This window comes from Duganella sp. sic0402 (genome assembly GCF_019219065.1).
Classification (GTDB): domain Bacteria; phylum Pseudomonadota; class Gammaproteobacteria; order Burkholderiales; family Burkholderiaceae_D; genus Rugamonas.
This window is the reverse complement of sequence record NZ_JAHUWK010000012.1, coordinates 115,344-172,758: the sequence shown is the minus strand read 5'-3', so window position 1 is coordinate 172,758 and position 57,415 is coordinate 115,344. Positions and strand designations below refer to the sequence as shown.

At 62.1% G+C, this 57,415-nt stretch carries 55 protein-coding genes (2 of these 55 only partly in view); 23 read left to right on the top strand and 32 right to left on the bottom strand.

Annotation, left to right across the window (positions count from 1 at the left end; all coding sequences use genetic code 11):
• The 7 genes from purE to KW842_RS23710 all read right to left on the bottom strand — a co-directional run.
• Positions 1-36, bottom strand: the beginning of a protein-coding gene (purE, locus tag KW842_RS23740; RefSeq protein ID WP_218306588.1) for a 5-(carboxyamino)imidazole ribonucleotide mutase. The gene continues 462 nt to the left of window position 1, outside the view; the window shows 36 of its 498 coding nt (coding positions 1-36); the start codon lies at positions 34-36; its stop codon lies off the left edge, out of view.
• Position 37: 1 nt separating this feature from the next.
• Complete coding sequence (locus tag KW842_RS23735; RefSeq protein ID WP_218306587.1) at positions 38-934, bottom strand: phosphoribosylaminoimidazolesuccinocarboxamide synthase; 897 nt, start codon at positions 932-934, stop codon at positions 38-40.
• A 109-nt stretch (positions 935-1,043) separates the two neighbouring features.
• The gene (fba, locus tag KW842_RS23730; protein ID WP_090182861.1) at positions 1,044-2,108 is read right to left on the bottom strand and encodes a class II fructose-bisphosphate aldolase; all 1,065 of its coding nucleotides are present in this window, start codon (positions 2,106-2,108) and stop codon (positions 1,044-1,046) included.
• A gap of 67 nt (positions 2,109-2,175) precedes the next feature.
• Entirely contained in the window at positions 2,176-3,624 is a 1,449-nt protein-coding gene (gene pyk / locus KW842_RS23725) for a pyruvate kinase (RefSeq protein WP_218306586.1), read from the bottom strand.
• Between the two features lie 175 nt (positions 3,625-3,799).
• Positions 3,800-5,017, bottom strand: a complete 1,218-nt coding sequence (locus tag KW842_RS23720; RefSeq protein ID WP_304515480.1) for a phosphoglycerate kinase — start codon at positions 5,015-5,017, stop codon at positions 3,800-3,802.
• Between the two features lie 72 nt (positions 5,018-5,089).
• Positions 5,090-5,416 carry an AzlD domain-containing protein gene (locus KW842_RS23715; protein WP_218306585.1) on the bottom strand — a complete coding sequence of 109 codons (327 nt, stop codon included), beginning with the start codon at positions 5,414-5,416 and terminating at the stop codon, positions 5,090-5,092.
• Positions 5,409-6,143 (bottom strand): AzlC family ABC transporter permease, encoded by a 735-nt coding sequence (locus KW842_RS23710; protein ID WP_218306584.1) that lies wholly within the window; start codon positions 6,141-6,143, stop codon positions 5,409-5,411. The genes KW842_RS23715 and KW842_RS23710 overlap by 8 nt, the downstream gene beginning before the upstream one ends.
• Before the next feature lie 134 nt (positions 6,144-6,277).
• On the opposite strand from KW842_RS23710, the gene KW842_RS23705 reads away from it, so the two are divergent.
• Genes KW842_RS23705 through KW842_RS23690 form a run of 4 tightly spaced genes read left to right on the top strand, consistent with a single transcriptional unit; the run spans position 6,278 to position 8,446 of the window.
• Positions 6,278-6,475, top strand: a complete 198-nt coding sequence (locus KW842_RS23705) for a zinc-finger domain-containing protein (protein ID WP_090182849.1) — start codon at positions 6,278-6,280, stop codon at positions 6,473-6,475.
• 12 nt (positions 6,476-6,487) lie between these two features.
• Positions 6,488-6,910 (top strand): nuclear transport factor 2 family protein, encoded by a 423-nt coding sequence (locus KW842_RS23700; protein ID WP_218306583.1) that lies wholly within the window; start codon positions 6,488-6,490, stop codon positions 6,908-6,910.
• A gap of 8 nt (positions 6,911-6,918) precedes the next feature.
• A complete protein-coding gene (locus KW842_RS23695; protein ID WP_218306582.1) occupies positions 6,919-7,863 on the top strand; it encodes an alpha/beta fold hydrolase in 945 nt (314 codons plus the stop codon).
• A complete protein-coding gene (locus tag KW842_RS23690; RefSeq protein ID WP_218306581.1) occupies positions 7,856-8,446 on the top strand; it encodes a DUF2946 family protein in 591 nt (196 codons plus the stop codon). The genes KW842_RS23695 and KW842_RS23690 overlap by 8 nt, the downstream gene beginning before the upstream one ends.
• Here KW842_RS23690 and KW842_RS23685 read toward each other — a convergent pair.
• On the bottom strand, positions 8,415-10,100 hold the full coding sequence (locus KW842_RS23685) for a M48 family metalloprotease (protein ID WP_218306610.1): 1,686 nt from the start codon (positions 10,098-10,100) through the stop codon (positions 8,415-8,417). The genes KW842_RS23690 and KW842_RS23685 overlap by 32 nt on opposite strands.
• 103 nt (positions 10,101-10,203) lie before the next feature.
• On the opposite strand from KW842_RS23685, the gene moaC reads away from it, so the two are divergent.
• Entirely contained in the window at positions 10,204-10,689 is a 486-nt protein-coding gene (gene moaC, locus KW842_RS23680; protein WP_218306580.1) for a cyclic pyranopterin monophosphate synthase MoaC, read from the top strand.
• Positions 10,690-11,157: 468 nt separating this feature from the next.
• Complete coding sequence (locus KW842_RS23675; RefSeq protein WP_218306579.1) at positions 11,158-11,871, top strand: flagellar brake protein; 714 nt, start codon at positions 11,158-11,160, stop codon at positions 11,869-11,871.
• 72 nt (positions 11,872-11,943) lie between these two features.
• Here KW842_RS23675 and KW842_RS23670 read toward each other — a convergent pair whose 3' ends face one another.
• The 7 genes from KW842_RS23670 to recA form a co-directional block, all read right to left on the bottom strand.
• A complete protein-coding gene (locus tag KW842_RS23670) occupies positions 11,944-12,423 on the bottom strand; it encodes a prepilin-type N-terminal cleavage/methylation domain-containing protein (RefSeq protein WP_304515479.1) in 480 nt (159 codons plus the stop codon).
• A 135-nt stretch (positions 12,424-12,558) separates the two neighbouring features.
• Positions 12,559-12,876, bottom strand: a complete 318-nt coding sequence (locus KW842_RS23665) for an FHA domain-containing protein (RefSeq protein ID WP_229223865.1) — start codon at positions 12,874-12,876, stop codon at positions 12,559-12,561.
• A gap of 64 nt (positions 12,877-12,940) precedes the next feature.
• Positions 12,941-13,822 (bottom strand): succinate--CoA ligase subunit alpha, encoded by an 882-nt coding sequence (sucD, locus tag KW842_RS23660; protein ID WP_154379791.1) that lies wholly within the window; start codon positions 13,820-13,822, stop codon positions 12,941-12,943.
• 13 nt (positions 13,823-13,835) lie between these two features.
• On the bottom strand, positions 13,836-15,002 hold the full coding sequence (gene sucC, locus KW842_RS23655; protein WP_092276446.1) for an ADP-forming succinate--CoA ligase subunit beta: 1,167 nt from the start codon (positions 15,000-15,002) through the stop codon (positions 13,836-13,838).
• Between the two features lie 470 nt (positions 15,003-15,472).
• The gene (locus KW842_RS23650) at positions 15,473-17,080 is read right to left on the bottom strand and encodes a phosphoethanolamine transferase (RefSeq protein WP_218306578.1); all 1,608 of its coding nucleotides are present in this window, start codon (positions 17,078-17,080) and stop codon (positions 15,473-15,475) included.
• Positions 17,070-17,522 (bottom strand): recombination regulator RecX, encoded by a 453-nt coding sequence (recX, locus tag KW842_RS23645; RefSeq protein ID WP_218306577.1) that lies wholly within the window; start codon positions 17,520-17,522, stop codon positions 17,070-17,072. Before recX ends, KW842_RS23650 begins: the two co-directional genes overlap by 11 nt.
• 90 nt (positions 17,523-17,612) lie before the next feature.
• On the bottom strand, positions 17,613-18,701 hold the full coding sequence (gene recA, locus KW842_RS23640) for a recombinase RecA (RefSeq protein WP_090182817.1): 1,089 nt from the start codon (positions 18,699-18,701) through the stop codon (positions 17,613-17,615).
• 145 nt (positions 18,702-18,846) lie between these two features.
• On the opposite strand from recA, the gene KW842_RS23635 reads away from it, so the two are divergent.
• The 7 genes from KW842_RS23635 to KW842_RS23605 all read left to right on the top strand — a co-directional run bounded on the left by KW842_RS23635 (position 18,847) and on the right by KW842_RS23605 (position 27,113).
• A complete protein-coding gene (locus KW842_RS23635; protein WP_218306576.1) occupies positions 18,847-19,563 on the top strand; it encodes a response regulator transcription factor in 717 nt (238 codons plus the stop codon).
• Positions 19,560-21,080, top strand: coding sequence for a sensor histidine kinase (locus tag KW842_RS23630; protein ID WP_218306575.1), 1,521 nt, complete (start codon positions 19,560-19,562; stop codon positions 21,078-21,080). Before KW842_RS23635 ends, KW842_RS23630 begins: the two co-directional genes overlap by 4 nt.
• Entirely contained in the window at positions 21,073-21,345 is a 273-nt protein-coding gene (locus KW842_RS23625; RefSeq protein ID WP_218306574.1) for a DUF4212 domain-containing protein, read from the top strand. The genes KW842_RS23630 and KW842_RS23625 overlap by 8 nt, the downstream gene beginning before the upstream one ends.
• Complete coding sequence (locus KW842_RS23620) at positions 21,342-23,408, top strand: sodium:solute symporter family protein (protein ID WP_218306573.1); 2,067 nt, start codon at positions 21,342-21,344, stop codon at positions 23,406-23,408. The genes KW842_RS23625 and KW842_RS23620 overlap by 4 nt, the downstream gene beginning before the upstream one ends.
• A gap of 74 nt (positions 23,409-23,482) precedes the next feature.
• Positions 23,483-25,492 carry a S9 family peptidase gene (locus KW842_RS23615; protein WP_218306572.1) on the top strand — a complete coding sequence of 670 codons (2,010 nt, stop codon included), beginning with the start codon at positions 23,483-23,485 and terminating at the stop codon, positions 25,490-25,492.
• 56 nt (positions 25,493-25,548) lie between these two features.
• Positions 25,549-26,763, top strand: a complete 1,215-nt coding sequence (locus tag KW842_RS23610; RefSeq protein WP_218306571.1) for a 6-phosphofructokinase — start codon at positions 25,549-25,551, stop codon at positions 26,761-26,763.
• Between the two features lie 86 nt (positions 26,764-26,849).
• On the top strand, positions 26,850-27,113 hold the full coding sequence (locus tag KW842_RS23605; RefSeq protein WP_218306570.1) for a hypothetical protein: 264 nt from the start codon (positions 26,850-26,852) through the stop codon (positions 27,111-27,113).
• A gap of 4 nt (positions 27,114-27,117) precedes the next feature.
• On the opposite strand, the gene KW842_RS23600 is transcribed toward KW842_RS23605, so the two are convergent.
• Positions 27,118-28,326 carry an ectonucleotide pyrophosphatase/phosphodiesterase gene (locus KW842_RS23600; RefSeq protein ID WP_229223864.1) on the bottom strand — a complete coding sequence of 403 codons (1,209 nt, stop codon included), beginning with the start codon at positions 28,324-28,326 and terminating at the stop codon, positions 27,118-27,120.
• Between the two features lie 108 nt (positions 28,327-28,434).
• The gene (purM, locus tag KW842_RS23595) at positions 28,435-29,478 is read right to left on the bottom strand and encodes a phosphoribosylformylglycinamidine cyclo-ligase (protein WP_218306569.1); all 1,044 of its coding nucleotides are present in this window, start codon (positions 29,476-29,478) and stop codon (positions 28,435-28,437) included.
• Between the two features lie 149 nt (positions 29,479-29,627).
• Between purM and KW842_RS23590 the strand changes: the two genes are divergently transcribed.
• The 6 genes from KW842_RS23590 to panB are packed head-to-tail and all read left to right on the top strand — an operon-like array spanning position 29,628 to position 34,988.
• The gene (locus KW842_RS23590) at positions 29,628-30,713 is read left to right on the top strand and encodes an AI-2E family transporter (protein ID WP_218306568.1); all 1,086 of its coding nucleotides are present in this window, start codon (positions 29,628-29,630) and stop codon (positions 30,711-30,713) included.
• A gap of 45 nt (positions 30,714-30,758) precedes the next feature.
• The gene (hda, locus tag KW842_RS23585) at positions 30,759-31,445 is read left to right on the top strand and encodes a DnaA regulatory inactivator Hda (protein ID WP_218306567.1); all 687 of its coding nucleotides are present in this window, start codon (positions 30,759-30,761) and stop codon (positions 31,443-31,445) included.
• Positions 31,445-32,116, top strand: coding sequence for an HAD family phosphatase (locus tag KW842_RS23580; protein WP_218306566.1), 672 nt, complete (start codon positions 31,445-31,447; stop codon positions 32,114-32,116). Before hda ends, KW842_RS23580 begins: the two co-directional genes overlap by 1 nt.
• Positions 32,109-33,539, top strand: a complete 1,431-nt coding sequence (pcnB, locus tag KW842_RS23575; RefSeq protein ID WP_218306565.1) for a polynucleotide adenylyltransferase PcnB — start codon at positions 32,109-32,111, stop codon at positions 33,537-33,539. The genes KW842_RS23580 and pcnB overlap by 8 nt, the downstream gene beginning before the upstream one ends.
• Positions 33,540-33,552: 13 nt before the next feature.
• Complete coding sequence (gene folK / locus KW842_RS23570) at positions 33,553-34,092, top strand: 2-amino-4-hydroxy-6-hydroxymethyldihydropteridine diphosphokinase (protein ID WP_218306564.1); 540 nt, start codon at positions 33,553-33,555, stop codon at positions 34,090-34,092.
• A gap of 17 nt (positions 34,093-34,109) precedes the next feature.
• Positions 34,110-34,988, top strand: a complete 879-nt coding sequence (gene panB / locus KW842_RS23565) for a 3-methyl-2-oxobutanoate hydroxymethyltransferase (RefSeq protein WP_218306563.1) — start codon at positions 34,110-34,112, stop codon at positions 34,986-34,988.
• A 25-nt stretch (positions 34,989-35,013) separates the two neighbouring features.
• On the opposite strand, the gene KW842_RS23560 is transcribed toward panB, so the two are convergent.
• The 4 genes from KW842_RS23560 to KW842_RS23545 are packed head-to-tail and all read right to left on the bottom strand — an operon-like array spanning position 35,014 to position 40,047.
• Entirely contained in the window at positions 35,014-36,492 is a 1,479-nt protein-coding gene (locus tag KW842_RS23560) for an aldehyde dehydrogenase (RefSeq protein WP_218306562.1), read from the bottom strand.
• Between the two features lie 11 nt (positions 36,493-36,503).
• A complete protein-coding gene (locus KW842_RS23555; RefSeq protein WP_218306561.1) occupies positions 36,504-37,892 on the bottom strand; it encodes an aspartate aminotransferase family protein in 1,389 nt (462 codons plus the stop codon).
• 13 nt (positions 37,893-37,905) lie between these two features.
• Complete coding sequence (locus tag KW842_RS23550) at positions 37,906-39,276, bottom strand: glutamine synthetase family protein (protein ID WP_160989174.1); 1,371 nt, start codon at positions 39,274-39,276, stop codon at positions 37,906-37,908.
• Positions 39,277-39,294: 18 nt separating this feature from the next.
• Positions 39,295-40,047 (bottom strand): gamma-glutamyl-gamma-aminobutyrate hydrolase family protein, encoded by a 753-nt coding sequence (locus KW842_RS23545; RefSeq protein WP_218306560.1) that lies wholly within the window; start codon positions 40,045-40,047, stop codon positions 39,295-39,297.
• Positions 40,048-40,127: 80 nt separating this feature from the next.
• On the opposite strand from KW842_RS23545, the gene KW842_RS23540 reads away from it, so the two are divergent.
• Positions 40,128-41,258, top strand: coding sequence for an MFS transporter (locus KW842_RS23540; protein WP_218306559.1), 1,131 nt, complete (start codon positions 40,128-40,130; stop codon positions 41,256-41,258).
• On the opposite strand, the gene KW842_RS23535 is transcribed toward KW842_RS23540, so the two are convergent.
• The 9 genes from KW842_RS23535 to KW842_RS23495 all read right to left on the bottom strand — a co-directional run bounded on the left by KW842_RS23535 (position 41,255) and on the right by KW842_RS23495 (position 53,752).
• Positions 41,255-42,091: an ABC transporter permease gene (locus tag KW842_RS23535; RefSeq protein ID WP_218306558.1), complete on the bottom strand. Its 837-nt coding sequence runs from the start codon at positions 42,089-42,091 to the stop codon at positions 41,255-41,257. The genes KW842_RS23540 and KW842_RS23535 overlap by 4 nt on opposite strands.
• The gene (locus KW842_RS23530; RefSeq protein ID WP_218306557.1) at positions 42,088-42,993 is read right to left on the bottom strand and encodes an ABC transporter permease subunit; all 906 of its coding nucleotides are present in this window, start codon (positions 42,991-42,993) and stop codon (positions 42,088-42,090) included. Before KW842_RS23530 ends, KW842_RS23535 begins: the two co-directional genes overlap by 4 nt.
• Positions 42,994-43,004: 11 nt before the next feature.
• Complete coding sequence (locus KW842_RS23525; RefSeq protein WP_218306556.1) at positions 43,005-44,132, bottom strand: ABC transporter ATP-binding protein; 1,128 nt, start codon at positions 44,130-44,132, stop codon at positions 43,005-43,007.
• A gap of 67 nt (positions 44,133-44,199) precedes the next feature.
• Positions 44,200-45,570 (bottom strand): glutamine synthetase family protein, encoded by a 1,371-nt coding sequence (locus KW842_RS23520; RefSeq protein ID WP_218306555.1) that lies wholly within the window; start codon positions 45,568-45,570, stop codon positions 44,200-44,202.
• Positions 45,571-45,611: 41 nt separating this feature from the next.
• Positions 45,612-48,335 (bottom strand): nitrate reductase, encoded by a 2,724-nt coding sequence (locus KW842_RS23515; RefSeq protein WP_218306554.1) that lies wholly within the window; start codon positions 48,333-48,335, stop codon positions 45,612-45,614.
• A gap of 9 nt (positions 48,336-48,344) precedes the next feature.
• A complete protein-coding gene (locus tag KW842_RS23510) occupies positions 48,345-49,559 on the bottom strand; it encodes an NAD(P)/FAD-dependent oxidoreductase (protein WP_373925227.1) in 1,215 nt (404 codons plus the stop codon).
• Positions 49,556-49,903 carry a nitrite reductase small subunit NirD gene (gene nirD / locus KW842_RS23505; RefSeq protein ID WP_218306607.1) on the bottom strand — a complete coding sequence of 116 codons (348 nt, stop codon included), beginning with the start codon at positions 49,901-49,903 and terminating at the stop codon, positions 49,556-49,558. The genes KW842_RS23510 and nirD overlap by 4 nt, the downstream gene beginning before the upstream one ends.
• A 10-nt stretch (positions 49,904-49,913) precedes the next feature.
• Positions 49,914-52,445 carry a nitrite reductase large subunit NirB gene (gene nirB, locus KW842_RS23500; protein WP_218306553.1) on the bottom strand — a complete coding sequence of 844 codons (2,532 nt, stop codon included), beginning with the start codon at positions 52,443-52,445 and terminating at the stop codon, positions 49,914-49,916.
• Positions 52,446-52,456: 11 nt separating this feature from the next.
• Entirely contained in the window at positions 52,457-53,752 is a 1,296-nt protein-coding gene (locus KW842_RS23495; protein ID WP_218306552.1) for an MFS transporter, read from the bottom strand.
• A gap of 308 nt (positions 53,753-54,060) precedes the next feature.
• Between KW842_RS23495 and KW842_RS23490 the strand changes: the two genes are divergently transcribed.
• Genes KW842_RS23490 through KW842_RS23480 form a run of 3 tightly spaced genes read left to right on the top strand, consistent with a single transcriptional unit; the run spans position 54,061 to position 56,308 of the window.
• Positions 54,061-55,050 carry an RDD family protein gene (locus KW842_RS23490; protein WP_218306551.1) on the top strand — a complete coding sequence of 330 codons (990 nt, stop codon included), beginning with the start codon at positions 54,061-54,063 and terminating at the stop codon, positions 55,048-55,050.
• Complete coding sequence (locus KW842_RS23485) at positions 55,047-55,955, top strand: alpha/beta fold hydrolase (protein ID WP_218306550.1); 909 nt, start codon at positions 55,047-55,049, stop codon at positions 55,953-55,955. Before KW842_RS23490 ends, KW842_RS23485 begins: the two co-directional genes overlap by 4 nt.
• Positions 55,952-56,308 (top strand): iron chaperone, encoded by a 357-nt coding sequence (locus KW842_RS23480; protein ID WP_218306549.1) that lies wholly within the window; start codon positions 55,952-55,954, stop codon positions 56,306-56,308. The genes KW842_RS23485 and KW842_RS23480 overlap by 4 nt, the downstream gene beginning before the upstream one ends.
• Here KW842_RS23480 and KW842_RS23475 read toward each other — a convergent pair.
• Positions 56,305-56,970 (bottom strand): methyl-accepting chemotaxis protein, encoded by a 666-nt coding sequence (locus tag KW842_RS23475; protein WP_218306548.1) that lies wholly within the window; start codon positions 56,968-56,970, stop codon positions 56,305-56,307. The two genes, KW842_RS23480 and KW842_RS23475, sit on opposite strands and share 4 nt — an antisense overlap.
• A protein-coding gene (locus KW842_RS23470; protein WP_218306547.1) for an ABC transporter ATP-binding protein crosses the window boundary here: on the bottom strand, positions 56,970-57,415 show its 3' portion. It continues 361 nt past the right edge of the window; 446 of the gene's 807 nt are visible here — the last part of the coding sequence; its start codon lies beyond the right edge, outside the window — the gene reads right to left on this strand; its stop codon occupies positions 56,970-56,972. The genes KW842_RS23475 and KW842_RS23470 overlap by 1 nt, the downstream gene beginning before the upstream one ends.

Genomic DNA, 57,415 nt, shown 5'->3' with positions numbered 1-57,415 from the left:
CATGATGACGCCAACCAATGGTTTCTGATCGGCCATCTTATGCCTTCAGCTTTTCGCCGGTCAGGCGTTCGATGGCTTCGAAATACTTGGCCTGGGTTTTGTTGATGACGTCAGCTGGCAGTGCTGGCGCCGGAGCGGTCTTGCCCCAGTCGGTCAGGGTTTCCAGGTAGTCGCGCACGAACTGCTTGTCGAACGATGGCGGCGAGATGCCGGTGGCGTAGGAATCGGCAGGCCAGAAGCGCGACGAGTCGGCGGTCAGCACTTCGTCCATCAGGTGCATGACGCCGTTTTCGTCCAGGCCGAATTCAAACTTGGTGTCGGCGATGATGATGCCGCGCGAGGCAGCGTATTCGGATGCTTCGGTGTACAGTTTGATGGCGACTTCGCGCATTTTGGCGGCCAGTTCGGCGCCGATGCGGGATTCCATTTCTGCAAAGCTGATGTTCTCGTCGTGCTCGCCCAGATCGGCCTTGGCGGCTGGCGTGAAGATCGGCTGTGGCAGTTTTTCAGCTTGCTGCAGGCCTTCCGGCAGCTCGATGCCGCAGATCGAACCGGTGGCCTGGTAGTCTTTCCAGCCCGAACCGATGATGTAGCCACGCACCACTGCTTCCACCATGATCGGCTTGAGGCGCTTGGCCACGACGGCGCGGCCTTTCACCTGCTCCACTTCATCGGCCGCCACCACCGACTCCGGCGCGACGCCGGTCAGGTGATTCGGCACGATGTGGCCCAGCTTCTCGAACCAGAAATCGGTCATCTGGTTCAGTACCTTGCCCTTGCCGGGAATCGGTTCATTCATGACAACATCGAAGGCCGACAGGCGGTCGGAGGTGACGATGAGGATTTTGTCATCGCCGACAGCGTAGTTGTCGCGGACTTTGCCGTGGCCGAGGAGTGGCAGGGACTTGATGGAAGACTGGTAGAGGCTGTTCATAGCAGGGGAATGTAATGAAAAAGCGAAAACCGGCGATGGAGGAATGCTCGATCGCCGGTCGAAAGAGTCGGGTTAGTCCAAAAGAACCAACCCGTTCCAAAACAGAATTTTACTTCACAATCTGGGACAGCTCGCCGGCTTTGTAGCGCTCGGCCATTTTTTCCAGTGGAATTTGCTTGATTTTCGACGCCTGGCCTTCGCAGCCGAAAGCCTGGAAACGGGCGCGCACCACTTGCTCGGCAGCCAGGCGGGCTGGCTTCAGGAAGTCGCGCGGGTCGAATTTCGATGGGTTCTGGAACATATACTGACGCACGGCGGCGGTCATGGCCAGGCGGATGTCGGTGTCGATGTTGATCTTGCGAACGCCGTGACGGATGCCTTCCTGGATCTCTTCGACTGGCACGCCGTAGGTTTCTTTCATGTCACCGCCGAATTCGCGGATGATGGCCAGCAGTTCCTGTGGCACCGACGACGAACCGTGCATCACCAGGTGGGTGTTAGGGATGCGGGCGTGGATTTCCTTGATGCGGTCGATCGCCAGGATGTCGCCAGTTGGCTTGCGGGTGAACTTGTAGGCGCCGTGCGAGGTGCCGATAGCGATCGCCAGCGCGTCGCATTGGGTTTTCTGCACGAAGTCGGCGGCTTGCGCGACGTCGGTCAGCAGCTGTTCGCGGGTCATCAGGCCGTCGGCGCCGTGGCCGTCTTCCTTGTCGCCCTTCATGGTTTCCAGCGAACCGAGCACGCCCAGTTCAGCTTCCACCGTCACGCCGATGGCGTGCGAGAACTTGACCACTTCGCGCGACACTTCAACGTTGTACTCGTAGGAAGCAACCGATTTGCCGTCGGCTTCCAGCGAACCGTCCATCATCACCGAGCTGAAGCCCGAGCGGATCGCGGCCATGCAGACTGCCGGCGACTGGCCGTGGTCCTGGTGCATAACGACCGGAATGTGCGGATAAGCTTCGATGGCGGCGTCGATCAGGTGACGCAGGAAAGCTTCACCGGCGTACTTGCGCGCGCCGGCCGACGCTTGCATGATGACCGGCGCGTTCAGCGCGTCGGCGGCAGCCATGATGGCCTGCACTTGTTCCAGATTATTGACGTTGAACGCAGGGATGCCATAGCCGTTTTCAGCAGCATGGTCCAGCAGTTGACGCATGGATACGAGGGACATGGTAATACTCCAATAACAATAAAAAAACCTGTCACCAGCCCGTCGTCATCCCCGACGTGCCGGTCAATTAACTAAATTCGCCGACCTTCACGATCTTCAGCGCGTTGGTGCCGCCTACCTGGCCCATTGGCGAGCCCCACGTGACGACAATCAGATCGCCCTTCTTGACCACGCCTTGCGCGACCAGCAGTTCTTCAGCCTGCTTCAGCACGGCGGCACTGGTGCCTTCCTGTGCCAGATTGTAGGCCTTCACGTTGCGGTACAGCGCTACCTTGCGCAGGGTGGTAGTCGACGGCGTCAGCGCGAAAATCGGCGTATCGATATTGTGACGGCTCATCCACAGCGCAGTCGAGCCGGACTCGGTCAGCGCCACAATCGCTTTCACCGCCAGGTGGTGCGCGGTAAACAGCGCGCCGTAGGCGATCGACTGGTCGATGCGGGTGAAGGTCGCATTCAGGAAGTCGGCGTCCAGCTTGTTGTACTCGGACTGCTCGGCTTCCACGCAAATGGCGGCCATCATCTCAACAGTTTCAATCGGATAGCGGCCCGATGCGGTTTCGGCCGACGTCATTACGGCGTCGGTGCCGTCCAGCACAGCGTTGGCCACGTCCGACACTTCGGCGCGGGTCGGCACGGCGTTGAAAATCATCGACTCCATCATCTGGGTCGCGGTGATCGCCAGCTTGTTCGACTCGCGCGCCATGCGGATCATACGTTTTTGCAGCGCCGGCACTGCCGCGTTGCCTACTTCCACCGCCAGGTCGCCACGCGCCACCATGATGCCGTCCGAGGCGTCGAGGATCTCCTGCAGCAGCGGGATCGCTTCGGCGCGTTCGATCTTGGCGATCATCATCGGCTTGTGGCCAAACGGCTCGCCGGCGATATTCGCCAGCTGGCGCGCCATCTCCATATCGGTCGCACTTTTCGGGAACGAGATCGCCAGGTAATCACACTGGAAACTCATTGCCGTCTTGATGTCTTCCATATCCTTGGCGGTCAGCGCCGGCGCGGTCAGGCCGCCACCCAGACGATTGATGCCCTTGTTATTGGACAGCTCGCCGCCAATCTTCACAACGGTGTAAATCTCGTGCGCAACCACCTTCTCCACCACCAGCACGATCAGGCCGTCATTCAGCAGCAGCTGGTCGTCCGGACGCACGTCTTGCGGCAATGCCTTGTAGTCCAGGCCGACGCGCTCCTGGTTGCCCAGTTCGCCGTTCTCGCCCCATTTGGAATCCAGAATGAACTTGTCGCCCTTGGCCAGTTCGATCTTGCCGTTTTCAAACTTGCCGACGCGGATTTTCGGTCCCTGCATGTCCGCCATGATCGCCACTTCGCGGCCACACTCGGCAGCAGCCTCGCGCACCAGACGGGCGCGGTCGATGTGATCCTGTGCCTTGCCGTGCGAGAAATTCAGGCGCACGACATCCACACCCGCACGTATCATTTTGACCAGTACGTTGAAGTCGGTAGAAGCTGGGCCGATCGTGGCGACAATTTTGGTGCTACGAGACATAGTATTCCTTAGCAAGAGGTCATGCGAACAGTTCCCGCACTACGCGGAAACCCGGGTTTATTGTGGTTCAGACATCAAATCTGTAAATCCACTACAGATTTGATGCCCTTCCCAGGCATTACCTGGATTCTACTGTTAATTTGCTACAAAGCACGACCGTGCTATTTACTGCCTTTTACTTGGCCGCAGCGCGCTGGGTCAGGATCTCGACCGCTGGCAGGGTTTTGCCTTCCAGGAACTCCAGGAAAGCGCCGCCGCCGGTGGAGATGTAGCCCACTTGCTCGCTGATGTTGTACTTGGCAATGGCTGCCAGCGTGTCGCCGCCGCCAGCGATCGAGAACGCTTTCGACTGGGCGATGGCCAGCGCCAGCGTCTTGGTGCCTTCGGCGAACTGGTCGAACTCGAACACGCCGACCGGACCGTTCCATACGATGGTGCCGGCGGTGCCGATCTGTTCAGCCAGAATCGCGGCGGTTTTAGGACCAATATCCAGGATCATGTCGTCATCCGCCACATCTTTCACGTCTTTGACGGTGGCGGCAGCGCTTGGCGAAAATTCCTTGGCGGTCACGACATCAACCGGAATCGGCACTTGCGCGCCGCGTGCGGCCAGCTTCTCGATGATGGTTTTGGCGGCGCCAAGCAGATCCGGCTCGGCCAGCGATTTACCGATTTTGAGGCCGGCAGCCAGCATGAAGGTGTTGGCGATGCCACCGCCAACGATCAGGTTGTCTACTTTGTCGGCCAGCGATTCCAGGATCGACAGCTTGGTCGACACCTTGGAGCCGGCGACGATGGCCAGCAGCGGACGGGCTGGCGCACCCAGCGCCTTGCCCAGCGCGTCCAGCTCGGCGGCCAGCAGCGGGCCGGCGGCAGCGACTGGTGCAAACTTGGCGATGCCGTGCGTCGAAGCTTCCGCGCGGTGGGCGGTGCCGAAAGCGTCATTGACGTAAATGTCGCACAGTTTGGCCATTTTCTGCGCAAGTTCGTCGGCGTTCTTTTTCTCGCCCTGGTTGACGCGGACGTTTTCCAGCAGTACCACTTGGCCGGCTTGCAAGCCCTCCAGGCCAGCGCCATCCACCCAGTTCTGCTTCAGCTCAACCGGCTGGCCCAGCAGCTCGGACAGGCGTTTGGCGACCGGCGCCAGGCTGTCTTCCGGCTTGAACTCACCTTCGGTCGGACGGCCCAGGTGGGAAGTGACCATGACCTTGGCGCCCGCAGCAACTGCCGCTTTAATCGCTGGAACCGACGCGCGGATGCGCGTATCTTCGGTGATATTGCCTGCATCATCCTGCGGCACGTTCAAGTCGGCGCGGATGAAAACGCGTTTGCCTTGCAGCGCATTTTGATCGATAAGGTCTTGCAGACGGATGAAGTTCAGAACAGCGGACATGGCTACCCAAGGTCGAGTTGTTGGAAGAGCGCTATTTTACCGCAAGCCGACCGTGATTCTTCTGTTATTAAGTTACAGAATCAGCCGTAATGCCGTGAAGAAAGCCATGCCGAATATGATGGTTTCCAACATATTGCGACGCAGCAAATAGTAGATCGTCGCGACAATACCGGACACCAGCTTCAGATTGCTGGAATCCAGCAGCGGCTGGCCGTCCGCGGCCAGGATCAGGTCCGGCGCCACAATCGCGGCCAGCGCGCAGGCCGGCGCGTAGCGCAGCATCTCCTGTACCCGCTTGGGAATGGTGATGTGATGGCCGACCAGCCAGAACGAGCTGCGGGTACAGGCGGTGGCCAGCGCCAGCACCAGGATGACCAGCCAGATTTCCCAATCAGCCACGCTTGTTTCTCCATTTTTCAGCAGTTTCTTCAATCAGCATGGCGGTCAGCATGCCGACCAGTACGGCAACCAGCAGGCCCAGCTTGTACGGCAGTTCATGCGCCAGCACCGACACCGCGCCTGCCATCAGCACGCCGGCCAGCGCCGGACGCCCGGCCATCAGCGGTATCATCACGCAGATGATGGCCAGCGTGCCGGCAAAGCTCAGGCCCCACTCCGGCGGCACGGCGCTACCGAGGAAAATGCCGGCGATCGAGCCGATCTGCCAGGACGCCCAGTTCGGGTACAGCAAGCCTTTCAAATACGACAACTTGCCGACTTGAGGCTGCTCAGACGGGTATTTTTGCAGGAACAGCGCGACCGTCATGTCGCCGGCCACATAGCCCAGCGTCAGCCGCTGCCGCCATGGCAGGTGGGAAAAGTGCGGCGCCAGCAGTGCCGAAAAGATCACAAAGCGCAGGTTGACGACCAGCGCCGTCAGGAAAATCACCCAGATCGGCGCATCCGCAGCAATCAGCGGCAAGGCCGCCAGCTGGGCCGATCCGGCAAACACCACCAGCGTCATGCCCAGCGCCTGCGGTATCGTCAGCCCGGACTTGACCATGGCAATGCCCACCACCAGGCCCCAGGCGCCGATGCCGAATAGCGATGGCAGGCCGGTTTTTACGCCTTCGCGCCAGGACGGTTCGTGGTGGGCGGCCACACAGGGGGTGCTGATTTCACTCATGGATGGTTGTGGCATTCCTGCCACATGATGGGCCAGGCCGGTGTTGTAGAGGCGCTATTTTACCGACGATTTTTGCTCTATGCGCGAATCCGTTAGAATCGTGCTTTTCTCTTAGCCATCCGGAGCCACAAGAAATGACCCAAGCAAACGCCGTTACCGCCGTAGAACTCGATGGCAAGGATCTGCCGGCACACTGCCCGAACCCAGCCATGCCACTGTGGTCGTCGCACCCGCGCGTATTTCTGGAATTCGACGCCCACGGCGTTGCCAAGTGCCCATACTGCGGCACCGCCTACAAGCTGAAGCCAGGCACGGTCGTCGGCCACCACTGATCCACCGCCGCCATGCCGACCAAGAAGACGCATAACGGTAGCGCCGCAGAAACCGAAGCGGCTTTTTACGACGCCCTCAACCGCGCCGATCTGGACGCGCTGATGGCGCTGTGGGCGGATGACGACGAAATCGTCTGCGTCCACCCTGGCGGCCAGCGGCTGATCGGCCATGCCGCTATCCGCGCTTCCTGGCGCGGCATTCTTGAACATGGCGGGCTGCACATCCTGCCCTCCTCGCTGCACGAAACCCATACGCTGATGAGTTCGGTCCACACGGTGGTCGAGGGCGCCACTGCCGCCAGCGGCGAGCCGGCGCACCTGATCGCGACCAATGTGTACGCGAAAACGCCAAAAGGCTGGCGCATCGTACTGCATCATGTATCGATCGCGCCTGGCCCGGCGCCGACGGAATCGCACAGCCAGATCCTGCACTGATTCCTGCCGTGAAGTACACCGCTCCATTCTGGCTGCCCAGCGGCCATTTGCAAACCATTTATCCGGCGCTGGCGATCCGCAAGCCACCGGTGCGCTTCCGGCGCGAGCGCTGGGATGCGCCGGACGGCGACTTCATCGATGTGGACTTTATCGACGGCAAGCCGGGCCAGCCCTTTGTCGTGCTTTTCCACGGCCTGGAAGGTTCCTCCGACAGCCACTATGCGCGCGCGCTGATGGCCGACGTGCAAGCGCGCGGCTGGTCGGGCGCGGTGCCGCACTTCCGTGGCTGTTCCGGCGAAGCCAACCGCGCGCCACGCTTCTACCACTCGGGCGACGCCGCCGAGATCGACTGGGTGATCCGTCGCCTGCATGCAGCCCACGCCGGCGGCAAGTTCTACGCCGCCGGCGTCTCGCTGGGCGGCAATGCGCTACTGCGCTGGCTGGGCGAATCGCAGCACCAGGCGGATTTTGTCGACGCGGCCTGCGCCGTGTCCGCGCCGCTCGACCTGGCGCAAGGCGGTGCCTCGCTGTCCAGCGGACTCAACATGATTTACACGCGCATGTTTTTGCAATCGCTGAAACCAAAGTGCGTAGCCAAACTACAGCAATTCCCCGGCCTGTTCGACCTCGACGCGCTGCACGCGGCGCGCGACCTGTACGCCTTCGACAATGTGGTCACCGCACCGCTGCACGGCTACCGCGACACCGACGATTACTGGCACCGCGCCAGCGCCAAACATGTGCTCAACGACATCACCGTCCCCACGCTGGTGCTGAACGCGCGCAACGATCCCTTTCTGCCGGGCCGCCATCTGCCGCAGCGTGCGTCGTCGCGCGTGGTATTGGACTATCCTGAACACGGCGGCCATGTCGGCTTTGCCGTCGGCGGCCCGCCGGGCAGCATCAACTGGCTGCCGAAGAAGCTGATCACTTTCCTTGAACAACATGGATGACATCGTCAAACAGGCCTTGGCCAAGTGGCCCAACGTGCCACACTGCTACGGCTGGCTGGCGCTGGACGCGCGCGGCAACTGGCGCATGCGCGACGAGCGCGCCCAGCACTTCAATCTGCCCGGCGACAAGCTGAACAACGCGGCGCTGGTCGGCTTCATCACGCGCAACTACGCGGTGGATGAGCGCGGCTGCTGGTATTTCCAGAATGGCCCGCAGCGCGTCTACGTGCAGCTGGAAGCGACGCCTTACATCGTCCGCACCGATCCTGCCGCAGGCTGGCGCTTGCACACCGGCGCGACGCTGGCCTCGCCGGACGCCTTGTGGCTGAGCGACGGCGGCGCGCTGGTGCTGCGCAGCGGCAATGTGATCGCCCAGCTGGACGACCGCGACTTCGCCGACGTGCTGCCGCGTCTGCGCCTGGACAAGGCGCCGGTCGCGGATGAAGTTTTGCTGGAGTGGATGGAAGGCAGCGCCAGCGGCGCGCTCAGCCTGGACGGCGTGGCGGTGGAGCGCATCGCCGCCGATCAGCTAGCGGCGCGCTTCGGCTTCGTCAGCGTACCGTCGGCCCCGACGGCAGCATAGGATCAGTGGCCCGGCGCAGACGGTCGAGCGGGCTGCTATAGGGATTGAAGGTGTTGTTGCTGTCTTCCGCGCCGGACTTCAGCTCGGCCTTGAACGCCGGGCGCGATTCCGTCATATCCTTCTTGCCCTTGTCGCCCATCGCCTCGCGGCGCGCCGCCTGCCACTCGCGCTCGCGCGCATCAATCAGCGACTGGTCATAGAACGACGCATCCGGCGACTTGCGCGCGTGGCCCAGCTGGTCCAGCGCAGCCATCACGCCGCCTTGCAGGTTATACGATTCCGCCAGCGCGATATGCTGCAAGGCCAGCTTGCCCTGCTTGGCGTACACTTGCGCCAGCAAATCGTAGACCTCGATATCCTCGCGGTACAGCTGCGCCTGATCGCGCAGGTAGACGGCGGCCTCCTCCAGCCGGTCCGCCTTCAGCAGCGCCTCGCCGTACTGGTGTGCGATGCCGCGCGACAGCGGGAACTTCTGGCGTGCCGCCTCGGCCTCTTCCACCGCCTTGGCCAGCATCGGCTTGTTATCCGGCTGCGCCATCTTGATTTCAATCGAGGTGGCGGCAAACACCGACTCCGCCTTGCTGCGCGGGCCGACGCCGATCACACCGGCTGGCGGCGGGCGGTTGACCGTGTCGTGCGCCTTGTCCAGCCAGCTTTGCGCGGCCACCGTGTCGCCCTGTTTCATGGTCAGGAAAGCCATGCCGTACTGGCCAGCCGCCTTCTGCTGCCAGCTGTCCTGCTTGATTTGGGTTTCAAAGAAGGTGCGCGCTTCGATATAGCCGCTGCTGCTTTGATCCTGCAACACCCGGGCGCGCGAACGTATCAGGAAAAAGTCCAGGCTGTCAGCACGCTGCTTGTACGGCTGTTCGCGGATGCGCGCCTGAATATCGGCGATACGCTCCGCCGGCAGCGGGTGAGTCAGCAGCCAGGCCGGCACCAGATCGCTGTAGTTTTTGGTGGAGGCCTGCATCTGCTGGAAGAACGCCACCATGCCCGACGTATCAAAGCCAGCCTCGCCCATGATCTGGAAGCCGATGCGGTCAGCTTCGCGTTCTGCATCGCGGCCGAAATTCAGCTGCCGCTGGATCGCCACCCCCTGCCCGCCGAGGAACACGCCCATGGCCGCATCACCACCAGCGCGCGACGCCAGCGCGGCAAGTATCATCGCCGCCAGCGGGATCAACGCATCCTGCTTCTGCTGGCCGATTGAGCGGGCGATGTGACGCTGCACCACGTGGCCAATCTCGTGGCCCAGCACGGAGGCCAGCTCGGACTCATTCTGCGCCTGCAACAGCAGTTGCGAGTGCACGGCGATAAAGCCGCCGGGCAAGGCAAACGCATTCAGCTGGTTATCGCGCACCACAAAGAAGAAATAATCGTACTTGGCCTCACCGCGCGCGCCCGGACGGGCGTCCACCAGCACGTTGCCGAAGGTATTCATGTATTCGAGGATGGGGCCATCGTCGAGATAATCGCGGTCGCGGCGGATATCGCGCATGATTTCCTCGCCGATCTTGCGCTCCATCAGCGGCGACAGATCCTGGCTTTCGGCGCTGCCTAGCGACGGCAGGTTGGGAATCTTGGCGGGCGCAATCGTATTCTGCGCCATGGCCATCGGCATGGCGACCAGCAGGGCGGCGGCGACGGCGCGCATGCGGCCGGAGTAAGAGGATCGTTTTGCATTCACGGTGATATGATACCCGCAACTTGGGCACGAAAACTTGGTGCCACATTATGACTTATTTTACGCCTCGACCATGACCACCGATCACCTGACCCACTTTGACGCCACCGGACAAGCCCACATGGTAGATGTCGGCGCCAAAACGGAAACCCGCCGCATTGCGCTGGCCAGCGGCTCGATCCGCATGAAACCGGAGACGCTGGCCATCATCCTGAGCGGCACAGCCAAGAAAGGCGACGTGCTCGGTATCGCCCGCATCGCCGCCATCATGGCCTCCAAACGCACCAGCGACCTGATCCCCCTCTGCCACCCGCTGGCCCTGACCCGCGTGGCGGTCGACTTCGAAACCGACGAAGCCAACGCCAGCGTTCACTGCAAAGCGCAAGTCGAAACCTACGGCAAAACCGGCGTCGAAATGGAAGCCCTCACCGCCGTCCAGGTCGGCCTGCTGACGATTTACGATATGTGCAAGGCCGTGGACCGGGGCATGGTCATGTCCAACATCCGCGTCACCGAAAAGCATGGCGGCAAATCTGGCGACTGGAGCGCCACGAGTTAAGTATCAGATGAGTTAGGGCTCTGAGAGCCGCTACCTGCCAGTAGCGGACGGTCGCGACCTGCTGAAAAATGATATTGGCAAACGGCGGCTAATTTTTTGCTGAGCGTATGTTCCCCTTACCCTTCCCCTACTGCAGAATCACCGGATTGCGCTGAGAGCGTTAGTTCACTCCGATGTCTATGAGCTATTCGAGATTTACGGCGATGCGCAGGTAGTGAAATTTACGGATGAGAAGCCGTTCGAAAGCTTGGCGACGGTTTCTAACTGGCCAAGCACTTCCTTTCCATCTTCGCCTATTCATACAGGATTTTTAGCGTGGCTGCTCCGCCACGCATTCCCGATAAACAATTAGCAATATTGCATATTGTCTGATTGTAACCTTTCATTAGCACGCATATAATTAATGATGCAGGGACAATTTTTTGACGCTAGTGTCACCCTCGTTTTGCGTACATAGAAAGAGTTTGCATGAGCAGCAACCCTCCGCTAGGCGAAGCCAAGACTCAGGAATATGAGTTCGAGCAAATGAACCTGCAGGTGGGCGGCAGGATACAGTTCATCACCCACCGCACCATCAAGCCCATCCAGCACTTTTCCACCTTGATAGGCTGGGTCAAGGACGAGTATATGATCGTCAAGGTGCCGTTTGAGAACAACGCGCCCATCGCGCTCAACGATGGCGACAAGCTGACCATCCGCGTGTTCTCCGGCGTGAACGTGTGTTCGTTCTCGTGCGTGGTGCAGCGTGTATTCCCGCGTCCACTGTTCTATGTCCACCTGAGTTTTCCGGTGTCCATCCAGGGCACCAGTTTGCGCGCGGCGATGCGGGTCAAGGTCGATATCCCGGCGCAGGTGACCGCCGCGTCCGGCGCGGCCACTTCGGTGTTCCTGGTGAACCTGAGCGTGTCCGGCGCGCTGATCGAATCGCCCAAGCAGCTAGCCGAGGGCGAGGCGCAGGTTGGCCTGTCATTTTATCTGATCGCCCAGCCGGGCAACCGCCAGGTACGCGTCAATCCGAATGCCACTATCCGCAACATCAACGTCGTCAAGCCGGCGACCGGAGATAAGCCGGAGGTCTTTACCTACGGCGTGCAGTTCGTGGATCTCGATCCGGTCCACTACACGATGCTGCAAAACCTGACCTACGAAGCGCTGATCGCCGACCGTCAGAAAATCGTCTGAATATCGCCTGAGTATCGCCTGAGTAAACGGAAAAACCCGGCTTGCGCCGGGTTTTCGCTATCGCTTGCCGCATCAAGTCGTTGGCGGATTATTCTTCGCCAGTGCCGCTTGTGCCGCCGTGTTGGTGATGGTGGTAGTAGTCGCCCACGTCATATTAGAAGCGCCAGCCGCCAGCGTCGGGGTGAAGGTAACGGTCTTGGTGTTGGCGCCATCGCCCACATCCGCGGCGGTGGTCAAAACAATCACGCCGTCGGTCACGGTTGCGCTGACCACTTCCTTGGTCTTGTTGAACGCGTTGGCGGCAGGGATGCCACCGGCGCCGTTGTCGCAGACGGTCAGGTCGCCGCCAGCCTCCTGGGCGCACAGCGCTACCGCGTTTTTCAGCGAATTGGCGGCAGCCTGGATGTTGGCGACCTTGGCTTTCATGGTGTAGTCGCTATAGGCCGGAATCGCCACAGCCGCCAGGATGCCGATAATGGCAACCACGATCATCAGCTCAATCAGCGTAAAGCCGGCTTGTGCCTGTTTTTTCATCATTTTCATCGATTTCATTTGGTGGCTCCTCCAGGGGTTAAACACGTTGTTAAGTGCTACCTCTTCCTTAGTGCAATCGGCGTGCCAGCGCGCGCTTGCCCTACGTGTGCCCATCAGTTGCCGTTTTTTGTCAGCTCGGCCTGACAATTATTGTCAGCCGACACGAAATGTCAGCGGGCGGATGCCATCCGCCAGGAACTCCAGCTGCATGTCCGCCATGACGATGACATCCTTGTGCTGCAGGAAGTGCTTGCCGATGCGGTGGCCGTTGACAAACGTGCCATTGGTGCTGTGCAGGTCTTCAAGGAAAGAATCGTCGAGGATGGTGACGATGGATGCATGCTGGCCGCTGACAGCGGGATGCGATAACACAATGTCGTTGCGCGGATGACGGCCCAGCGTCATGCGCTCCTTGCTCAGCTGGACTTGCTGTTCGACTTGTCCGTTGCGCGAGATGATGAGCTTGGCCAATGCAGCGACCTCCAAAAAATAAAGGGGAGCACGATGGCTCCCCTTTATTATTCCACAACCGAAATTACAGCATTGCTTTCAGCAGGCGTGCCATTTCCGATGGGTTTTTGGTGGCTTTGATGCCGCACTCTTCCATGATGTCCAGCTTGGCTTGCGCGGTGTCAGCGCCGCCCGAGATCAGCGCGCCAGCATGGCCCATGCGCTTGCCTGGAGGAGCGGTAACGCCGGCGATGAAGCCAACAACCGGTTTCTTCATGTTGTCTTTGACCCAGCGTGCAGCATTGGCTTCGTCTGGACCGCCGATTTCGCCGATCATGATGACCGCGTCGGTCTCAGGATCTTCGTTGAACATGCGCATCACGTCGATGTGTTTCAGACCGTTGATTGGGTCGCCGCCGATACCAACTGCCGACGATTGGCCCAGGCCCAGCGCGGTCAGCTGACCCACTGCTTCATAGGTCAGGGTGCCCGAACGCGATACCACGCCGATACGACCTTTACGGTGAATGTGGCCTGGCATGATGCCGATCTTGATTTCGTCAGGGGTGATCAGGCCTGGGCAGTTAGGGCCCAGCAGCAGGGTTTTCGAACCGGCTTTGGCCATGCGATCTTTCAGGGCCATCATGTCACGGACAGGAATGCCTTCGGTGATGCAAATTGCCAGTTCCAGTTCGGCTTCAACAGCTTCCCAGATCGCGGCAGCGGCGCCTGCTGGCGGCACGTAGATCACCGACACGGTTGCGCCGGTGTTCGATGCGGCTTCTTTCACCGAACCGAAAATTGGAATGCCTTCGAAATCTTCGCCGGCTTTCTTCGGATTCACGCCTGCTACGAAGGCGTTTTTGCCGTTCGCGTATTCGCGGCACATGCGGGTGTGGAACTGGCCGGTTTTACCGGTGATACCCTGGGTGATGACTTTGGTGTCTTTGTTGATCAGAATAGACATATCGGTTCCTTAATTATTTACCAGCAGCGGCTGCAACAACGCTCTTCGCTGCATCTTCCATGGTGTCGGCGGCGATGATCGGCAGGCCGGAGTCAGCCAGCATTTTCTTGCCCAGATCTTCGTTGGTGCCCTTCATGCGGACCACCAGCGGTACTTGCAGCGAAACAGCTTTCGATGCGGTGATGACGCCTTCGGCGATCACGTCGCAACGCATGATGCCGCCGAAGATGTTGACCAGGATGGCTTTCAGGCCTGGGTTTTTCAACATGATCTTGAAGGCTTCGGTTACTTTCTCAGCCGTGGCGCCACCGCCCACGTCCAGGAAGTTGGCAGGCTCGCCGCCAAACAGCTTGATGGTGTCCATGGTTGCCATGGCCAGGCCGGCGCCGTTTACCAGGCAGCCGATGTTGCCGTCCAGCGAGATGTAGGCCAGGTCGAATTTCGATGCTTCAACTTCAGCTGGATCTTCTTCGTCCAGATCGCGGTAAGCGACGATTTCTGGTTGACGGAACAGTGCGTTGGCGTCGAAGTTGAACTTGGCGTCCAGGGCGATGATCTTGCCCGAACCGGTAACGATCAGCGGGTTGATTTCGGCCAGCGACGAGTCGGTTTCCCAGTAGGCTTTGTACAGGCCTTGCAGGTTGGTGACGGCGTCAGCGATCGAGCCTTCCGGTACGCCGATTTTCGCGGCGATGCCAGCGGCTTCAGCGTCGGTCAGGCCCACTGCTGGATCGATAGCGATCGAGTGGATTTTTTCTGGGTGGGACTCGGCAACTTCTTCGATGTCCATGCCGCCTTCCGACGAGGCCATCAGCACAACGCGCTGGGTTACACGGTCGGTTACCAGGGAAACGTACAGTTCTTGCTTGATGTCCGCGCCTTCTTCGATCAGCAGGCGACGTACTTTTTGACCTTCTGGGCCGGTCTGGTGGGTTACCAGCTGCATGCCCATGATCTGGTCAGCGTATTCTTTGACTTGTTCCAGCGACTTGGCAACTTTCACGCCGCCGCCTTTACCACGGCCACCGGCGTGGATCTGTGCTTTCACAACCCAGACTGGGCCGCCCAAGGTTTCAGCAGCTTTGACTGCTTCTTCTACGGTCAGGCACGGAATACCGCGCGGTACCGTCACTCCGTATTTCCGGAGAATTTCTTTGCCTTGATACTCATGGATCTTCATGCTGGCTTCCCTTCTGATGCTGATGTGTATAAATCGGTTGAATGATTAAGCAGATGTTGTTACTACGCGCTACCCGGTGCTGCTTTGTCCACCCAGCGCGGGTAAAACTTCGCCGCTGCTCCGCGATAACGGTGCAGGACTTGGAATTCTTTGAATAAATACGGTGTTTGATGCAGAGGGGCTGCCAATATCCCGCAGGCCGTCCTCGCTGGGGACAGCTGTGGCGCGCGAATGCACAGCGCACGACGGATAACTGGAGTTAACAGAGACATAAGATCGATACCGCTCTCGCAGCATTAGTTAGTTAGCAGCCTGGCGCATTTCTCTTATCAAAAACGCACGTTGCCGCAGCTTCTACGGACAACCACCGCACCCGCGGTGCTGCAAAAACCCTCAAAGTTTAGCACACCCGGAACCGAATTAGCATCTGCGTATTTTCAACTAGTAATAAATCTATATGCGGAAAGTGGCTATTTCAGGCTTTCATAACTGACGCTCGTCTGGAGATCGACCATCACGCTGCGCGGCCGCTCTCTATATAAAGGCGAAGCCAGGCTATGGCTGGCTTCGCGGCCGTCCCAGCGCACGCCGCCGGCGTCCAGCAGCGTGGTGAACAGATCGCGGTGGCTGACCTGCTTGCGGTGATTGGCCTGCAAGGCCCAGGCGATGGCTGGATGGGCGGCGCGGTACGGGCGATTCATCCAGACCAGCAAGGGCACATGGATATCGTGGCGGGTCGGCCCGGTCTGCGCGTGCATGAACAGCTGGCGCGCGTCGTCGAACAGGTTTTCGCCGTGGTCCGACGTGTACAGCAGGATGGCCGGGCGCGGATCGTCGCGCAGCACGCCGATAACGCGTGCCAACAGGCGGTCGGTTTCGATGACCGTGTTGTCGTACGAGTTGATTACCGCCTGACGGTGCTGCGCCTGTGGCTGCGTGATGCCGCGATCGCGCAGCGTCGGCGTATAGATGCGCGACACGGCCGTGTAGCGTTCTTCATAGGGGATGTGGCTGCCGATCAGGTGCAGCACGGCGAATTGGCGCGGCCCAGCCTGGCGCACAAAAGAAGTGAACAGCGGCAGCAGATTGGCGTCGGTGCGCAGGTGGAAATCCTGGCTGCTGACCGCATGCTCGACCACATCCAGGCCGTGGCTGAACGGCAGCGTCTCCTGGTTGGAGAGCCAGGCGGTGCGGAAGCCGGCCTCGGCGAAAGTATGCGGCAGGCTGGCGCGTTGCCGGCCCAGCGGCAGCGCGACAATGCCAGGCACTGCCTGGCTGGTCCAGTTGGCGGTGCTGGCGGCATCAGCGAAGGACAGCAGCTCGCTGCCCAGCGCCGCCAGCAGCGGTGTGGTGTTGCGCGGATAGCCATTGATGCCGAGATGATCGCTGCGCAGGCTTTCGCCGATGACCAGCACCACCAGTACCGGCGGCGCTTTGCCAGCAGCGGGCGGCCGGCCGTGCACGCTGACAAATCCGGCGTCGCCCTGCTGCTGGCGCGCGATGCGGGCCAGCGACATCGCCAGGCCGCTGGGAAAAGCCAGGTTCAGCGTGGATTGTTCCAATAGTGGCGGCAGACGCACTGACTGGGCAACGGTCTGGCGGCCCAGCAGCGCCAGCATGATGGTCAGCAGCAGTGCTGCCAGCAAGCGCTTGCGCGCAGGTGCGGACAAAGTCCAGCTACGTGGCAGCGAACAGGCCAGCAGCACATAGATCAGCAGAATCAGCGGAACCAGCCAGACGCGCCAGCCAAAGGCTGACGCCACCTGCCAGCTCATCGCCGGACTGGTGTGCAGCGCGGAAGACAGCAAGGCATCGCCCGGCACGCTGCTGTAGATCAGCGTCAGATAAGTATAGGGAAGGACCAGCAGCGCCAGCGGCGACCACAGCAGGAAATACCAGCGCCAGCTCGGCGCCAGCAACAGCGGCGCGGCCAACAGCATCAGGGAGAGCAGCAGCAACGCGAATACGTCACCGTTATTTTGCAGATGATCGGTGCCGATCACCGCCAGATTGGGCAGCCAGAGCCAGCCCGCCAACAACAGCGCCTTGATCAGGTCGCGTTGTTGGCTAGTCGTCAAAGTCCGCGCCCTTGACCGCCTTCATCACCGCACGTTGGGAAAACCCGCGTTGCAGCAGGAAGCGCATCTGTTTGTTGCGCTCCTGGGGATCAGCGGCGACGGTGCCGAATTTGCGCTGCCAGACGTCGCAGGCGCGCGCGATTTCGGTATCGGCCAGGGTGGACTTCAGTTCCTGCAGCGCCTCACCCTGCACGCCGTGGCTTTGCAGCTCGGCGACGATGCGGCTGTTGCCGTAGCGGCCAGCGCGGCGGTGTATCAGTGATTCGGAGAAGCGTTCTTGCGACAGCCAGTTGTTTTTTTCCAGCAGGTCGAGCAGAGCGTCGATGTCGTCGCCCTCTTCCGCGTACTTGGACAGCTTGCGCCCCAGTTCCTGCCGGCTATGCTCGCGCAGGGAGAGGAAGCGTAGCGCCCGTGCTTTCAGGCTGAGTTGTGGTGCGGCCATAAGTCCTCGGTAACGCGTCGCCCCGGCGTAGGCCGGGGTTCATGCTGAGCACGCGTTCTATGGGTTCCGGCCTCCGCCGGAACGACGTTCTTACGCTGCGTCGGCTTCAGGTTTGCCTGGCTTCAGCTTGACCACGGTGTTGTCAGTGGCCAGCGGTGGCAGTACGCGCACGCCCAGCGATTCACGCACCTTGTTTTCGATTTCCCAGGCCAGTTCCGGGCGCTCTTGCAGGAAGGCGCGGGCGTTGTCCTTGCCTTGGCCGACGCGCTCGCCGTTGTAGCTGTACCACGAACCCGACTTTTCGACGATCTTGGCTTCCACGCCCAGGTCCAGAATCTCGCCTTCGCGCGAAGTACCAGCGCCGTACAGGATGTCGAAGTGCGCTTCCTTGAACGGTGGCGCAATCTTGTTCTTGACCACTTTGACCTTGGTTTCGTTACCGATCACCTCGTCGCCCGACTTGATCGAACCGGTACGGCGGATGTCCAGACGCACCGAAGCGTAGAATTTCAGCGCATTACCGCCGGTGGTGGTTTCTGGCGAACCGAACATCACACCGATCTTCATACGGATCTGGTTAATGAAGATCACCAGGGTGTTGGTGCGGTTGATCGAGCCGGTCAGCTTGCGCAGCGCTTGCGACATCAGGCGTGCTTGCAGGCCTGGCAGCGAGTCACCCATATCGCCTTCGATCTCGGCGCGTGGCGTCAGTGCGGCGACCGAGTCAACCACCACCATGTCCACCGAACCGGAGCGCACCAGCGCGTCACAGATTTCCAGTGCCTGTTCACCGGTGTCCGGCTGCGAGATCAGCAGCTCGTGCAGGTTGACGCCCAGCTTCTGCGCGTAGCCCACGTCCAGCGCGTGTTCCGCGTCGATAAAGGCGCAGGTGCCGCCCAATTTTTGCATCTCAGCAATAGTTTGCAGAGTCAGCGTGGTTTTACCGGACGACTCAGGACCGTAGATTTCCACCACACGGCCGCGCGGCAGGCCGCCGACGCCAAGCGCCACGTCCAGGCCCAGGGAGCCGGTCGATACGACCTGGACTTCCTCGATCGGCGCGCTGGCATCCATGCGCATGACGGAACCTTTACCGAATTGCTTTTCGATCTGGGCCAGCGCCGCTGCCAGCGCCTTGGCTTTTTCAGATGCAGGTACTACGCCTTTTTTGTCGTCCATAATGTGCTTTCAGCCAGTGGTGGTTGTTCAATACAGGTAGCACTGTATAAAAAAACAGTGCTTAATGCAAGCGTGTTTTGGGTATTTCTTTGAGATTGCACAAAAAGTCGCCAAAATAGGGCCTTGTGCAGCTGGAGTGGTTTACATGCGTATTTTACTTGCCGAAGACGATAGCGTACTGGCCGACGGGCTCACCCGATCCTTGCGGCAGTCCGGCTACGCCATCGATTGCGTCAGGAACGGACAGGAAGCCGACACCGCCTTGTCGACCCAGGAATTCGACCTGCTGATCCTCGATCTGGGCCTGCCCAAGCTGTCCGGCCTGGAAGTGCTGCGCCGCCTGCGCGCCCGTTCCTCGCTGCTGCCGGTGCTGATCCTGACCGCCGCCGATTCGATCGAGCAGCGCGTCAACGGCCTCGACCTGGGCGCCGACGACTACATGGCCAAGCCTTTCGCGCTGTCCGAGCTGGAAGCCCGCGTGCGTGCGCTGACCCGGCGTGGCGCCGGCGGTGGCGCCACCGTCATCAAGCACGGCCCGCTGCAATACGACCAGGTCGGCCGAAGCGCTTATATCAATGAACAAATGCTGGACCTGTCGGCGCGCGAGCTGGGCCTGCTGGAAATCCTGCTGGCCCGCACCGGGCGGCTGGTGTCCAAGGAACAGTTGGTCGATCACCTGTGCGAATGGGGCGAGGAAGTCAGCAACAACGCCATCGAAGTCTATGTGCACCGGCTGCGCAAGAAGATCGAAGTGGGCGGCATCCGCATCGCCACCGTACGCGGCCTCGGCTACTGCCTGGAAAAATACAATGAAGCCGCGCGCGCCAGTGCCGAAGCCAGCGCCGGAGACGCCCACAAGTGACCCAGCCCCAGGACGCCACCGAACTGGAGTATGAACCGCCCGCGCCCGACGCGGACGAGGACATACAGCATTCCCTGTTCGGCGAAATCCTCGACTGGATGCTGGCGCCGCTGCTGCTGCTGTGGCCGATGAGCATTGCGATCACCTACCTGGTTGCCAAGTCCATCGCCAATCAGCCCTTCGATCATGCGCTGGAAGACAGCGTGACCGTGCTGGCGCAGCAAGTGCGCTCGGTGGACGGCAAGCGCGTGCGCAGCCTGAGCGGCTCGGCGCGCGACATCCTGCGCGCCGACGATATCGACAGCGTCTATTTCCAGATTCAAGGCCCGCGCGGCGAGCACATCGACGGCGACCGCGACATGCCGCAACCAGTCCTGGATGACGAGGACAAGACCAGCTCCGGCGGCGTGCGCTTCCGCAACGACAGCATGCACGGCGCGCCGGTGCGGGTGGCCTTCGCCTACGTGCAGCTGGAGCGCAGCGACGGTAGCACGCCGCAGCTGGCGCTGGTGCAGGTGGCGGAAACGCTGGAGAAACGCGGCCAGTTGGCCAATGCGATCATTAAGGGCGTGATCCTGCCGCAGTTCATCGTGCTGCCGATTGTGCTGGCACTGGTGTGGTTTGCGCTGGCGCGCGGATTGTCGCCGCTGGCGCAGCTACAGGAACGCATCCGCGCGCGCGGCTCGGAAGACCTGAGTCCGATCGCCTCCAACCAGGTGCCGGAAGAAATCTCGCCGCTGGTGCGCTCGCTCAATGAGATGCTGTCGCGGCTGTCGCTGACCATCGATATGCAGAAGCGCTTCATCGCCGACGCGGCGCACCAGATGCGCACCCCGCTGGCCGGCATGCGCATGCAGTCCGAGCTGGCCTTGCGCCAGACCGACAATGGCGAAATCCACCGCTCGCTGGAACAGCTGGCCAAGAGTTCGGAAGCGGCGACGCGGCTGGTCAATCAGTTGCTGGCCCTGGCCCGCGCAGAAAATCAGCCGCAGGCCGGTAGCGGCATGCTGGCGCTCGACCTGGGCGAGCTGGCGCGTGCGGTGGTGCAGGACTGGGTACAGGCTTCGTTCGCACAGCAGATCGACCTGGGCTTTGAAGCACCGGCCGATGCGCTGCACATCCACGGCAATCCGACCATGCTGCGCGAGCTGCTGTCCAACCTGATCGACAACGCACTGCGCTACACGCCGGCCGGCGGCAGCGTTACCGTGCGCGTACGCAGCGACGAACTGGAGCACGCTTACCTGGAGGTCGAAGACACCGGTCCCGGCATCGCCCAAGGCGAGCGCGAACGCGTGTTCGAGCGTTTCTACCGCATCCTCGGCAATACCGCCGAAGGCAGCGGCCTGGGCCTGGCGATCGTGCGCGAGATCGCCCAGCAGCATGGCGCCGAGGTCGATATTTTCAGCAATCCGCGCGCCACCCAGCCCAAGCTGCCGGGCGCACTGTTCCGCCTGACCTTCCCGCTGCCGCCAGCATCGTCAGATGAAGACGAGGAGCCGCCGTATTATGGATAAGCCCTTGCCGCGACTCTCACGCGGCGCGCACTGGCAACGCACGCGGCGCATGACCGGCCTGCTGCTGCTGCTATGGCTGCTGACCAGTTTCTGCGCCGCCTTCTTCGCCCGCGAGCTGGCCGGCCTCAGCGTGTTCGGCTGGCCGCTATCGTTCTACCTGGCGGCGCAGGGCGCGTCGCTGGTCTACCTTGGCATCATCGTGTTCTACGCCTGGCGTATGCACCGGCTGGACCGCGCGGCCGCCGCAACGGAGCCGCGCGCTTGAAACCGCCCCGTACTTTCTTCCAGCGGCTGCGCTATTACTACAGCCTGTTCACGCTCGGCTTCGGCTGCTTCCTGATCTCGCTGGCGGCGCTGGAACAGGAAGGCATGCCGCGCCAGTGGATCGGCTACCTGTTCATGTTCGCCACCATCGTGCTGTACGCGCTGATCGGCGTCATCAGCCGCACCTCCAACGTGCTGGAATATTATGTGGCCGGACGGCGCGTGCCGGCCATGTTCAACGGCATGGCGACTGCCGCCGACTGGATCTCGGCCGCCAGTTTCATCAGCCTGGCCGGTGGACTTTATCTGCACGGCTTCGACGGCCTGGCCTATATCATGGGCTGGACCGGCGGCTACTGCCTGGTAGCGCTGTTGATCGCGCCTTATCTGCGCAAGTTCGCGCAATACACGATTCCCGACTTCCTGGCCGAACGCTATGGCGGCGCCGACCACGCCGGCGCCAGCGGACAAGGCGGCCGCGCGGTGCGCATACTGGCGGTGATCGCCACCATCATCGTTTCCTTCACCTACGTGGTGGCGCAGATTTACGCGGTGGGCCTGATCGCCTCGCGCTTTACCGGCGTGGATTTCTCGGTCGGCATCTTTCTCGGCCTGGCCAGTATCCTGGTCTGCTCCTTCCTGGGCGGCATGCGCGCGATTACCTGGACCCAGGTGGCGCAGTACATCATCATCCTGGTGGCATTTTTGATTCCCGCCATGTGGCTGTCGGCCAAGCACAGCGGCAATCCGATTCCGCAAGTCGCCTACGGCAAGCTGCTGCCGCAACTGAGCGCACGCGAGCACGTGCTGCAGGAAGATCCAAAGGAAGCCGAAGTGCGCGCCATCTACCGCCAGCGCGCCGCCGAGTACCAGGCCCGCCTGAAGGACTTGCCAGCGTCGTGGGAAGTCGGCCGCAGCGCCGCGCAGCGCAAGCTGGACAGCGTCAAGGCGCGCAACGCCTCGCTGCTGGAAATCCGCAGCGCCGAGCGCGAATTAGTGGCCTATCCAAAAAATGCCGACGAAGCCGAACGCCTGTGGACTGAAGCGCGCGAACAATACCTGCAACGCGCCGAGCCGATCACACCGCACGCCACGCCCTACCCTGGCGACAAGGAAACCTCCGACATCAAGCGCAACAACTTCCTGGCGCTGGTGTTCTGCCTGATGCTGGGCACGGCCGCGCTGCCGCACATCCTGATGCGCGCCTACACCACGCCGTCGGTGCATGACACGCGGGTGTCGGTATTCTGGACGCTGTTCTTCATCCTGCTGATCTACCTGACCATTCCGGCGCTGGCAGTGCTGGTCAAATACGATATCTACAGCGCGCTGGTCGGCACCGATTACAACCACCTGCCCAACTGGGTATCGTACTGGGCCAATGTGGACAAGCTCAATCCGCTATTCGGCATCACCGACGTCAACCGCGACGGCGTGGTGCAGCTGGCCGAAATCACCATCGACGCCGACGTGCTGGTGCTGGCCACGCCGGAAATCGCCGGCCTGCCGTATGTGATTTCCGGGCTGGTGGCGGCTGGCGGCCTGGCGGCGGCGCTGTCCACGGCGGACGGCCTGCTGCTGGCCATTTCCAACGCGCTGTCGCACGACGTCTATTACAAGCTGGTGGACCGCAGCGCCTCCACGCAAAAGCGGGTGACGATTTCCAAGCTGCTGCTGCTGGGCGTGGCCTTCATCGCCGCCTACGCCGCCTCGACCAAGCCGGGCGACATTCTTTCCTTGGTCGGCGCCGCCTTCTCGCTGGCCGGCTCGACGCTGTTCCCGGCGCTGGTGCTGGGCGTGTTCTGGAAGCGCGCCAACCGCTACGGCGCGATTGCCGGCATGACCACCGGCTTTGTGGTCTGCGTCTACTACATGCTGCACACCCATCCGGTGCTGGGCGGCGGCGCGGCCAGCCAGTGGTTCCACATTGCGCCGATTTCGGCCGGCATCTTTGGCGTGCCGGCTGGCATGCTGACGATTATCGCGGTCAGCATGCTGACGCCGCCACCCGGCCGCCAGACCGAGGCGCTGGTCGACTACATCCGTGCGCCGGAAAAACAATAAAATACATTTCCCATGTGGCGGATTTGATAACTTGATGCTATCGTGCATCGGTTACTTATTTCATAACGAGACATATGCGTTCCGCTCACCTCCTGCGCGCCGTGGCACTGGCCGGCGCCTTCCTCTGCGGCCAAGTGCTGGCCGCAGACGCTGCCAAGCCGGCGCCCTCGCTGGCCGATTTCTTCAGCAACCCACAATTCAGCGACGCCGAGCTGTCGCCCAGCGGAAAATACCTGGCGGTCCGGCTCGGCAACAAGGACAACAAGCGCGACATGCTGGGCGTGGTTGACCTGGCCAGCAACGCCATCAAGGTAGTCGGCAATTTCAGCGACGCCGACATCGGCCGCTACGAGTGGGTCAACGACAACCGCCTGGTGTTCACCGCTACCGACCGCGACCTCGCGGAAGGCGACGTGCGCTACGCGCCCGGCCTGTTCTCCATCAACCGCGACGGTAGCGGACTGCGCCAACTGGCCATGCGCAACGGCAAAGCCTTCATCACCAGCGGCTCGTCGCTGGCCTCGCGCGACCTGCTGCCGTGGCACACCTATCTGAGCAATCAGGTCGGCGCCCAGGATTCCGATTACATCTACGTATTGGACCGCAACTACAGCAGCTCGCGCGAACTGATCAACGTCAACCTGCTGCGCCTGAACACGGTGACCGGCCGCGTCAGCGCCTCGGTGCCGCAGCCCGGCAACAGCTTCTACTGGATGCTGGACCACAAAGGCGAACCGCGCCTGACCATCACCCGCGACAAGGCGATCAGCAGCGTCTACTACCGCGAGCCAGGCACAGAGGAATGGCGCAAGCTGGTCGACAACGAGGCCTATACCATGCGCGGCAAGTTCAGCCCGCTGGCCTTCGGCCCGGACGGCACGCTGTATGTCACCAGCAGCAAGGGACGTAACTTCGTCGACGTCTACGCCTACGACCTGAAGACCGGCAAGCTGGCCGACAAGCCGCTGGTGCATCTGGACGGCTATGACTTCCAGGGCAAGCTGCTCATGAGCCAGGACAAGCTGCTCGGCATCCGCCACCTGACCGACGCGGACGGCACGACCTGGCTCGATCCGGAAATGAAAGCGATCCAGGAAAAGATCGACCAGATGCTGCCCAACACCGCCAACCTGCTGAGCGTGCCAACCCGCTCGGTGACGCCATGGATACTGGTGACCGCCCACGCCGACATCTGGCCCAAGCGCCTGATGCTGTACAACAAGGACACCGGCAAGCTGTCGATGATCGGCGAATCGCACCCGGCCATCAAGCCAACCGAGATGGCGCGCAAAGTGCCGGCCGAATACAAGAGCCGCGACGGCATGACCATCCCGGTATGGATTACCTTGCCGCAGGGCGAGCAAAAGAACCGCCCGATGGTGGTGCTGGTGCACGGCGGCCCGTGGGTGCGCGGCGGCAAATGGACTTGGGACCCGCAGGCGCAGTTCCTGGCGTCGCGCGGCTACACCGTGCTGGAGCCGGAATTCCGCGGCAGCACCGGCTACGGCAGCAAACTGTTCCTGGCCGGCTGGAAGCAATGGGGCCTGAAGATGCAGGACGATATCGCCGACGCCACCCGCTGGGCCATCGACAAGGGCTACGCCGACCCCAAGCGCATCTGCATCGCCGGCGCCAGCTACGGCGGCTACGCCACGCTGATGGGCCTGATCAAAGACCCGGACCTGTACAAGTGCGGCTTTGAATGGGTCGGCGTTACCGACATCAACCTGATGTACGACGGCAGCTGGTTCTACCGCTCCGACATGACCGACGACTGGAAGCAGTACGGCATGCCGCGCCTGATCGGTGACCAGGTCAAGGACGCCGATCAACTGAAAGCCACCTCGCCGCTGCTGCAAGCCAGCAAAATCACGCAGCCTCTGCTGATGGCCTACGGCGGTTCAGACGAACGCGTGCCGCTGCCGCACGGAACCAAGTTCTACAAGGCGATCAAGGACAGCAATCCGAATGTCGAGTGGATCGAATATCCGGAAGAAGGCCACGGCTGGAAGCTGCCGAAGACGCGCATCGATTTCTGGGGCCGGGTCGAGAAATTCCTCGACAAGAATATCGGCGCGCGCTGAACTTCGCGCTATAGTCTTGGTGCAGCAAGCCTTTCAACCATCACGGAGGAGCGCGCATGGCATCGGGAAAAATTCTGGTCGCACAGGGAGGCGGTCCGACCGCCGTCATCAACCAGTCGCTGGCGGGCGTGGTGCTGGAAGCGCGCCGCTTCCGCGACGTGACACGGGTCTACGGCGCGCTGCACGGCGTGCGCGGCATCATCAACGAAGACCTGGTTGATCTGACGCGCGAAACCAGCCAGAACCTGGAAATGGTGGCGGCCACGCCCTCCTCCGCGCTCGGTTCCACCCGCGACAAGCCGGACCAGGCGTATTGCGCGGAAATCTTCAAGGTGCTGTGCGCGCACGAGATCGAGCAGTTCTACTACATCGGCGGCAACGATTCGTCGGACACCGTGCGCATCGTCAGCGAGCAGGCGCAGGCGGCCGGCTATCCGCTGCGCTGCATCCACATTCCCAAGACCATAGACAACGATCTGGTCGGCAATGACCACACGCCGGGTTTTCCATCCGCCGCGCGCTTTGTCGCCCAGGCGTTTGCCGGCGCGAATCTGGACAATGCCGCACTGCCGGGCGTATATGTGGGCGTGGTCATGGGACGGCACGCCGGTTTCCTGACCGCCGCCTCGGCACTGGGCAAGAAGTTTCCCGACGACGGGCCGCACCTGATCTACCTGCCGGAGCGGGTATTCTCGCTGGAGCAGTTCCTGGCCGATGTGAAAGCGGTGTATGACCGCTACGGCCGCTGCGTGATCGCAGTGTCGGAAGGCATCCACGACGCCACCGGCGAACCGATCGCCTCGCTGCTGGCCAAGGAAGTCGAGCACGATGCGCATGGCAATGTGCAGCTGTCCGGCACCGGCGCGCTGGCGGATTTGCTATGCGATGAAATCAAGGCCCGTCTGGGCATCAAGCGCGTGCGTGGCGATACCTTCGGCTATTTGCAGCGTTCCTTCATCGGCTGCGTGTCGGATGTGGACCAGCGCGAGGCACGCGAAGTTGGCGAGAAGGCGGTGCAGTTCGCCATGTGGGGCGACCGTGACGGCTCAGTGGCCATCAAGCGCACCGGCTTCTACTCCGTCGACTACCAGCTGCTGCCGCTCAGCGACGTGGCCGGCAAGACGCGCGTCATGGAGGACGAGTTCATCAGCGCCAGCGGCACCGATGTCACCGACGCCTTCCGCATGTACCTGCGCCCACTACTCGGCTCCGGCATGCCGGACGCCTTCCGCCTGCGTCCGGCGCCGGTGGAGAAGATTCTCAAGCGCTGACGGATTTACCGGGCTTTACGCCGCCTTGACCGCAGCTAACAGCCTCCCGCGCAACAATGGCTATCCATTGTTATCGGGAGTTTTTCATGAAAGTCATCAAGCACTGGATGCTGACGGCCGCGCTGGCCGGCTGCGCGCTGGGCGCCTCGGCGCAGAACAATCCACCGCAGGATGGTCCGCCGCCAGGCCCACCACCGGAAGCCGTGGCCGCCTGCAAGGACAAGGCGGAAGGCGCCAAGGTGCAGTTCAAGGGCCGCCACGGCGATACCGTCAACGCCATCTGCAGGAAGATGGGCGAGGTGCTGGCGGCGATGCCGGAAGGCATGCCGCCGCCACCTCCACAACGCTAAACCTTTACTGCGCCAGCGCTGGCAGCAGTGGCGTGATATTGCCGTCCGACGGCAGGGCCGGCACGCCGATCAGGCGCATCAGCAAGGGATAGACATCGACATTGTCAAACACTGGCAGCACCACGCCAGGCTTGAAGGCCGGGCCGGCGGCGATAAAGGTGGCGGCCATCTCGGGCGCGGCATTGTCGTAGCCGTGCTTGCCGCCCTTGACGCGGGCGGCGCTCTTGTCGCTGAAGGCGATGCTCCAGCCAGGTTCGGCCAGGCAGATAAAGTCCGGCACGCGCGGATTGCCGCCATACGCCAGCCGCGCCGGAATATCCTGCTTGCGCCAGCACTGCATGTGCTGCTGCGGCTTCAACAACGCCGCCGCCAGCTGTGCGTCCGCGCCGGGCGCGGCGTCCATGGTGGCATACGGACCGCTGGCCACTTCGCGATAGCTGTCTTGCGGCGCCAGCGCATCCATGCGTATCACCCGCTCGCGGCTGACCGCCGCCATGCCATGATCGGAGACGATCACCAGATTGGCCGCCACCTGGCGCGCCGCCAGGCCATCCAGCAACCGGCCTAAGGCCTGGTCCACCAGTGCTACCGCCGCCGTGGTTTCCGGCGCGTCCGGACCGGACTCGTGGCCAGCATGGTCAACATCATCGAAATACAAAGTCAGGAAGCCGAATTGCTGGTCCGCCTGGTCCAGCCACGACAGCAAGGTGTCGACACGTCCGGCAGCCGGCAGCTTGCTGTCGAACTTAGGCGCGATGGTCGGCCGCACGCCATGGATGGCCGCTTCCGAACCGGGCCAGAACATGGTGGCGCTGCGCACGTTGTTTAGCTCGGCCGTGACCCACACCGGCTCGGCCTGATCCCACCAGCGGCGGTCGGTCACGGCGGCGGCGTTGCCCATGGTGAAGCGCTCGCTGGAAATGGCCGGATCGTTCATCACATTGTCGACAATGCCGTGATGGTCCGGCCGCTTACCGGTCACCAGCGTGTAATGGTTGGGGAAAGTCACCGACGGGAAGGACGGCCGCATCGCCACCGCACGCGCGCCGGCGGCCACCAGCCGGTTCAGATTGGGCGTGACGCCGCGCGCCAGATAGTCAGGACGGAAGCCGTCGATCGAGACCAGAATCACCGGATTGGCCGGCGGCGCGGCAAGCGCGGCGGCCGGCATCGCCAGCAACCACGAGAATAAGAGGGCAAGTGAAGTTTTCATGCCCGGCACTATGCCAGCCACATGTGACGTGTGCATGAAGCAGATCAAGACAGATGTAAAAAAGCGGACACCTGGTCCGCTTTTCTGATTTCCTGCCGCCGCCGTCGCTTAGACGACGATGGTCTGGTGCTCGTCGCCCACGCGGGCGCGGATCTTGCCGATGGTGTAGACGGTTTCGCCAGCCGCTTCCAGCTGAGCGATGGCCGCAGCCGCGTTCTCTTGCGAGACGATCACGGTCATGCCGATGCCGCAGTTGAACACGCGGTGCATTTCCGCATCAGCCACGCCGCCGTGCTGTTGCAGCCACTGGAACAGCGGTGGCAGCGTCCAGCCTTTCGAGTCCAGCTCGGCCACCAGGCCAGGCTGCAGCACGCGCGGGATGTTTTCCACCAGGCCGCCGCCGGTGATGTGCACCATACCTTTGACTTCCAGCTTTTCCATCAGCGCCAGCAGCGGCTTGACGTAAATGCGGGTTGGCGCCATCAGCACGTCGGCCAGCGGACGGCCGTGGAAGTCGCCGGCCAGGTCTGGCTTCGATACTTCAATGATCTTGCGCACCAGCGAGTAGCCGTTCGAGTGCACACCCGACGATGCCAGGCCCAGCACCACATCGCCCGGAGCGATCTTGGTGCCGTCGATGATTTTCGATTTTTCCACCGCACCAACCGCGAAACCGGCCAGGTCGTATTCGCCGTCCGGATACATCGATGGCATTTCAGCGGTTTCGCCGCCAATCAGCGCGCAGCCGGCCTGTTCGCAGCCCAGCGCCACACCCTTGATCACGTTGGAGGCGGTCGCCACGTCCAGTTTGCCGCAAGCAAAGTAGTCGAGGAAGAACAGCGGCTCGGCGCCCTGCACCAGGATGTCGTTGACGCTCATTGCCACCAGGTCGATACCAACGGTGTCGTGACGGTTCAGCTCAAACGCCAGTTTCAGCTTGGTGCCCACGCCGTCGGTGCCGGAGACCAGTACAGGCTCTTTGTACTTTTTGCTGATCTCGAACATCGCGCCGAAACCGCCCAAGCCGGCCAGCACGCCTTCGCGCATGGTGCGCTTGGCGTATGGCTTAATTGCTTCGACTAAAGCATCACCCGCGTCGATATCGACGCCGGCGTCACGGTAGGACAGGGAAACATTTGAAGTTTGGCTCATGGTGTATTTCGCAGCGGAGGCGGTAAAATAGAAGGCGGAGACCGATTTCGTAACAAAATCACACGAAAATATGCAATAAACCCGGTCAATCCGCTATTTTATCAAAATTGCCCCGTCCAACCGCCTTTTTAACCATCGAATTCGCCTCCATGCCTTTTCCCCTCTCTGCTGAGCAAAAGCAAACAGCATTCTGGCTGGCGGTTTGGGCGGCATTCATCTTCCTGCTGATTACCCTTGGCCCGGTGCTGACGCCCTTCCTGGCAGCCGCCATCTTCGCCTACGCGCTGAACCCGGCGGTCGACCGCCTGGACCGCGTGCGCCTCGGCCGCCGCCACACCGTGCCGCGCGCGCTGTCGGTCACCATCGTCATCACCTTGTTCTTCGCCGCGCTGACCGCCATGGTGCTGATCGTGGTGCCGGTGCTACAAAAAGAAATCCCGCTGCTGCAAGCGCAGATCCCGGCCTTCCTGGCCAAGGCCAACGACCTGCTGGCGCCCAGGCTGCGCGAACTGGGCCTGAACGTGCGCCTCGACAGTGCCGGCATCAAACAGCTGGCGACCGAGCAGCTGGCCGCCAGCGGCGACGCCATCTGGTCCGCCGTTCTGAATTCCGCCCGCGTCGGCGGCACCGCCGTGCTGGGCTGGCTGGCGACGCTGACCCTGGTGCCGGTGGTGCTGTTCTATCTGCTGCTGGACTGGCCGGCGATGCTGCGCCGCGTGGCCAGCTGCGTGCCGCGCCGCTATATCGAAGCGACCATGGGCATGGCGCGCGAAGTCGACACGCTGCTGGCGCAATACCTGCGCGGCCAACTGCTGGTGATGCTGGTGCTGGCCATCTACTACTCGGTGGCGCTGGCCATCGCCGGCTTCGATGTAGCGCTGCCGGTCGGCATCATCACCGGCCTGCTGGTGTTCATCCCCTATCTCGGTTTCGGCCTGGGGCTGGTGCTGGCGCTGATTTCGGCAGTGCTGCAATTTTCCGACTGGAGCGGCGTGATCGCGGTGGCCATCATCTACGGCATCGGCCAGGTAATCGAAGGTTTTGTGCTGACGCCACGGCTGGTCGGCGAGCGCATCGGCCTGCATCCGCTGGCGGTGATTTTCGCCCTGCTGGCCTTCGGCCAGCTGTTCGGCTTTGTTGGCGTGCTGCTGGCTTTACCCGCTTCGGCGGTGCTAATGGTGGCTTTCCGTCACTTGCAGCGCCACTATCTGGGCAGCAGCTTTTATAATGCATGATGTGAAACAGATAAACGTTATGCAAAAGACCACAAGGCGAACGCCATGAAGCAGTTGGTGCTCGATTTAGGCGCGGAACCAACGCACAGCCTCGCATCGTTCGAGGTAGGACAGAATGCCGAAGCGGCAGCGCTGATGGCGCAGTTCGTCGATCGCACGTCGCGCGAGCACTTCGCCTACCTGTGGGGTGCGGTCGGCGTCGGCAAGTCGCACCTGCTGAAAGCCCTGGCCACCAGCGGCACGGAGGCCCAGCAGGCGCGCGCGCGCTATATCTCGCCGTTCTCCATCGAGTCCGAATTCGTCTACTCGCCGGAGGTGGACCTGTACCTGCTGGACGACTGCGAAAAGCTGTCGCCGGTGGCGCAGATCGACGCCTTCGCGCTGTTCAATGAAATCCGCGCCAACAACGCCTTCATGGTCTGTAGCGGCAACGTCGCGCCAGCCGTGCTGCCGGTGCGCGAAGACCTGCGCACGCGCATGGGCTGGGGCCTGATTTACCAGATCCACGGCCTCACCGACGAGGAAAAGAGCGCCGCGCTGGCGGCGGCAGCGGCGGCGCGCGGCTTGACGCTGTCGGCGGGCGTGATACCCTACCTGCTGTCGCACTTCCAGCGCGACATGCGGTCGCTGTCGACCATCCTCGACTCGCTGGACCAGTATTCCCTTGAAACCCAACGCCCGATCACTCTGCCGCTGCTGCGCGAGTGGCTGCAGGCGGAAGCGAAAGAATAATGAACCTCGCCCTCTTTGACCTCGACCATACCCTGCTGCCGATCGACTCCGACTTCGAGTGGGGCCAATTCCTGGTGCGCACCGGCGCCGTCGACGCGGTGGAATACGACCGCCGCAACAGGGAGTTCTTCGCCCAATACCAGGCCGGCACGCTCGATCCGGTAGAATACCTGGAGTTCACGCTCGGCACGCTGGCCGCGTTCCCGCGCGCCAGGCTGGATCAAATGCACGCGCAGTACATGGCCGAAGTGGTCACCCCGGCGCTGCACCCGGCGGCGCGCGCGCTGCTGCAAAAGCATATCGACCAGGGCGACCTGGTGGCGATCGTCACCGCCACCAACCACTTCGTCACCGCGCCTATCGCCAGGGCGCTGGGCGTGGAGCACCTGATCGCCGCCATGCCGGAAGTCGACGCCGACGGCAACCTGACCGGCAAGCTGCTCGGCACGCCGACGCAAGGTCCCGGCAAGATCGTCCACACCAAGGCCTGGCTGGAAAAAATGGGGAAAACGCTGGAAGACTTTGACACCGTCCACTTCTACAGCGATTCGCACAACGACCTGCCGCTGATGTCCATCGTCAGCCATCCGGTGGCGACCAACCCCAACGAAAAACTGAAAACGCACGCCACCGCCAACGGCTGGCTATTAATTGAGCTGTTCAATGATTAAGAAACTGATCCGCAAAATCCTCGGCACCAAGAGCAAAGCGGCCCGCGATCCAAACACGCCGGTGGTGCTGGGCCCTGAAGGCCACGGCATCGACCCGCGCCTGCTGTCCAACAACGCTGTCCGCGTCACCAGCACGCTGCAGGAAGCCGGCTACGAAGCCTTTGTGGTCGGCGGCGCCGTGCGCGACCTGCTGCTGGGCGTGAAGCCGAAAGACTTCGACATCGCCACCAACGCCACGCCGGAGCAGGTCAAGCGGCTGTTCCGCCGCGCCTTCATCATCGGCAAGCGCTTCCAGATCGTGCACGTGATGTTCGGCCAGGACCTGCTGGAAGTGACCACCTTCCGTGGCACCACCTCGGCCAACGCGCCGAAAGATGAACACGGCCGCGTCCTGCGCGACAACACCTTCGGCTCGCAGGCGGAAGACGCGGAACGCCGCGACTTCACCATCAACGCCATGTACTACAACCCGGCCAACCAGCAGGTGCTGGACTACCATGGCGGCATCGAAGACATCCGCGCCAAGACACTGCGCATCATCGGCGTGCCGGAAGCGCGCTACCGCGAAGACCCGGTGCGCATGCTGCGCGTGGTGCGCTTTGCCGCCAAGCTGAAATTCACCATCGAGCCGGAAACCGGCGCACCGATCAAGGTCATGGCGCCGCTGATCAACAACGTACCAGCCGCGCGCGTGTTTGACGAAATGCTCAAGCTGCTGATGAGCGGTCACGCGCTGGCCTGCCTGCAACAGCTGCGCAAGGAAGGCCTGCACCACGGCCTGCTGCCGCTGCTGGACGTGGTGCTGGAACAGCCGCTGGGGTTCAAGTTCGTGACGCTGGCGCTGGAGTCGACCGACTCGCGCATCCATGCCGGCAAAACAGTCTCGCCGGGCTTCCTGTTTGCGTCGCTGCTGTGGCATCAGGTGCTGGAGAAGTGGACCGCTTACCGCGCGTCCGGCGAACAGACCATCCCGGCGCTGCATCTGGCCGCCGACGACGTACTGGATTCGCAGACCGAAAAGCTGGCCTTGCAGCGCAAGATCGGCACCGACATGCGCGACATCTGGTCGATGCAGCCGCGCTTCGAACGCCGCACCGGAAAGGCGCCGCACAAACTGCTGGAACACCTGCGCTTCCGCGCCGGCTACGACTTCCTGCTGCTGCGTTGCGCTTCCGGCGAAATCGACGCCGAGATCGGCGACTGGTGGACTGCCTTCTATGAAGGCGACGAGATCACCCGCGAAGAGCTGATCGCATCGGCCAGCGCACCGCGCGAAGGCGGCGGTGGCGGTAGCACCGGCACTGGCGGCGCCGCCAAACGCAAGCGCGGCCCACGCCGTGGCGGCCGTAACCGTGGCGGCCGTGGCGGTGAAGACGGCAACGCCGACAACGCGGCGCCTGTCCACGACGGCGGCGCCGAGTAATCTCCGCAGCCGCATGAACACCGCCATTTCCGCAGGTCTGGCGCCATTGTCCTCAGAAGACGATAAGGCGCCATTCGCCTTCACCATCGCCTACATCGGCATCGGTGCCAACCTCGGCGACGCACGCGCCAATGTGCTGGATGCGCTGCAACGCCTGCAACGCCAGCCCGGTTGCACGCTGATGGCGTCATCCAGCCTGTACCGCACCGCACCGATCGACTCCAGTGGAGACGACTACATCAACGCCGTCGCCCGCATCGGCACCACGCTGGACGCCGAAGCGCTGCTGCAAGCGCTGCACGGCATCGAGCAGGCGCACGGCCGCGAACGGCCTTATCGCAACGCCCCGCGCACGCTTGATCTGGATCTGCTACTGTACGGCGACGCCGTCATCAACAGCCCGACGCTGAGCGTGCCGCACCCGCGTATCACCGAGCGCGCGTTTGTGCTGGTGCCGCTGCTGGAGCTGGCGCCATCGATTCATATTCCAGGCCACGGCGCGGCGTCACAATACGCCGCCGGCGTGGCCGACCAGGGCATCAGCCCGCTTTAATCAGTAAAGGATTTACCATGTCTGGATACCTCCAAGGCAACGAACTGGCCGCGAGCCAAAAGCCCGCCGACGCCAACGCACCTGTACCGGCCAAAGCGGCGGTCAGTAAAGCCGTCACCGTCAACACCCTGGCCACGCTGCGCAGCGCCGGCGAAAAAATCACCATGCTAACCTGCTACGACGCCAGCTTCGCGTCGCTGATGGACCGTTGCGGCGTAGAGATCCTGCTGATCGGCGACTCGCTGGGCATGGTCTGCGCCGGCCACACCTCGACGCTGCCAGTCACCGTCAACGACATCGCCTACCACACCGCCTCGGTGGCGCGCGGCGCCAAGAGCGCCATGATCATGGCAGACCTGCCGTTCGGCGCCTACGGCACACCGGAAACCGCCTACGCCAACGCAGTGCAAGTGATGCAGGCCGGCGCGCACATGATCAAAATCGAAGGCGGCGCCTGGCTGGCCGACACCGTCAAATTCCTGACCGACCGCGCGATTCCCGTCTGCGCCCACCTCGGCCTGACGCCGCAATCGGTGCACCAGCTGGGCGGCTACAAAGTGCAAGGCAAAACCACCGAAAGCGCCGACCTGCTGCGCGCCGACGCGCTGCGCATGCAAGCAGCCGGCGCCTCGATGGTGCTGCTGGAGGCGATTCCATCGGCGCTGGGTAAAGAGATCACCGACTTGCTGTCGATCCCGACCATCGGCATCGGCGCCGGCCCGGACTGCTCCGGCCAGGTGCTGGTGATGCACGACCTGCTGGGCGTCTTCCCAGGGCGCAAAGCACGCTTCGTCAAAAACTTCATGGACGGCCAGACCAGCATCGACGCCGCCATTACCGCCTACGTCACCGCCGTCAAAGACCGCAGCTTCCCGGCCCTGGAGCACTGCTTCTAAAAACATCGGGGGCAGTGCCCCGATATTAAATCTGTATCCAGGTGGTTTTCAGTTCAGTATATTTGTCGAAAGCGTGCAGGGATTTATCCCTGCCGTTGCCGGATTGCTTGTAGCCGCCGAAGGGTACGGTGATGTCGTCGCCGTCGTATTGGTTGACGTGCACCGTGCCGGCACGCAGCGCGCGTGAAGTCTGGATGGCTTTGCTCAGGTCCGCTGTCCAGACGGCGGCATGCAGGCCGTACGGCGTGGCGTTGGCTTGCCGTACCGCTTCCCGCACATCGGTGAAGCTCAATATCGATAGCACCGGGCCGAAGATTTCTTCGCGGGCGATGGTCATATTGCTGTCTACCTGGTCGAACAGGGTCGGTTCGACGTAGTAGCCGCCCGTCTCGGTGCGGGCCTGTTTGCCGCCGGCCAGCAACCGCGCGCCATCAGCGCGGCCGGCCTCGATGTAGCCCATCACTGTCTTCAACTGCGTGGCGTCGACGATCGCGCCCATGACCGTGTTTTCGTCCAGCGGATCGCCTGGCTGGTAAGCCGGCACTTTGCCCAGCGCTTTTTCGATGAAGCGTTCCTTGATCGATTCTTCCACGAACAGGCGCGATGGCGCGTTGCAGCTTTCACCCTGGTTGAAGAAGATCGAGCCGATGGCCGCATCCACCGCCGCATCCAGATCTGGACAGTCCGCGCAGACGATATTGGCCGACTTGCCGCCCAGCTCCGTCCACGCCCGCTTCAAGTTCGACTGCCCCGCCATCTGCATGATCTGCTTGCCCACGCGCGTGGAGCCGGTAAAGCCGATGCAGTCCACATCCATGTGCAAGGCCAGCGCCGCGCCAGCCTCCGCACCGTAACCCGGCAGCACATTGAACACGCCAGCCGGCAGACCCGCCTCCAACGCCAACTCAGCCAGCCGCAGCGCGGTCAGTGGCGATTTCTCGGACGGTTTCAGCACCACGCTATTTCCCGCCGCCAGCGCCGGCGCGATCTTCCACGACGCCATCAGCATCGGATAATTCCACGGCACGATGGCCGCCACAACACCCACCGGCTCGCGCGTGATCAGCGCCAGGCTGTCGGCCGGCGTCGGCGCGATTTCGTCATAGACCTTGTCGATCGCCTCGCCATACCAGCGGATGCAGTTGGCCGCGCCGCCCACATCCACCGTCTGGCTGTATTTGATCGGCTTGCCCATATCCAGCGTTTCCAGCAGCGCCAGTTCCTCGACATGCTGTTGCATCAGCTCCGCAAACCGAATCAGCACCCGCTTGCGCTGCGCCGGCGACTTGCCCGCCCAGCGCCGGTCCTCGAACGCCGCACGCGCTGCCGCTACCGCGATATCCACATCGGCGCCGTCGCAACGCGCCACCATGCCCAGCGAACGGCCGTCGATAGGCGACAGGTTCTCAAACTGCTGCCCGGACTTTGCCCACACACGCTCGCCGCCGATGAAGGCGCGGCCATCCGCTTTCAGCGCAGCCGCCTTGTCATGCCAGATACCCATCTTCGTCTCCTTTACAGCCAGCCGCGCTGCTTCACATCGGCATAGGTCAGGTCGAGGCAATGGCGTATCAACGCCAGCATCTCATCGATCTGCGTGGTGGTCAGCACCAGCGGCGGCGCAATAATCATGCGGTCGCCCACGGCGCGCATGATCATGCCGTTGCTGAACATGTAGCCGCGACATACCATGCCGACCGCCAGCGCTTCATCGAACGCCACGTTATCGTGCACAGTGGCGCCCTTGCTGCGGACCAGGTTCAGGCCCGCCACAAAACCACAGCTGTCCGCATGGCCCACCAATGGATGATCGGCCAGCTCCGCAAAGCGCTGCTTCAGATAGGGCCCGGTTTCATTGGCCACGCGCTCGACCAGCTGTTCATCTTCGATGATGCGGATATTCTCCAGCGCCGCCGCGCAGGCCACCGGATGCCCTGAGTAGGTGAAGCCGTGATTGAATTCGCCGCCCTGCTCGATCAACACCCTGGCCACGCGGTCGCCAACCAGCACGCCGCCCAGCGGCACATAGCCGGAGGTCACGCCCTTGGCGAAGGTGATCAGGTCCGGCTTGATGCCAAACAGCTCGGAAGCGAACCAGCGCCCCAGCCGGCCGAAACCGCAGATGACTTCATCGGCAATCAGCAGAATGCCGTACTTGTCGCAGATGCGCTGTATCTCCGGCCAGTAGGTCGATGGGGGAATGATCACGCCGCCCGCACCCTGTATCGGCTCGCCGATGAACGCCGCCACCTTGTCCGGCCCGACCTCCAGTATTTTTTGCTCCAGCCAGGAGGCAGCCTCGACGCCGAACGCCTCCTCCGTCATGCCCTTGCCCGATTCCAGATAGTTAGGCTGGCCAATATGCACGATGCCCGGTATCGGCAAGCCGCCCTGCTCATGCATGCCCGCCATGCCGCCCAGCGACGCGCCAGCCATGGTGCTGCCGTGATACGCGTTGTGGCGGCTGATGATGACCTGGCGCTCGGACTGTCCCAGCACGTCCCAATAGCGGCGCACCATGCGCACATTGGTGTCGTTGCCCTCAGAGCCGGAGCCGGTGAAGTACACATGATTGAACTGCGGCGGCGAAATCTGCGCCAGCTTGGCCGCCAGTTCCACCGCCGGTACATTGGTGGTGTTGAAGAAGCTGTTATAGAACGGCAGCGTCTCCATCTGCTTGTACACCGCATCGGAGATGCTGGTGCGGCCATAGCCGACATTGACGCACCACAGTCCCGACATGCCGTCGATGATCTGGTTGCCCTCGGAGTCCCACAGGTAGATGCCTTCGCCGCGCACCATCACGCGCGCGCCCTTCTCGCCCAGCGCCTTGTGATCGGTGAAGGGATGCAGATAGTGCGCCGTGTCCAGCTTCTGAATCGCAGTCGTATCATATGTGCTCATAAAGGCCTCTCGCTCAAACGTGCAGCAGCAGGTGCTCGCGCTCCCACGGACTGATGACGGTCATGAATTCCTGGTGTTCCAGGTCTTTGATCGCGGCATACACATCGATAAAGCGCTCGCCCAGCACGGTGCGCAAGCGGTCCTCCGCGCGCAGCAATTGCAAGGCTTCCGGCAAGCCTTGCGGCAGCTCGACTTTCAGGTCGTAAGCGCTGTCGGTGGTCATCGGCGTCGGTTCTTCCTGATCGACCATGCCCAGATAGCCGCATGCCAGCGTCACCGCCAGCGCCAGATACGGATTGGCGTCAGCGCCGATGATGCGGTTCTCCACGCGGCGATCCTGCACGCCGGATTCCGGCACGCGGAAGCCCACGGTGCGGTTGTCCATGCCCCACTGGATATTGATCGGCGCCGCCGTATGCCGCACGATGCGGCGATAAGAATTGACATACGGCGCCACGATCGCCATTGCCGATGGCATATAGCGCTGCAAGCCGCCGATATAGTGCTTGAACAGCGGCGATGCCGAACCATCCTCTGCACTGAAGATATTCTTGCCGGTCGTCGCATCCACCACGCTCTGGTGCACATGCATTGCCGATCCCGGCTCGCCGGCCATCGGTTTGGCCATGAAAGTGGCATACATATCGTGTTTCAGCGCCGCTTCACGCAAGGTGCGCTTGAAGAAGAACACCTTGTCCGCCAGGCCGAGCGGTTCGCCGTGCAGGAAATTGATCTCCATCTGCCCGGCGCCGATTTCGTGAATCAGCGTGTCCACGTCCAGTCCCATCAGGTCGCAGTAATCGTAGATGTCTTCAAACAGCGGATCGAATTCATTCACCGCGTCGATGCTGTAGACCTGGCGGCTGGTTTCGGCGCGGCCGCTGCGGCCAATCGGCGGTTTCAATGGCAGGTCGGGATCGCTGTTCTTGGCGGTGAGGTAGAACTCCAGTTCCGGCGCCACCACTGGCTTCCAGCCTTTGTCGGCATACAGTTTGAGCACGCGGCGCAGCACCGAACGCGGCGCGAAGTCCACCAGACGGCCATCGGCAAAGTAGCAATCGTGGATCACCTGCGCAGTGGGATCGGTGGCCCACGGCACCATGGTGATGGTAGTCGGATCGGCCTTCAATATCATGTCGCGGTCGGTGCTGGAGATGGCGCGGTCGTAGCCCGCGTCTTCAGTCGGGTAGTTTCCAGTCACGGTCATGCCCAGCACCGCCTCCGGTATGCGCATGCCGCGCTCCTGGGTGAATTTTCCGCGCGGGAGGATCTTCCCGCGCGCCACGCCGGTCAGGTCCGGCACCAGGCATTCAATTTCTGTGACGTGCTTCTCGTTCAGCCACAGGTCCATATCGGTATACGTAAAATTTTCGCGAATTGCCATTTGCTTCTCTCGTTGTTGTTATCGGGCGGCCTTGTAGGCGCGACAGGCGTCGCCAAAGGCTCTGAATAATTTGACGGAGTCCGGATTCTCGGAAAAGCGCCACTCAGGATGCCACTGTACCGCGAGCGTGAATCCTTTGGCGTCCTCTACGCGATAGGCTTCGACCAGTCCATCGTCCGCGCGCGCCTCGACCGCAAGGCCTGCGGCCAAACGATGGATGCCCTGCCCGTGCAGCGAATTGACCATGATGCTGGCGGCTCCGTGGAGAATCTGCGCCAAGCGCCCTCCAGGGTCCAGCAGCACGCGATGCGACGGCGCGTATTGCTGGTCCAGCGTATCGTGCTTGCGCTCGCGGTGATCGGCCATGCCGGCGACGCCATGCACCGCCTGATGCAGTGAGCCACCCAGCGCCACGTTCATTTCCTGGAAACCGCGGCAGATGGCAAACAGCGGAATGCTGCGCTTGATGGCGGCACGTATCAGCGGCAAGGTGGTGGCGTCGCGCGCCGCGTCCTGCGGCAGAGAGGGATCGAGCACGGCTTCGCCATACAGGCCGGCGTGCACATTGGAGGGGGAGCCGGTCAGCATCACGCCATCGGCCGCAGCAAGCAAGGCTTCAAAGTCGGTGGCGGCGCCGAGCGCCGGTACGATCAGCGGCGTGCAGCGTGCGCCTTCCGCAACGGCAGCCACGTACTTGAGGTGCGCAGTGTGAGACAGATGTGCGCCGGTTTGAGTGACGCACGCGGGAACCAGAACGATTGGGCTACGCATAGAAGCTTTCATCTATTTGGATTTGAATAAATGATAATCCTATTTTGGTATGATGGCGAACTCAAATCAGGAGTTCGCGCATGAAGAACATGCCATGGCGCGATTTCATCGCATTAGTCGCCAGCATCGGCGTTGTCGGCCTTGGGCTCGGCGCCACCATTCCGCTTACCGCCTTGACGCTGGACCAGCGTGGCGTGGGCACAGACATTATCGGCATCATCACGGCCATCAGCGCGGCAGGCATTCTTGCGGCCGCACCGTTTGTGTCGCGCTGGGTGGCAGGCCATGGTCCGCGCGGCTGCATGATCGCCGCCATCGTCACTGCCGCCCTGTCCACCGCGCTGATGGAAATGACCGACAGCCTGCTGGCCTGGGGTGTGCTGCGCTTTGTGTTTGGCGCCTGCATGGGCGTATTGTTCACCATCGGCGAAGCGTGGGTCAACAATCTGGCGCCGACCAACTCGCGCGGGCGCGTGGTGGCGATCTATACCACGGCCTTTACGCTGTTCCAGCTGATTGGGCCCGCTCTGGTGGCGGCGCTGGCTGGCAAGGTGGCGTTGCCATTTGCATCGTGCGGTGCGCTATTCCTGCTTGCGCTGCCCGGCATGCTGCTGATCAGCGGCGGCACGCGTAAGCACGAAGACGAGGCGCCAGTGGCCTGGCAACGCATCCTGCCGCGCATGTGGATGATTGCCATCGGCGCGGCTTTCTTCGCCATGTTCGACACGCTGGCGCTCAGCCTGTTGCCGGTGTACGCCATGCGTCACGGCATAGCGACCGGGCTGGCGGTGCTGTCGGCCACGGTGGTGCTGGTCGGCGACACGGCGCTGCAATTCTTCTTCGGCTGGCTGGCGGACCGCGTGGGCCGGCGCAAAGTGCATATCGGCTGTGGCGTCGCGGTGTGTGTGCTGCTGCCGGCGCTGCCGTTCGCGGCGGGCACGCCGTGGCTGTGGTGGACCTTGCTGCTGGCGCTGGGCGCAGTGGCTGGCGCCATCTACATGCTGTCGCTGGTGGCGTGCGGCGAGCGCTTTGAAGGACAGTCGCTGGTTGCGGCCAGCGCGGTAGTCAACGCCAGCTGGGGCATTACCAGCGCCGGCGGGCCATTGGTGACGGGGGTATTAATGCAAACGGCCGGCGTGAATGCACTGCCGGCCGTTCTGTGGATAGGCGCCGCGATCTTCATCGCCAGCGCCGCCTGGGACAAGAGTTAGCCTTTGACGGCTGCCGCCAGTTGCCTGGAGCGCAGGCGCTCGGCGCGGGCGATGTACAGGCTGGATGCGATCACGCCTATCGACACTACCAGTATCGTCAGCGCCGCCACCGCATTCACGCGAGGGTCAAGCCCGAGGCGCGCGCGAGAGAAAATCACAATCGGCATGGTCGACGATCCAGGACCGGACAGGAAAGCCGACAACACCACATCATCCAGCGACAGCGTGAAGGTCAGCAGCCACGCCGAACCCAAGGCCTGCTTGATGTTCGGCAGCGTCACCAGGAAGAACACCTGGAACGGACGGCAGCCCAGGTCCATCGCCGCCTCTTCCAGCGACTTGTTCATCTCGCGCAGGCGCGACTGGATGACTACCGTCGCATACGCCATGCCCAGCAGCGTGTGGCCCAGCCAGATCGTCACCAAACCGCGCTCCGGGAAGCCAAACATCTTCTGCACCGACACCAGCATCAGCAGCAGCGACAGGCCGATAATCACTTCCGGCATTACCAGCGGCGCACTCACCATGCCAGTGAATAGCGTGCGTCCGCTGAAACGCTGATAGCGGTCCAGCACAAAGGCGGCAAACGTCCCCAGGATCACCGAACCGCACGCCGTCAGCAGCGCAATCCGCAGCGACAGGCCAAAGCCGCTGATGATCTCCTGGTCATTCAGCAGCGCCGCATACCATTGCAGCGAGAAGCCGCTCCACACCATGTCCTGGCGCGAGCTGTTAAACGAGAACACCACCAAAACAACAATCGGGATGTACAGGAACAGATAGCCCAGCGAGAGCCAGCCGCGCCCGAACCAGCGATGCAGGAACTGGGTCATTTGCGGGCCTCCTGGTCTGCCTGGTATTTATTAAAGATCGCCATCGGCACAAGGATCAGCAGGATCACCACCACCGTCACCGAGGACGCCAGCGGCCAATCGTTATTGGTAAAGAATTCATCCCACAGCTGGCGGCCGATCATCAGCGTCTCCGGACCACCGAGCAACTCGGGAATCACGTACTCGCCGATCGCCGGAATGAACACCAGCATGGTGCCCGCGATGATGCCGGACTTCGACAGCGGCACGGTGATGCGCCAGAACGTCTGCCACGGCGTCGCGCCAAGGTCGGCAGCCGCCTCCAGGTAGCGCACATCCATCTTCACCAGATTCGCGTACAGCGGCAGGATCATGAACGGCAGATAGGCGTAGACCATGCCGATAATCAGCGAGAACTGGGTGTTCATCAGATGCAGCGGCTCGGAGATCACGCCCAGATTCAGCAGCAAGCTATTCAGAATGCCGTGATTCGCCAGGATGCCCTTCCATGCGTAGATACGCAGCAGGAAGGAAGTCCAGAACGGCATCATCACCAGCATCAGCAGCACCGGGCGGATGGCCGGCTTGGCGCGCGCCATGAAGTAGGCGAACGGGTAGCCGATGGCCAGGCACAGCGCCGCCGTAATCGCCGCGAACTTCAGCGAATTCAGGTAAGTGATCGCGTACAGCTCATCCTGCGCGATATACAGGTAGTTGGCGATCTTGACCTTCAGCGTCAGCACGCCATCAGCCAGCGTCACCAGCGTGCCGAACGGGCCGCCATCGCCGCTGTCCAGGTCCACGAAGCTGATCCGCAAGACGATCAGAAACGGAATCAGGAAAGCAAACGCCAGCCACACGAAAGGCACGCCGATGACCACGGCGCGGCCCGGATGCTGGAACAGATTCTTCAGAAATTTCATGAGCGCGCGCCTTAGCTGGTCAGCACGACAACGTCGGAACCATCCCACCAGGCATACACGCGCTGGTCGCGCTTGAGCGCCACGTCATCGTGACGCGCGACATTGGTACGCGAAGCTTTCAGCACCATGCCGCTGTCCAGAGTGATGTGGTAGCTGGTTTCGTTGCCGAAGTAGGACACGCCAGTAATCACGCCCTGCACGCAGTTGTAGCCATGCTCGGCCGCCTTGGCGCGCTGCTCCTGCGTTGGCGCCTCCACCTGCACCGCGATCTTCTCGGGACGCACGGCAACCGACACCGGCATGCCCATGGTGCCGGTGATGCCGTGGGTGACGTAATGCTTGCCTTCCGGTGTATCGACAATGACGTGGTCCGCCTCATCTTCCGCCACCGCGCCGTTGAACAGATTGACGCTGCCGATGAAGTCCGCAACGAAGCGGCAATTCGGCGTTTCATAGATTTCATCCGGCGCACCCACTTGCAGGATGCGGCCGGCGCTCATGACGGCGATGCGGGTGGCCATGCTCATGGCTTCGTCCTGGTCGTGCGTCACCATCACGCAGGTCACGCCCACTTCCTCAATAATGCTGACCAGTTCCATCTGCGTGCGCTCGCGCAGTTTTTTGTCCAGCGCGCCCAGCGGCTCGTCCAGCAGCAGCAACTGCGGACGCTTGGCCAGCGAACGCGCCAGCGCCACGCGCTGCTGCTGGCCGCCCGACAGCTGGTGCGGTTTGCGCTTGGCGTACTCGGTCAGCTGCACCAGCGACAGCATCTTTTCCACGCGGTCGGCGATTTCGGCTTTTGGCAGGCCGTCGCGGCGCAGGCCGAAGGCAATGTTGTCCCATACCGACAGGTGCGGGAACAGCGCGTACGACTGGAACATCATGTTGATAGGACGCTGATACGGCGGCACGCTGACAATATCCTGCCCGGCCAGCGTGATGCTGCCCGAGGTCGGCGTTTCAAAGCCGGCCAGCATGCGCAGCAGCGTCGATTTGCCGCAGCCCGAACTTCCCAGCAGCGCGAAGATTTCGCCCTTGTTGATCCCCACCGACACGTCGTTGACGGCGCGGACGGTGTCAAATTCCTTCACCAGGTTGCGGATCAGGAGGAAAGGTTCAGCGGCTCGCTCTATGGTCATGTTATTAAAAGGATAAAATAATATTTGCCAAACCGGTGATTATAAAGCCAGCAGAGGCCAAGACAACTCAAACATGCAGCAATAGGTGTTCCCGCTCCCACGGGCTGATCACCGTCATGAACTCCTGGTGTTCCAGTTCCTTGATGGCGGTGTAGACATCGACAAAGCGCTCGCCCAGCACATCGCGCAGGCGATCCTCCTGACGCAGCAGCGTCAATGCCTGCGGCAGCCCTTGCGGCAGCTCGTAGGCATGGTCATAGGCGCTGCCGGTGGTCATCGGCGTCGGCTCCAGCTGATCGACCAGCCCCAGATAGCCGCAGGCCAGCGTCACCGCAATGCCAAGATAGGGATTGGCGTCGGCGCCGATGATGCGGTTTTCCACCCGCCGCTGTTCGACGCCGGAAATCGGGATGCGGAAGCCCACGGTGCGGTTGTCCATGCCCCACTGGACGTTGATCGGCGCCGCCGTGTGGCGCACGATGCGGCGATAGGAGTTGACATACGGCGCCAGGATCGCCATCGCCGCCGGCGTATAGCGCTGCAGGCCGCCGATGTAATGGCGAAATTGCGGCGACGGCGAACCGTCGGCCTGGCTGAAGATATTGCGGCCGCTGGCGGCGTCGCTGACGCTCTGGTGCACATGCATGGCCGATCCGGGCTCGCCGCCCATCGGCTTGGCCATGAAGGTGGCGTACATATCGTGCTTCAGCGCCGCCTCGCGCAAGGTGCGCTTGAAGTAGAAGACGTTGTCGGCCAGCGCCATCGCATCCCCATGCTGGAAGTTGAGGCCCATCTGACCGGCGCCGGTTTCGTGGATCAGCGTGTCCACATCGAGATTCATCAGCGCGCAGTAGTCGTAAATATCCTCGAATAGCGGATCGAATTCGTTGACCGCGTCGATGCTGTACACCTGCCGCGTGGTTTCGGCGCGGCCGCTGCGGCCCACTGGTGCTTTCAGCGGCAGGTCCGGGTCGATATTCTTTTCTGTCAGGTAGAACTCCAGCTCCGGCCCGACAACCGGGCGCCATCCCTTGTCCGCATACAGTTTCAGCACGCGGCGCAGCACCGAGCGCGGTGCGAAGTCCACCAGCGTGCCATCGGCGAAATAGCAGTCGTGGATCACCTGCGCGGTCGGATCGATGGCCCACGGAACGGTGGTGATGCTGCCGGGGTCCGCGCGCAAGATCATATCGCGGTCGGTGTTGGAGATGGCGCGATCGTAGGCTGGATCTTCGACCGGGTAGTTACCGGTGACGGTCATGCCCAGCACCGCTTCCGGTATGCGCATGCCACGGTCCTGGGTGAATTTGGCACGCGGCAGAATCTTCCCGCGCGCCACGCCCGTCAGGTCGGGCACCAGGCATTCAATTTCAGTGACCCGGTTATCGTTGAGCCACTGGTCCATATCAGCATCGGAGAAGTTTTCACGGATAGACATGAGGCACTCATTTTGCGATCGACAGGCCTAGCTTACCATAATCACAACCTTGCCTCCTCTGCCTCCACGCGTGTCTGGACCAGGATCTTCTTGATTTCCGGGACACAGGAACCGCAGTTGCCGCCAGCCTTCAGGCAGGCGGTTACCTCCGGCACCGTCTTCAGGTCTTTTTCGAGGATGGCGTTGCAGATGGTGTTGCGGCCGACGCCAAAGCACGAGCACACTGTCGGCCCGGTATCGGCGCCCTTCTCCACCGGTATGCCGACCAGCAGGCCGACGCGGTCGATCTCGCTCAGCGCCTCTTTGACAAACAGGCTGGCCAGCCACGCGCGTGACGGCATATCCTGGCGCGGCGACATAAAGATGCACTGTTCAATGCGGTCATTCACCACATGCACGGCACGGTACACGCCGGCAGTCTTGTCTTCATACTCCAGCCAATCGGCATCGGGATCGCTTACGCCCAGCAGCGCGCGCGACCATTCCGGATAGTTCTTGACGGTGTTACGGCCCGCCAGCTCGTAGCGCGCGAATTCGCGGCCCTGAATACGGGTCCAGTGCGCGATGCTGTCGAGGTTCAGCGCATCGCGGCTCAGGATGAAGCCATGCCAGTTGACGCGGAACTGCTCGACCCGCACCGGGGTGTGCTTGAACTCAGGCTCGCCGGATACCGGGTCCACCACCGGATTAACCACTGCGCCCACGCGCGCGTCGGACGCGGTCTGGTCGTTCCAGTGGATGGGAATGAACACACTGCCACGCGGGATGCCGCCACCGTGCTGCACGCGTGCCACCATTGCGCCCCAGTCGGAAGTAATGCGCGCCAGCTCGCCCTCTTTCACCCCGCTTAGCAAGGCATCCTGCGGGTGCATATCGACGAAGGATTCAGCGATATGATCGGCCAGCGTGGCGGACTTGCCGGTGCGCGTCATCGTATGCCACTGGTCGCGCACCCGGCCGGTATTCAGCGACAGCGGATAATCTTCGCTGACAGCGTGGCGCGGCAGGCGCGGCGCGGTGGCGATAAAGCGCGCCTTGCCATCAGCATGCGCGAACACGCCATCCTCGAACAGACGCGCATCAATGCGCAGTGTACCGCCGGCAGTTCGGCGCGCCGGCCACTGCGTCGGCGCCAGTTCATCGTACGCGCGCTGATTGAGACCTGCGAGGCCGGACATATCGAAAGCGCGCGGTACATCGTCCACGCTATTGCGGAAACCGCTCAGGCGCGCATGCTCGTCGAACACCGCGTGCTGGCCGGAGAAATCGAAACCCTGATAGCCCATGCGCTGCGCGAACAGCGACAGAATCTTCCAATCCGGCAGCGCCTCGCCCGGTGCATCCAGGAAGGCGCGCTGGCGCGAAATGCGGCGTTCGGAGTTGGTCACCGTGCCATCCTTTTCGCCCCAGCCCAGCGCCGGCAGCAGCACGTCGGCATACACGGTGGTGTCGGTATCCTGCATGATGTCGGATGAGATCACCAGCTCGCACTTGCCCAGCGCGCGTCGCACCTGGTCCGCATCCGGCATGCTGACCACGGGGTTGGTGGCGATCACCCACACCGATTTGACCTTGCCTTCTTCAATCGCGTTGAACAGATCCACCGCTTTCAGGCCGCCTTTGTCGGCCATGGCTGGCGATTCCCAGAACGTCTGCACCACGTCCCGATGCTCGGCGCGCTCCAGGTCCATGTGCGCAGCCAGCATATTGGCAAGCCCGCCGACTTCGCGCCCGCCCATGGCATTCGGCTGGCCGGTGATCGAGAACGGGCCCATGCCCGGCTTGCCGATACGCCCGCCGACCAGGTGGCAGTTGATGATGGCGTTGGCCTTGTCGGTGCCGGCCGACGATTGATTCACGCCCATCGAGTAGGCCGTAATGGTCTTGCTGGTGGCGGCGAACAGTTCGTAGAACTCCAGCAGCAACGGCAGATCGATACGGCAGATCTTGGCTACCACGGCAGGATCGGCGCAATCGGCATGCGCAACGTCCAGCGCCGCTTCAAAGCCGTTGGTGTGCTGTTCGATGAAACGCGGGTCGACGGCGCCGATGCGTGACAGATAGCTCAGCAAGCCATTGAACAGCCACACATCGGTGCCCGCCTTGACCGGCAGGTGCAGGTCAGCCAGCTCGCAGGTGGCGGTGCGGCGCGGATCGATCACCACCAGCTTCATTTCCGGGCGCGCTTCTTTCGCCTTCAAGATGCGCTGGAACAGGATGGGGTGGCACCACGCCGTGTTGGAGCCGACCAGCACAATCATATCGGCCAGTTCCAGGTCTTCGTAGCAGACCGGCACCAGGTCTTCGCCAAAGGCGCGCTTGTAGCCCGCTACGGCGGACGACATGCACAGGCGCGAGTTGGTGTCGATATTGGCACTGCCGACATAGCCCTTCATCAGTTTGTTGGCGACGTAGTAGTCCTCGGTCAGCAGCTGGCCGGAGACATACAGCGCCACTGCGTCAGGGCCATGTTCGGCGATGATGCGCTGCCACTCGCCGGCCACCTTGTCCAGCGCCTGATCCCACGATACGCGGCGCAGTCCATCGGCTTCGCGTACTTGCGGGTAAAGCAGGCGGCCTTCCAGTCCCACGGTTTCACCCAGCGCCGAGCCTTTCACGCACAGACGGCCCATATTGGCAGGATGCTGCTTGTCACCGGCGATGGCGAAGGTGCCGTCACCCTTCGGCGTGGCCTGCACGCCGCAGCCGACGCCGCAGTAGGCACAGGTGGTACGGATAGCCAGATGGTCGGTGGACAGGTTCAAGATATTCCTTCAGGCGGCCCGGTTAGACAAGGCTTCGCCAAATAACAGGGTTTGCCGGATCGGCGTAATGTCGCTGCGGCTCTGGATCAGGTTGAAGTACCACGGGCCGTCCTTGACGTCGCCATACAGCACCGCGCCGGTGACGCGGTTGTCCTTCAACACCAGCCGCTTGTAGACGCCACGGCGCGCATCGCGCAGTACCAGGTCTTCGCTGCCTTCGCCGCCGATGAAGTCGCCAACCGAGTACAAATCGACGCCGGTCACTTTTAGCCGCGTCGGCGAGGTTTGCTGCACATAGCGGCGCACACCGGCGCCGGCCAGGTGCGCGCCGCAGACACGCGCCTGATCCCAGATCGGCGCGACCAGGCCAAAGGTGGCGCTGCGGTGCTGCACGCACTCGCCCACTGCGTAGACGCGGGGATCGTAGGTTTGCAGGGTATCGTCCACCACGATGGCGCGCTCGCAGTGCAGGCCTGCGGACTTGGCCAGTTCGATATTCGGCCGTACGCCAGCGGTCATCACCACCAGGTCCGCCGGGATCTCGCTGCCGTCCTTGAAACGCACGCCGGTCACGCGACCGGGGCCGAGAATTTCCTCGGTGTTGGCGCCCATCAGGAATGTGAGTCCCTTGGCTTCCAGCGCCTTTTGCAGCAATAGCGCGGCGGGCTTGTCGAGCTGCTGGTTCATCAGCACGTCGCTGACGTGCACCACGGTCACGTTCATGCCCTGGCGTTGTAGCCCGTTGGCTGCCTCCAGGCCCAGCAGGCCGCCGCCGATCACCACCGCATTACGGTGATTGCGCGCCATCGCCAGCATCTGCTCCACGTCCTGAATATCACGGAAGGCCAGCACGCCGCTCAGTTGATGGCCTGGCACCGGGATGATAAACGGCTTGGAGCCGGTGGCGATCAGCAAACGGTCATAGCTCACTTCCAGGCCGGATTGGGCGCGCACAATACGCTTGCGGCGGTCGATGTGCACCACAGGGTCGCCAGCGTGCAGCGTGATCCCGTGCTGGACGTACCATTCACGGGTGTTGAGCATGATGTCGTCGATGCTCTTCTCGCCTGCCAGCACCGGCGACAGCAGGATGCGGTTGTAATTACCGTGCGGCTCGGCGCCGAACACGGTGATGTCGTACATATCCGGCGCCAGCTTGTGCAGCTCCTCGACCGTGCGCATGCCGGCCATGCCGTTGCCGATGACGACCAGTGCGGGTTTCACAGGCCGACCCAGACTTTGCCGCCGTCAATGCGCGCCGGGTAGGTCCCAACTGAATGTTCAGGTGCTTCCAGGCATTCGCCGGTCTGCAAATCGAAGTGCTGCTTGTAGATCGGCGAGGCGACCACAATCCGCTCGCCCAGCGAACCGACCAGGCCACGCGACAGCACGGAAGCCTCAGAATTCGGATCATAGTTATCGATGGCGAACACGCGCGGTCCGCCATCGTCAACATGAAACACCGCCACCTGCTCATTGTTCAGCAAGGCGCACACGCCGGTATTCGGCACGATGTCGTCCAGGTTGCAGACGGCGATCCAGTTATCGGTTTGAATATCACGATGCATCATCTTCTCCTTAGGCTGCCTTGACTGCGATAGGGATAACGCGTTTGCGCTCTTCGATGGTGGCCGGACGAATCTGGCCACGTTCTTCCATGAACAACACGTTCTCGTCGCCCTTGTCGCTGTTGACGAAGTGGCGGAATCGTTTGCGGGTTTCCGGATTCTCGACAGCTTCCTTCCACTCGCAAGCGTAGGTGTTGACCACATGCTGCATGTCCGCTTCCAGCTCGGCACCGATGCCCAGCTTGTCCTTGACGATGACATCTTTCAGGTAATCCAGGCCGCCCTCAAGGTTCTCGCGCCAGGTGCTGGTGCGTTGCAGACGGTCGCCGGTGCGGCTGTAGAACATCAGGAAGCGGTCGATGTACTTGACCAGCGTTTCCTTGTCCAGCTCAGTCGCCAGCAGCTCGGCGTGGCGCGGCTTCATGCCGCCGTTGCCGGCCACGTACAGGTTCCAGCCTTTTTCGGTGGCGATCACGCCCACATCCTTGCCCTGTGCCTCGGCGCACTCGCGGGTGCAGCCGGACACGCCAAACTTGATCTTGTGCGGCGTACGCAAGCCCTTGTAGCGGTTTTCCAGTTCAATCGCCAGGCCGATGGAATCATCGACGCCATAACGGCACCAGGTCGAGCCGACGCAGGACTTCACCGTGCGCAGCGACTTGCCATACGCGTGGCCGGATTCAAAGCCTGCGGCAATCAGTTCTTCCCAGATCAGCGGCAGTTGTTCGACACGCGCACCAAACAGGTCAACGCGTGCGCCACCGGTGATCTTGGTGTACAGGCCGTATTTCTTGGCCACCGTGCCAACGGCGATCAGGCCATCGGCCGTCACCTCACCGGCCGGCATGCGCGGCACCACCGAATACGTACCGTCCTTCTGGATATTGCCGAGGAAGTAGTCATTGGTGTCCTGCAGGCTGGCGTGTTCCTTCTTCAGCACAAACTCATTGTTGATGGTGGCCAGAATGCTGGCGGCCAGCGGTTTGCAGACATCGCAGCCCAGGCCCTTGCCATGCTTGTGCAGCAGGTCGCTAAAGGTGCTGACCTTGCCGACTTTGATCAGGTGGAACAGCTCCTGGCGCGAATAGGCGAAGTGTTCGCACACATGGTTGTTCACTTCCATGCCCTGCTTCTTCATCTCGGCCTTCATCACCTGCGTCACCAGCGGAACGCAGCCGCCGCATGCCGTGCCGGCAGTGGTGCAGCTTTTCAGTTCGCCGATGGTGGTGGCGCCGTTCTGCACGGCGGCGCACAGCTGGCCTTTGGAGATGTTATTGCAGGAGCAGATTTGCGCACTGTCCGGCAGCGCGTCCACACCCAGCGCCGGCCTGGCGGCGCCATCGGACTGCGGCAGTATCAGGAACTCCGGCGCTTCCGGCAGCTCGATTTTGTTCAGCATCATTTGCAGCAGCGTGCCGTATTCGGCCGCGTCGCCGACCATCACGCCGCCCAGCAGATACTTGCCGCAGCTGGACACCACGATCTTCTTGTAGATTTGCTTGCGCTCATCGATGAACTGGTAGGAGTGGCTGCCCTCTTCCTTGCCATGCGGGTCGCCGATCGACGCCACGTCCACGCCCATCAATTTCAGCTTGGTGCTCATGTCGGCGCCGGCGAATTCGGCCGCTTCGCCCAGCATATGCTTGGCAGCGACGCGCGCCATTTCGTAGCCCGGTGCCACCAGGCCGAAAATCAGGCCGCCCCACAGCGCGCATTCGCCAATCGCGTAGACGTGCGGATCGGAGGTAACGCAGTTGTTATTGATTTCGATGCCGCCGCGCGGGCCGATGGCCAGGCCGGCTTCTTTGGCCAGCATGTCGCGCGGACGGATACCGGCCGAGAAAACGATCATGTCCACGTCCAGATGGCCACCGTCGGCGAATTCCATGCGGTGCGTGCCATCGACGCCATCGACAATGGCGGTGGTGTTTTTACCGGTATGAACGGTGACGCCCAGTTCTTCGATCTTACGGCGCAGCACACGGCCGCCGTGGTCATCCACCTGCACCGCCATCAGGCGTGGCGAGAACTCGACCACATGGGTGTCCAGCTTCATATCGCGCAGCGCCTTGGCGCATTCCAGGCCGAGCAGGCCGCCGCCGATCACCACCCCGGTCTTGGCGCGCTGGCCGCATTCCAGCATCGCTTCCAGATCTTCAATGGTGCGATAAACGAAGCAGTCCTTGCGGTCCTTGCCTGGCAGCGGCGGCACGAACGGGAACGAGCCGGTAGCAATCACCAGTTTGTCGTAGGGCAGAATCTCGCCTTCGCCGGTGGTGACGGTTTTGGCTGCGGTGTCGATGGCGGTGGCGCGGGTGTTCAGGCGCAGCACCATATCGTCGCGTTCAAAGAAGCCCGGCTTCACCAGCGACAGATCGTCGGCGGATTTACCGGAGAAGAATTCGGACAAGTGCACGCGGTCGTAGGCAGGACGTGGCTCTTCGCACAGCACCGTCACCTGCAAATTGGCGACGCCGCTATTGGCAAGGCTTTCCAGGAATTTGTGGCCCACCATGCCGTGGCCGATAACGATAATTTTCATGATGCCTTCCCTTAAGCGGTAGCGATTGCGGATTGTTCGACGGTGTCGGCGCTGAAGCGTGCAGCCAGTGCGCACAGCGCGGAGATGGCGACCAGCACGCCGAGGATGCTCAGCGTCTGCTGCACATCGCCCGTGCCTTTCATCAGGAAGCCGGCTGCGACAGCACCCACATTGCCGCCGGCGCCGATGATGCCGGCCACGCCGCCGAGGGCGCGCTTGTCAACGAATGGCACCACGGCGTAAGTCGCACCGCAGGCCATGTGGGTGAACAGACCGAATACCAGCATGGCGGCGATGGCCAGCATGGCGTTGCCAGCGTGCGCAAACATCAGCAGGCCGGCGCCTTCGCCCAGCATCAGCGCGAACAGCAGCGTGACGCGGTGATTCAGGTTGCCGCCCGCTGCGGCTTTATCGGATACCCAGCCGCCCAGCGCACGGGCGAACAAGGCCAGCAGGCCAAAGCTGCCTGCCGCCATACCGGCTTGCGCCAGCGTCAGGTTGAAGTGATCGACGTAGTAGATCGCGGCGATGTTGTGGATGAAGATCTCGATGCCGAAGCAGGCGCCGTAGGTAATGAACAGCAGCCATACGCGGTAGTTGGCGGCGGCCAGCTTGAACGAATCCCAGCCACCTTTCTTCCCGCCTTCGATGGCGATGCCTGCGGCGCGCAGTTCGCTGAAGTTACCTTGCGGGCAGTCCTGCGTATAGCGGTAGTAGACGAAGGCCATCACGATCATCAGCACGCCTGGCACGATCAGCGCAGCGCGCCAGCCGAAGCCCTCGCTCACGCCCAGCATGATCATGGCAGTCATCAGCAGCGGCATCAGGGCTTGCGCCACGCCGCCGCCGGCATTGCCCCAGCCAGCAGCAGCCGCGTTGGCAGTGCCCACCACCTTGGGACCGAACATCACCGAGGTGTGGTACTGGGTGATGACGAAGCTGGCGCCGGCCGCGCCGATGGCGAGGCGGAAGAACAGGAAGCTCTCGTAGCTCTGCGCGAAGGCCACACCGATCACCGGGATGGAACCCAGCAGCAGCAAGCCGGTATAGGCTTTGCGCGGGCCGAAGTGATCGCACAGCGGGCCGACGATCAGACGCACGAGAATGGTAACGGCAACGGCGGCGATATTGATATTCGCGATCTGCCCTGGCGTCAGGCCGAATTCGCCTTTAATCACCGGCATCAGCGGGGCGCAGGCGAACCAGGCGAAGAAGCAGACGAAGAACGCCATCCAGGTCAAGTGAAACGCCCGCATCTGAGGCGTTGAAATTGAGAAGAGCTTGATGCTGGTAGCTTTGCTGGCCATTTTTTATCCCGTTCAGAAAACAAAAAGGCGTCCGCGCAACCGAAGGCCTCAAAGACCGGGTTGGGCGGACGCCGTTGTCCTGCCAGTCCGTCCTTGGACCAGCTATGAATTCGTGTACTTCCGGGAGATCGCCGTTGATCCCTTGCCCTATGCTTTGCAAGAGCCGTGCCAGGCGCATAAACAGCTATCTACAGAGGGCGAGCACCGGTTTGCACCTTGATGTGGGACCGTTTGGTGCGATGTTGCGGTGCACGGCGCACGTTATCGGTGCGCTATACTGCGTTATCAAAACCTAAACAGCTCACCTCATGCAGCAAGCGGACCATAGTAACTACAGCGAAAAAGAACCAGCACCGGCCGCGCCGCCGGCTACGCCGATCATGGCTGCCGGCACATGGCGCCGCATCGTCGCCTTCGCCGCCGACGCCTTGATACTCGGCGCGGTCGGGCTGGCCGCAGGCGCCATCCTCTCCAGGCAGTTCGCGGTGCTGGGGCCTTGGGGCCAGGTGGTGGGCTTTATCATCGCCCTCGCCTACTTCGGTTTCACGCAAAGCAGCAAGGGCGGCGGCCGCTCGCCAGGCATGCGCCTGCTCGGCCTGAAGGTCATCCGGCAGGATGGCGGGCTGCTGGAACTGCGGCAGTCGGTCGCACGCGCCGCCATCTTCTGCGCCGCCTACTTCCTCATCAGCTTGCCCAACTATCTCAGCGGCGGGAACCCATGGATCAACGCCATCCTGTCGACGCCACTGTTCGCCGTCTACTTCGGCATCATCTACCTGCTGATCTTTAATCGAAAGACGCGCCAGTCCCTGCACGATCTGGCTTTGCGCGCCTATGTCGTCAAAACAGCCGATGGTCCGCTGGCGCTGCCGGCAGAACCAGTCTGGCGCGGCCACGCCCTCATCGCCGGCGGCATGATCGTTGTGCTGACGGTACTCGGGGTGGTGGCAGTGCTGCCGATCTGGCCGAATAATCCATTCACGTCCATGCTGCAGCTACAGCAGCAGGTCGCGCGTTTGCCCGGCGTGTACGACGTTGTCGTCGCCATCAACTTCCCTCAATCGCAGCAAGGCGCCGCTCCTAGCCTGAGCGTCAACGCCACCATCGCCCACTCGGTATCCGACCGCGATGGGGCGGCCCGCCGCATCGCCCGTACCGTGCTGGAAAACTATCCCGACGCCGATCGCCTGCAGGCAGTGAGTGTGACGCTGTCCAGTGGCTATAACATCGGCATCGCGCACTCCTACCGCAACTGGCGTTACTCCCATACGCCGGCAGACTGGCAAATCACGCCATGATACGCCGCGCGGTACTGCTGGCATGCGGCACGCTGCTGTTGTCCGCCGCCGCACAGGCGGCCCGCGTGCTGGACCAGGCGACCATCAATATTGCCGGCAAAGAGCGCCGCTACTATCATCTGCACGATACCGGGAACTTCAGCGCCGCCACGCCGATCCTGCTGCTGCATGGCTCGGGATGCAAGGATTACAGCAGCCGGATGGCATCCTACTTCGAGCGCTATCCTGCGCCACTGAGCGTCTACTACCTGGATAAAGCCGGCGTCCAGAAAAACAGCCAAGGCGAAAACTGCGCCGCCGACTACACAGCGGCGGATTTTCTGGAAAATCGCGTCAGCGATAATCTGGCTTTCATCGACAATGCGCCTGAGCTGAAGCGGCTCACGCCCCGCAGCCTGGCCATCGTCGGTTTTTCGGAAGGCGGCACAGTCGCTCCACTGATCGCCTTGCGCAGCCCGAAGGCGGGCTGGCTCGCCACGGCGGGCAGCGGTGGCCTGCCGCAAAGCCAGGTGTTCCTGATCTTCGCAGATCGCGGCGTGAAGCCCTATGCCCAGCCTTTTTCACGCGACTATTTCCTGCAAACCTATGCCGACATCAAGGCACATCCTGATAGCGTCGACAAGGAGTTCTTTGGCCACAGCTACCGTTACTGGAGTTCGCATCTGTTTTATGATCCGCTGTTGACTTACCGTCAGCTGAACATGCCGATGATTGCAGCCATGGGCGAGAAGGATGACAGTGAAGCCATCGAATCCGGACGTGCCTTGCGCGACTATTTTGCGCAGCATCCGGAAAAGAACTTCACCTTCATCGAGTACCCCAACGCCGGCCACGCATTGCAGACGCCGGAAAAATCCCACTTGCAGGACTTCATCGCCAGCCTCGCGCGCTGGTTCAAACAATGAGCGCAGCCAAATTTGACACCATCGCCGCCTATCTGGCCTCGGTCGACGCGCAGAAAGCGGCGACGCTCCAGGCTATCATGGACTTCGTGCTGGCGGAGTTCCCCGGCCTGGAATCCAGGCTCGCCTGGAAAGTGCCGCACATTCACCGCGACGGCAAATACGTGATGGGATTGGCAGCATATAAGCAGCACCTCACGGTGTCGCCGTGGAGCGTGTTTGTCATGGATGACTTCAAGGCGCGGCTGACGCCTTTCGTGGTTTTCAAGAACTGCTTCCAGATTCCGGTCGACTGGGACATCGACCGGAATCTTCTGCGCGACCTGGTGCAGGCCAGATTGGCAGAACTGGACTAACCGGCGGCAGCCAGCGCGGCGGCGACCATTTCGTCGATCTCGCCGGTGATATTGGACAGCACGCCGGCCACCACCGAAAACTCCTTGCCTGCATTGCCCGCGCGGGCGGCGACGATACGGGCGTTGAAGGCCACCATGCGCGCCTGGCGGTTGATGGTGTCGATATCCGTAATCACGCCGCGCAATTGCTTGCGCATCAGCCGCGCGTTCTGTTTGGCCTGTTCCTCGTAGATGCCGGTGATGGCGTTGAGGATGCCCAGCGTCGGCGTGGTGATGCGCACCAGTTCCGCCAGCAGCTCGGCCGACTGCGATGCGCCCTGGGCGATGGCCTTGAGCGTGCTTTCACCCAGGTCGGCAAAGGCGACGATCTGCTTGTCGCCCTCCAGCTTGCCGAAATACGCTTCGCGCAGCTCCGGGCAGAACACGCCCGGCAAGCCATCCGCTTCGCTCAGCAGCGACTTGTGCGCGCCGCGGAACAGCGACAACGCCTCCTGCGCCGTCGCAGCGCTGCCCTCCTGCCCCTGCGACGCGAGCAACGCGTACAACACGATGCGCTGCGACGTGAAGCGGCGGCGGCCCGACAGATTAATCAGCGCGCTGAATACTTCGCCGGACAACGGTTTACTGGCGGCGGGGGCGAGGCCGCCAGTCGACATGTCCATTACGCAGCTTCCTTCGCTGGATGCGCCTGTTTACGGTACAGGAACTCCAGCACCGCCGTGCGGTACGCCATATACTGCGGGTCCGACGCCAGTATCACCCGGTCACGCGGGCGCGCCAGCTGCACGTCGACGATTTCGCCTATCGTGGCCGCAGGGCCGTTGGTCATCATGACGATGCGGTCGGACAGCAGCACCGCCTCGTCCACGTCGTGCGTCACCATCACCACGGTGGACTTGGTGGCGGCAACGATTTTCAGCAGCTCGTCCTGCAAGTGCGCGCGGGTCAGCGCGTCCAGCGCGCCAAACGGTTCATCCATCAGCAGCACTTTCGGCTCCATCGCCAGCGCGCGGGCAATGCCGACGCGCTGCTTCATGCCGCCGGAGATTTCATTCGGCCGCTTGTTCTCCGCAGGTGTCAGGCCAACCAGCGCCAGCGCCTGCATGG

Coding starts and splice junctions, on each gene's coding strand:
- sucC (WP_092276446.1), bottom strand. CDS start 15,002: ATGAAGATCCATGAGTATCAAGGCAAAGAAATTCTCCGGAAATACGGA.
- KW842_RS23670 (WP_304515479.1), bottom strand. CDS start 12,423: ATGAAATCGATGAAAATGATGAAAAAACAGGCACAAGCCGGCTTTACG.
- folK (WP_218306564.1), top strand. CDS start 33,553: ATGAACACCGCCATTTCCGCAGGTCTGGCGCCATTGTCCTCAGAAGAC.
- KW842_RS23590 (WP_218306568.1), top strand. CDS start 29,628: ATGCCTTTTCCCCTCTCTGCTGAGCAAAAGCAAACAGCATTCTGGCTG.
- KW842_RS23605 (WP_218306570.1), top strand. CDS start 26,850: ATGAAAGTCATCAAGCACTGGATGCTGACGGCCGCGCTGGCCGGCTGC.
- nirB (WP_218306553.1), bottom strand. CDS start 52,445: ATGAAAATTATCGTTATCGGCCACGGCATGGTGGGCCACAAATTCCTG.
- KW842_RS23475 (WP_218306548.1), bottom strand. CDS start 56,970: ATGGACATGTCGACTGGCGGCCTCGCCCCCGCCGCCAGTAAACCGTTG.
- recX (WP_218306577.1), bottom strand. CDS start 17,522: ATGGCCGCACCACAACTCAGCCTGAAAGCACGGGCGCTACGCTTCCTC.
- KW842_RS23530 (WP_218306557.1), bottom strand. CDS start 42,993: ATGAAATTTCTGAAGAATCTGTTCCAGCATCCGGGCCGCGCCGTGGTC.
- KW842_RS23490 (WP_218306551.1), top strand. CDS start 54,061: ATGCAGCAAGCGGACCATAGTAACTACAGCGAAAAAGAACCAGCACCG.
- KW842_RS23540 (WP_218306559.1), top strand. CDS start 40,128: ATGAAGAACATGCCATGGCGCGATTTCATCGCATTAGTCGCCAGCATC.
- hda (WP_218306567.1), top strand. CDS start 30,759: ATGAAGCAGTTGGTGCTCGATTTAGGCGCGGAACCAACGCACAGCCTC.
- purM (WP_218306569.1), bottom strand. CDS start 29,478: ATGAGCCAAACTTCAAATGTTTCCCTGTCCTACCGTGACGCCGGCGTC.
- KW842_RS23720 (WP_304515480.1), bottom strand. CDS start 5,017: ATGTCCGCTGTTCTGAACTTCATCCGTCTGCAAGACCTTATCGATCAA.
- KW842_RS23735 (WP_218306587.1), bottom strand. CDS start 934: ATGAACAGCCTCTACCAGTCTTCCATCAAGTCCCTGCCACTCCTCGGC.
- KW842_RS23580 (WP_218306566.1), top strand. CDS start 31,445: ATGAACCTCGCCCTCTTTGACCTCGACCATACCCTGCTGCCGATCGAC.
- KW842_RS23700 (WP_218306583.1), top strand. CDS start 6,488: ATGCCGACCAAGAAGACGCATAACGGTAGCGCCGCAGAAACCGAAGCG.
- KW842_RS23525 (WP_218306556.1), bottom strand. CDS start 44,132: ATGACCATAGAGCGAGCCGCTGAACCTTTCCTCCTGATCCGCAACCTG.
- KW842_RS23610 (WP_218306571.1), top strand. CDS start 25,549: ATGGCATCGGGAAAAATTCTGGTCGCACAGGGAGGCGGTCCGACCGCC.
- fba (WP_090182861.1), bottom strand. CDS start 2,108: ATGTCCCTCGTATCCATGCGTCAACTGCTGGACCATGCTGCTGAAAAC.
- pyk (WP_218306586.1), bottom strand. CDS start 3,624: ATGTCTCGTAGCACCAAAATTGTCGCCACGATCGGCCCAGCTTCTACC.
- sucD (WP_154379791.1), bottom strand. CDS start 13,822: ATGTCTATTCTGATCAACAAAGACACCAAAGTCATCACCCAGGGTATC.
- KW842_RS23545 (WP_218306560.1), bottom strand. CDS start 40,047: ATGCGTAGCCCAATCGTTCTGGTTCCCGCGTGCGTCACTCAAACCGGC.
- KW842_RS23555 (WP_218306561.1), bottom strand. CDS start 37,892: ATGAGCACATATGATACGACTGCGATTCAGAAGCTGGACACGGCGCAC.
- KW842_RS23685 (WP_218306610.1), bottom strand. CDS start 10,100: ATGCGCGCCGTCGCCGCCGCCCTGCTGGTCGCCATGCCGATGGCCATG.
- KW842_RS23710 (WP_218306584.1), bottom strand. CDS start 6,143: ATGAGTGAAATCAGCACCCCCTGTGTGGCCGCCCACCACGAACCGTCC.
- KW842_RS23480 (WP_218306549.1), top strand. CDS start 55,952: ATGAGCGCAGCCAAATTTGACACCATCGCCGCCTATCTGGCCTCGGTC.
- KW842_RS23550 (WP_160989174.1), bottom strand. CDS start 39,276: ATGGCAATTCGCGAAAATTTTACGTATACCGATATGGACCTGTGGCTG.
- KW842_RS23635 (WP_218306576.1), top strand. CDS start 18,847: ATGCGTATTTTACTTGCCGAAGACGATAGCGTACTGGCCGACGGGCTC.
- KW842_RS23690 (WP_218306581.1), top strand. CDS start 7,856: ATGGATGACATCGTCAAACAGGCCTTGGCCAAGTGGCCCAACGTGCCA.
- KW842_RS23520 (WP_218306555.1), bottom strand. CDS start 45,570: ATGTCTATCCGTGAAAACTTCTCCGATGCTGATATGGACCAGTGGCTC.
- KW842_RS23705 (WP_090182849.1), top strand. CDS start 6,278: ATGACCCAAGCAAACGCCGTTACCGCCGTAGAACTCGATGGCAAGGAT.
- KW842_RS23560 (WP_218306562.1), bottom strand. CDS start 36,492: ATGGGTATCTGGCATGACAAGGCGGCTGCGCTGAAAGCGGATGGCCGC.
- recA (WP_090182817.1), bottom strand. CDS start 18,701: ATGGACGACAAAAAAGGCGTAGTACCTGCATCTGAAAAAGCCAAGGCG.
- KW842_RS23485 (WP_218306550.1), top strand. CDS start 55,047: ATGATACGCCGCGCGGTACTGCTGGCATGCGGCACGCTGCTGTTGTCC.
- KW842_RS23535 (WP_218306558.1), bottom strand. CDS start 42,091: ATGACCCAGTTCCTGCATCGCTGGTTCGGGCGCGGCTGGCTCTCGCTG.
- nirD (WP_218306607.1), bottom strand. CDS start 49,903: ATGCATCGTGATATTCAAACCGATAACTGGATCGCCGTCTGCAACCTG.
- pcnB (WP_218306565.1), top strand. CDS start 32,109: ATGATTAAGAAACTGATCCGCAAAATCCTCGGCACCAAGAGCAAAGCG.
- KW842_RS23675 (WP_218306579.1), top strand. CDS start 11,158: ATGAGCAGCAACCCTCCGCTAGGCGAAGCCAAGACTCAGGAATATGAG.
- KW842_RS23495 (WP_218306552.1), bottom strand. CDS start 53,752: ATGGCCAGCAAAGCTACCAGCATCAAGCTCTTCTCAATTTCAACGCCT.
- KW842_RS23625 (WP_218306574.1), top strand. CDS start 21,073: ATGGATAAGCCCTTGCCGCGACTCTCACGCGGCGCGCACTGGCAACGC.
- panB (WP_218306563.1), top strand. CDS start 34,110: ATGTCTGGATACCTCCAAGGCAACGAACTGGCCGCGAGCCAAAAGCCC.
- KW842_RS23615 (WP_218306572.1), top strand. CDS start 23,483: ATGCGTTCCGCTCACCTCCTGCGCGCCGTGGCACTGGCCGGCGCCTTC.
- moaC (WP_218306580.1), top strand. CDS start 10,204: ATGACCACCGATCACCTGACCCACTTTGACGCCACCGGACAAGCCCAC.
- KW842_RS23600 (WP_229223864.1), bottom strand. CDS start 28,326: ATGAAAACTTCACTTGCCCTCTTATTCTCGTGGTTGCTGGCGATGCCG.